Source organism: Campylobacter sp. CFSAN093227, from assembly GCF_012897855.1.
Classification (GTDB): Bacteria; Campylobacterota; Campylobacteria; order Campylobacterales; family Campylobacteraceae; genus Campylobacter_D; species Campylobacter_D jejuni.
The window spans coordinates 744,136-800,575 of record NZ_CP040610.1; the positions used below are offsets into that span (position 1 = coordinate 744,136).

Here is a 56,440-nt window from a genome sequence, read left to right on the forward strand (position 1 = left end):
GCCAAAGGTGAGGATATCACAGAAAAACTTTCTAAAAATCTTATTAGCATTAGTTATGAAGATAAAGAAAAAGCTGAAAGTGATGAGATAAGTTTAAGTGTTTTTGGGCTTTATTCCAAGCCACTTTTTGGGGATAGTTTAGAGCTTTGGCTTGGCTTTGAAAAGCTTTATAAATGTGGAAGCTTTAGTGTGAATGTAGTGAGTAAAAACTATACTTCAAATACTACTGAAGTTAGAGCAAGTGCTATTAATTTTAGTGGAAAAGGCAGCGTTAATATAAAAGAGAAAAAGACAAGAAGCTTTGAAAACACTACTCTTTTTACCATAGCAAGAAAAATCGCAAATGAAAACAATCTAAAAATCAAAACAAGTGGCGAGGATCAAAATATAGTAAGCATTTTACAAAATAATCAAAGTAATTTAGAATTCTTGTATAGTATATGTTTTGATTATGGTTTTATTTGCTGTGTAAAAGAAAATACTTTAATCATTACTCCAAAAGATGGTAAGATTGGCGATAATGCTGCTAATATCACAAGCAAGAATGAAAATTTACCCTTATTTGAAATAGCTTTAAAAGAATGTATTTCATTAGAAATTTCAGAAAGTGCTAGAAATGAATATAGTGCCGTAATAGCAGAATGGCAAGATATAAATGAGGCAAAGATAAAAAGCATAAAAGTAGGAAGTGGGGAGAATATATATAAAATGCAAATCTCACAACCAAAAAATGATAATGAAGCTTTTAAAAAAGCACAAGCAAAACTCAATGAGCTTCAAAAAGGTGGATTAAATGGAAGATGTGAGCTTATTGGGCGTGAAATAAGAGCAGGTGGAAAACTTAAGATTAAAGATATTAATATGGATCATTATGAATTTAGTATTAAAAGCGTGAGTCATAGTTTTAATGACCAAGCTTATATAATTAGCGTGGAGTTTGAGAGCTAAAACAAACTTGGTTCTAAATTTTCTCTCAATTCTTTAGTGATTAAATACACCGCATTTAAACTTAAATCGTATTTTTTAGCACATTCCACACTTGCATTTTTAGTGCTTATTCCCTGTTTTATGAGTGTTTTAAAATCCTGTTTTAATTCTTCATCTCTAAGTAAGGTTTTGTAGCTTGGTATATAAATATTTGCACCGCCAAATTCTTTTAAGATTTCTCGTTTGTCGTTATTTTTCACAAAATCAATAAAATATTCAAAGTATTCGTTATTGCTAAGCAATGCTAGTCCTATTTGAGTGTTTTTGCAAATTATAGCAAAAAAGCTAAATTTTATTTAGTAGGGTATAATTTTAAAAAATAAAAAGGAGAATAAATGAAAAAAATAATAAGCGTTTTAATACTTGCTTTAAGCTTATTAAATGCTAAAAGTTTTGAAGAAAGCAAAAAAGAATTAGTAAAATTTTATAATGATCTAGGGAGCTCTTACTGGTATGATTTTTATTGTCAAGCACCTTTTAAGGTTAATAAAAAAGGAAAATATATTAGTTTTGAAGTGATTAAAAGTGATTTATATGCTCCTAGAAACGAATACACCAAAAAAGGAAAAATTAACCAAAGAATCAAACGCATAGAATGGGAGCATATTATGCCCGCCCAAAACTTTGGAAAGCATTTACCTTGCTGGAAAGAAGGTGGCAGAAAAGCTTGTAAAAATGATCCAACTTTTGCAAAAATGGAAGCCGATAAACAAAACCTAGTTCCAGCCATAGGAGAGATAAATGGGGATAGAAGCAATTTTAGATATGCTGAGGCTCCTACTAATTTAAAATATACTCAATATGGAAATTGTAAGGTTTATACTGATTTTAAAGCAAAAAGATTTTATCCTGCAAATTATTCTAAAGGCTGGATTGCAAGAAGCTATTTATATATGAGCAAAACTTATAATATCAGATTATCCGACCAAGAAAGAAAACTTATGGAGGCTTGGGATAAACAATACCCTATGGATGAGAAAGAAAAAAGAATTAGAGCATTACTCTAATTCTTTGCAAACTTTAGCCACAATTTCATCTATATCAATAACCAAGCTTTTATCTTCTTCCTCAAAACTCTCATCAAGTTTTTCTCTGATATTACAAACCACATTAAGCAAAATCCCAAAATCTTTATCAGTTTTAATCTGATGAGTGATTCCATTATGCATTATTTCAAGGCTTGTTCTTTTTGCAGCAAAGGCAATTTGTGAGTGTTTTTCTATGCCTAAGGTTAAAAAAAACTCTGCATCGTAAGAATGTATTTCTAAAATCATTTTAATCTCCTTTTGTTTTGATGAGACAACATTAGCTTCGTTTGGCTTAATGTGTGCTGTTGTTTTCTAAATTTTTTAGCCCTAGGATAACTTTATTAGCATCTTCTATACTTAAATACCAAAGATGCAAAGGTCGCTTTTTTACAATATTATTAATAAACTCTCTTAAAGCCCACTGAGTAGGATTTTTAGCATTTTTACTCCAAATGGCTTGTATCATATTAAGTTGCTTTTTTGTAGCCCTTCCGCTTTTAGTGTTTTCTTTTTTAAAATACCTTGCTTTTTTGGTATTTTGCTTTTTTAAAAACTTTTCATCATAGCCCAAAGTTATAGCAAAGTCCCTAAGTTCATCTATGCTTAAATCCTTACTTGAAGCTTTGCCATATCTTTGATTTAAAACCCAGCGATAGCTTTCATCATCGCTTAAATTAGCATCTTTTCTTAAAGTATGAATGATTTTAATTAAGTGCTTTTTTAAAGTGTTTTGAGTATTCATTTTTTAGCCTTTAAAATTTGCTCTAGTTTTGAAGTGAATTTATCAATATTTGCATTATAAAGCTTATTTTGATTCTTTTTGTATTCTAAATAGTTTTGCTCGTAATCTTTATTTATTTTAGTTTGGCTAGGAATTTGAGTTTTAATAACAGGGCTTATTTCAATTTTATTATCAAAAATAATTTTATCTTGGTTTTTAAACATATATTCAACTAGCTTATTATAAAACTCTCCTACATTCAGTGGTTTTCTTTGCTCATCACAAAGCTCTTTATTAGCATTAATAAAATAAAGATTATCTCCACAATCAACATGCTTTAAAACAGGCTTTCCTAACTCATCATAAACAATGTTACCATCATAATATCTAAGTACAAAAGAATATGAGAAATCTCCTTTTTTTGTTTGAAAAATAAAACGATTTGAAAATGAAATGAAAAGCCATTCTAAAAAAGACTCTATATTTTTGTACCTTAAGTTTAAATCAAGCTCTGCAAAGGCACACACAAGGGAAAGTTTCTCATAACTTGTGCCAACAAATTGTTTTTTTAGCATGGTTAAATCATAGTATTTTTTAAAGCCTAGTATATCTTTTGGTGTTTTAGCTTTAAAATAAAGTTTTTCTATGGCCACAGCTTGAACTTCGCTAATACCAAAAAGCTCTTTTAGCGCCTCTTTTGCATTATCCATTAAAACTCCTCTTCTAGCCAAGAAGCTAAAGCTTTTTGCTTATCTTTATTTTTGTATTTGTTCGCTAACTTTGGAAGCCAAGTTGAATTAAGCGCTCTTTTCCAGCATTTTAAAGGCTTTTTATTAGCCATGAGCCATCTTCCATCGTCTTGCTTATAGTAATTTATAAAACTATCTGCTATAAAATAAGGGATAGAGCAAGAGTTTTTAGCATTAAACTCATCAATGGCTTTAATTAAATCTTCTTTGCTTGGAGGGTTAAATTTCATAACTCATCCCCAAATAAGCTTAATTCTTTGTCGTTGCTGTCTTTATTGTCAGCTTTTAAACTTTTCCAAACAAAAGTGCGACCATTCTCTCCGCCAAGCTCACTTTCCCAAAAAACACCTTTAAATTTCTCTAAAGTATTCCTTGAAAAATTATCACTCCTACTGACATCAAGAGCTAATAAAATCTCACTTGTGCTTAGGCTTTTTTCGTTTAAAAGCTTTAAAACTTTATCTATAAAAGCTTCTTCTTTATCGCTGATTTTAGCGTTTTGCAAGTCGGTGTTTTTAATATTTAGAGTTTTTGTATTGATAAAAAAGGCTTGATCTTTAATTCCTGCTCTTTCTTTTTGCACACTAAGCAATACTTCAAAGCCTTGTTCTAAGTTAGCCACTTTTTGTAAAAAATACATGCAATCACTTGAGTTTCTAATATGATTTGAGCCTTTAAAAGCTCTGCCATCTTTTGTAGAATGGTGTAAAGCCATAATGGTTGCCCCACATTCTCTTAAATTCATGAGTAAAGACATTAAAGACATCATTTTAGTATCATTATCAATATCTGCAAAATTGCGTAAAGAATCAAGTACAAATAAAACCCCTTCATAGCTTCCTGCTACGCCTTTGCCTTCAATCATTTCTAAAAGCTCATAAGCTGAAGTTTTTAAGCTTGATCTGTGAATATAAGTGAATTTGCTTTCATTTAAAATAAGTTCACCAAAACCTCTTTCATTTAAAACATTTAAAGGATTATCCATGTCAACATAAACGATGCTTTTAACCCTTGTATCTTTGCAAAGTGTTTTAGAAATGGCGGCACTTAAATAACTTTTTCCACTTCCACCATTTGCATAAATAATAGTTATTGCTTTTTTAACTAAAAAATCAGGGATTAAAAACTCTAATTTCTCGTTTAAATCTTTATTTTTTAACTTAAACTCATTTAAAAAATCCAAATTCATCTTTTTTCCTTGCTAAAACTTAATCAAGCCCATTAAATCAATGGACTTTGTTAAATTTTTTGGCTTTTTTAACATATTTCATTTTTATGTTAAAATTTTTAATATTTTTTAACATTTCAAAAGTTCAGGATTTTCATGGATATTGCCAATGACACTCATATTTTTATCTGAAACAAGCATTTTTAACAAATTGATATCAGCAGGATTTTTTTTCCTATAAAGGTTTTCATTACAGTCTTTATCATAGATGATTATTTTAAACATTTTATAAGTATTATCTCTTGTAATATAATAAATTTCTTCAAGCGATTCATTTTTGATAATATCATTTTCATAGATTTTATTTCCGTTTTTATCAAAATAGCCAGTCCATAGCTCGATTTCAAATTTATTTCCATTAAGATGCGCCACTCTAGTTAATACATCAATCATTAAAAGAGAAATAAGACACTTATTTGTTTCGTGTCTCTCAGTTTCGTTGTTCCAAATCCTAAAATCAAAATCTTGTAGTTTCATTATTTATCCTTTAAAAAAACTTTTTAAAAAAGCCTTTGTTGCTTTGTTCGTTTTCATATTCTTTTACAAGTTTATTAATATTTTCAACTAATTCGCTTTTTTCTAAAATTTGTGTAATTTCATTATCTAATCTAAAAACTATGTCTTCTTTTTTTCTACTTTCTAAAAAAGCAAGTGTTTCAAGTAAATTATTACCTATAACCCCACAAAGTTTTTGCATTGAAATATCTATATCATTAAGTATTTTTATAGTTTTTGAATTTTGTTTTACACCAAAAAGATAATGGTATTCAACTTCTTTGCTTTGAAATATTTCAAAACATTGCGTATATTGTTCTCCATTAAAAATCTCAAGAACAACAAAATTTTCATCTTGAAATATTCTAAAACTCTTAATTGTTTCTGCTAAGATATAAGTATTATTAATTTTGACTGATTTCATTTGTTATCTCCATTTATGCTTTTTATAGTTTTTTGCCATTCCTCATCGCTTTTAAACTCATTATTAAGTTCTTTTAAAAGTTTAAGTGCTTCATCATTAGACAAATTAGAAACAATAGCTCTTATTCTTTCTAATGGCTTGATATCCTTATGGATAATTCCAAAGAATTCCTCTTGCTCTTTTGTGCTTAAATCTTCAAAAAGTTCAGCCAAATCATGAGCATCTATATCTTCTAAATCACTCGCATCTATGCTTACATTGACATACATTTTTTATCCTTTTGTTTTAAATTAAGTTTTAAAAACTTAATCAAATCCGCCTTAGCGGACTTGTTAAATTCTTAATTTTGAATTTCTAAGCTTTCAATCTTTGGCTCTATTCTAAAATTATCTTTTACAACTCTTTTAAGTCCTAATTTTACTAAGGTGCTATCTTCAAGCTCTGCAATGGCATCTTTATTAAGTTCTTCTTTATAAGTAATGCAATCATTGAGTCCATAGCTTTTTAAAGCTTTGATTAAATTGTCAAATTTTTCTTTCACTCTTGGTAAAGAAACGCTTTTACTTAAGCGATAGCCAATCTTGCCAAAGGTAAATTCTTTGCTTCTTTTTTCTGCAAACTCGTGTTTATTATTTTCGCAAAAAGTGGTGATACATTGCTCTATGTATTTAAGTTCATCACTTAAAACCTTAATCTCTCCTGCACGAGCTTCTTTAATCTCATTGCAAGCTAAAGTTACCTCGCCATTAATCTTTTCTATTTTTACACTAAGTTCTGCCACTTTTTTAAGTGCTAAATTAACATCTTCTAAATTATTTATTTGCATTTAAATCTCCTTTTAAATTAAATTTGTTAATTTGATAATCCCAAAGAACTACGCCATATCTTAAAAGCACTGCGTGTTTAGTTCTTTTCTTAACTATCCTTAAACCTTTTTTTTCACGCAGTGTCGCGGAGCCTTCAGGTGGGTTAAGGGAGTGTAGCTCTTTATCGCAAAAGGTGGCTTTGCCACATTGCGAAGTCAAAGAGGCAACTCCAAAACTAGCTCTTTAATGCCAAGCTTTTTAGCTAATGCTAATTCTTCTTGCATTCCCTTAGAATACTTAGCATCTTTATGATTACTCATATAAATATAATCACTTGCTTTTAAAAGCTCTAATCCCATTTGTAAAGCTTTGTCTCTGTGTTTGTTTTCATCCAAATAACTAAATTGTAGTATGGGTGAAACAGGTGTAAAGCCTTCACATTCACGCATAATTTTTAAGCATTCTTGCTGAGCTATGCTAATAGCTTGTGCTTTTCTTTGACTTTCTCTTACTACTAAAGCTTTGTAAGGAGAGGCTACATAAACTAATGCCATTGTTAATCCTTTCTAATAATTTTAGGGTTTTACCCTTTTTAAGTCTTCTTAAAAAAAGACTTAAAAAGAAAAAACTTAATCAAAACCAGCGAAGCGACGCCGTTAAGGCGAGGTTTCTATAAAGTGCTTTAATTTAAGCACTTTTGTTAAGCTTTTTACCCAAATGAAAACGAATGATTTTTTTTGCAATATAATCAGGATAAATTCCTTTTAAAACATCTACAAACACTCCACTTTCTTTATAAATAATGCTTACACCCTTTATCTCAAAAAGCGAAGCACTATAATCAGCTTTCTCACCTTTAATCATTGGTATCATTTTTTCTCTCCTTGTATTAAGTTTTCTTTCTTTGCTTTTTCTTTTTTGATTAAGTCAATCGTTTCAAAGATAGCCATCCACTTGTCTTTATTTTTAGGACTCTTTAACTTTCTAAGAGCTTCAGTATAGATTTGATGAACGCGTGTCACGCTAAGATTAAGTTCTTTAGCTATCTCTTCAAAACTCATTTTTAGCCCAGCATTAAAAATGATGCGGCAGCTTCTATGTGTTTAAGCTCAACCGCTTTTCCATCTGCAAATTCACAAGCTCTTTTTAAAAGCTTCTCACTTTTTCTAAAGTTGCCACGAGCGAGGTTAAAAACTAAATCAATAGCCTTTTTCTCCTCCACATCAAAATGATTACAAAGTGTTTTTAAGTCTTCATCTTTTAAACCTTCTTTGTTTTGGTAGCAAAGTCCTTTTAATTCCCATTTTGCACCAATTCTAGAGCTTAGTTGTCCGTACTCGTTGTAATCATTTCTGCCAATGCCTGTAAGATTGTTTTTAAGTTTTCTAGTACCTACTAAGATTAAAGCAGTATTTGAAAAATCATATATGCGTCTTAAGCACTCCAAAGCACGAAACGGCAAATGCTCACTCTCATCTATAATTAAAACCTTTGAAGTTCTTGCTAACTCGCTAGCAATGCCTCTAATCTTATCATCCAAAGAACCTTTAAAACACACATTGAGTTTATTTTCAAGCCCCACCAAAAGCATTCTTTTGCTTGTCTCAGTTGTTGCTTCAAAAAGCACCACTCTTGTTCCATTTTTAGCGGCATATTCTTTAATGGCTCTGCTTTTTCCAGTCCCCGCTTCGCCAATGATTACTCCCATTTCGCGATTGCTCATGGCACTTTCAATGGTTACATTAATCGCCTTTGCATCTTTAGTGGCAATAAAAGGTGTTTGAAGCTCTTTCACGCTTTTTTCTTCCACAAAGCTTTTAATGTATTTTTCAAGTAAAGGCTCTACTTTTAAAGCGTATTTATAGCTACTTCCTTCTTTCATATAGCCCACCATATAGCTTTTATTAATCCCTAAACGATCGGAGAGATTGTTTTGAGAGATGTTTTGGGTGCTTAAAAACTTTTTAGTAAGTTCTACTAATTGCATTTTTTATCCTTTCTCTTAACTTCACAGCGGAAGTAAATTCCGCTTTGTGAGCAGGAGCTTTGCTCCTTGCATCCACCTAAAGCCCCCGTCCCACTGAAGTGGGGGCATCTTTGTTTTAGAGCTTTATAAAAACTCTTTAAAACTTGAATTAATCAAGCTTTAAACAATTTTTAACCAGCAAAATATTTCTTTTCGACAAAAGCTTCCATGTCAAACTCGCTTTCATCGTTATTTATTTCTTTTTTAGCATTTAAAATAAGCTCATCCGCATTAGCATTGTTTTTAATCTCTTCTAATTCTCTTTGAGTTTTTAAGGCTTCTTTTGCAAGGGATTTTTGATGCACCTCTTTAGCTTCTACGAGTGAGTTTTCAAAAGCACTTTGTAAATCTTGTAAGTCTTGTTTAATATTAAGTTTAGTAAAGGCGGCAATCTCATCTTTTTTAAGCACTTCTTTAATCGCTTTAACTTCACTTTCATAACCTTTTTTAAGCATTTTATAGCTTTCTTTACTAAGTTTAGCGATACTTTCATCAAGTGCTAGACAAAGAAAGTTTCCGCTTAAATCATAAATGAAAAGTTCTTTAATATTATCGATATTTTGCACACATTTAACCCTTGTGCCAACACTTGGCATTAAAGCACTTTTATAAACTCTACTTTCAAAGTTAATGCCTTTTTTGCCCACAACCCTAAGTTCTTTATTTCCAGCGTTAAACAAAAATTCTTCATAAGATATTTTTACAATAGATCTATCGCATGAGTTCCAAAGTTCAAGTGGAGTTTTAACGCCTTTTTTGCGGCGAACTTTGCTCATGTTCCACTTGATCACTTCAGCTTCCAAAAGCTCACAAGCTTCGCTAAAGGTGTGAAGGAGTTTTTGATTAGTTTTTTTAGCAAAGCCGTATTCATCTTTAGCTTTTCTTTCTTTCTTAGGAGTTTTTTGCTCTATCATTTCTCTTTTAGCTAAGCTATTTCCAATGTGACCGTGCATTTGAGATAATCTAGCTCTTTGAAGTGTTCCAAAACGCCTTTCAACTAAAGCTTTTTGCTCTCCTGCGTAAGCAATAGCTGCATCATAGCTTATATTAAGACTATCAAGTAAGCTTTGAAAATCTTTTGAAAGATAATCTTTACCATTATCCCCTTTAATCATATCAGGCTTACCAAACTTATCTATGGCTTTCCATAAAAGTCTAGTTAGGCTTAAAGAGTTTGATTTTCCTACTAAGGTAGCTACTCCCATGCCACTAAAGACATCAACGACACTTAAGATGTGTGGGCGGAAAGGCTCTAGTGTTTCATCATCTCTTACTATAAAATCAGCTGGAGAGCTATCGATTTGCCAACACATGTTTTTCATATCATAAAGCTCTCTTTGATTGCCTTGTGCAGGGAGAAACTTAGATTTTGCACGATCTAAGCCTTGAGTGATAATACAATGCTCCAAAGGCTTGTCTTTATAATAGTTTTTAATGAAATTTTGTAAGGTTTTTACACTAAAGAGTGGCTTTACTTTTCCCAAATCAAAACCTATAAAGTCATAATTTTCTTTAGTAGCTGCTTCTTTATGGATTTGCCACCAAAGCTCAGTAAAGTTAAATCCACCTGCTCCAAAGGTGCGATACTCTCTTAAGGCATATTCTTGCATCCAAGCACTAAGTTTAGTTTTATCTTTGCGATGAAGTCCGCGAGTGTCGACTAAGCCTAGGATGCCATTTTCTTTATATGCTTTGCGAATTCTAAAAATTTCTATTTTAGAAATACCGCATAATTCCAAAGCTCTTTTCTGCTTAAGTCCTCCTTCAATATATTTTTCTACTTGCTTTAAAGACTTAAGCTTTTCTCTAGCATTGTTTTTAATTTCATCGCTTAAATTTTCAAACTTTATATTTAAAACAGCCAAATCATTGTCTATTTTTGGCTCTGTTAAATTTAAATTACTAGTTTTTAAACTATTATTTGTAGTTTTTAAATTATCGGTAGTAATAATTTCGATCAATTTAACTTTTTGCATTTTTTCATTAAAAATCAAAGTATTTTTACTGATTAATTCTTGATTAAAAGCGGTTAAAAGCTCATCTTTGCTTATTTTAAATAGTAGTTTTTTACCACCCCTGCCACCTTTTTCATTATCCACTTTTAGCCACTCATATTTATTTGAGTTTCTACTTACTGCAAGCCTCAAAGCTCCTGTGCTTACATTAAAAGTTTGTGCGGCTTCTTTGGTTTCTAAGAAGTAACTCATGAACAAGCCTTAGGCATTTCATCAATGATTTTAAGTTCTAAAAGTTTTTCATAAACTGCTCTAGTGTTTTTCTTCGCTTTGTATTTTCCTAAATATTCACCTTTTATAACGCGAATAGTACTTAAATAGTCAAGATTGTGTTTTTGTGCGAATTTTTTTATATTAATACCATTATCTTCGAAGTATTGTTTTAACATTTTTTTCCTTTAATTTGATATTTTTATATCAAATTGAGTTATTTTAAGATACAATTTGCTATTAAAATATCAAATTATAAGACAAAATGCGAATTAAGTCAAGATATTTTATCGCATTTTGTGAATTTTTTAATAAAAGAAGGCTTATAATGCATAAAACAGCAGACATTTTGAATAGAGTTTATGCTCTGTTAAATATCACCGATGATAAAGAATTTTGTGGAATTTTTAAAGTAAAACCCAATACATTAAGCACTTGGAGAACTAGAAATACCATTCCCTACGATTTATTAATGAAAATTTCAAAAGAACACAATATTTCACTTGATGCTATCTTTTTTGACAAAATGCGAATTATAGATGATATTTTGAAATTAAGATATTATACAGATGCGGCAGCCGCCGCTGGATATGGTGCTATAAATAGTCAATTAGAATATACTGAGATAGCAATAAGTAAAAAATTTGCCTGCGAAGCCTTAGGATTACCGCCTTTAGCTAAACTCGATATTATTAAAGTTATAGGAGATAGTATGGAGCCTTTTATCCATAGTGGAGATGTTATAGCTATTGATGTGAGCAAAAATAAACTTGACCTTGTTAAAAACGGAGATATTGTGGTTATCAACCTTGATGGCGAAATTTACTGTAAAAAGCTTTTAAAACAACCATTTGTAAATGAAATTGTATTAAGTTCTATGAACTCTTTTTACAAAGATATTGTTGTTAATATTGAGCATATTAACAACGCTGAAATTATAGGCGTTGTTTGTAAGGCAATATCAATTAAAACTTTTGAAAATGCTATTATAAAGTACGAGTGATGTTATATTTTATTATTATAATATTGATTGTAACAATTGGTTTATTTGTTTATTCTGGTTTTAGAATAAAATCAAAATTAATAAAAATAGCAACAAACGACACTCTTACTAAACAAGATTTAAAAGAAATAGAAGCAATATCTAAATATTATGAAATTTCTTTAATGGAAGCAGCTAAAATTCATTATGGTAAAGCCATGATTACAGAAGAAATGATTTTAAGATTAGAAAGACCTTATCGAGAATTATATGAGCAGTGTAAAAATTTTTCTACAAATAAACATGAAAAAATTTCACATTATCTCTCTTCAAATAATCAAGATAATTATTTAGAAGCAATAAATTTTATCTTAATCGCAGAAGAAAGTGTTAGCATAGCTTTAAAATCAAAAAATAAAGATACTGCAGAAAGCAGAAGAAAACTTGCATTAGAAATGGAACAAAAAATACAGGAAAGACATCCCAAAGCCTATGGCTTAATTATAGATACAATTCAACTTTTGGAAGATAATTATGATGTAAGTCTTTTTGAAAATCAATGTATTAAGTATTATGAAGAAGCTGGGAAATTAAAAACTATTAAATCCAAACAAAAAAGAATTGATTGTATAAATGATTTAATAAAAGAAGCTGAGGCAAATCCTAAAATTGATAGAAAATTTGTTGATTTTTGGAAAAACAAAGTAAAAGAAATAATATAATTACATTTTAAGTTTAAGTTTTATGGAAAGATAAAATGCAACCAAAAAGTATCATTTTATTTTTCTATGGTTACATTTTATTTTTCCGCCGACAACATCTTTGAAATCGCTTTGTAGTTCTTCTGCAACCCTTGCAGCTTGTGGGCGATAATTTCAAAGATTGCAATAAGCAATTTTTACTTTCATCATTTCATCCTTTGAGAAGTTCTTTTTATTAAGATTAAAATCTTAGATTTTATTATAGTTTATTTTGGCTGAATTTTTGCCTTTTTGTAAAATTTAAGTTGAAATTTAGGGTCAATTTCTTTCAAATTCAGCGAGAAAAATTTATAATTTTTATCAAAATTAAAATAAGCCTTAAAAAACTAAAGGAAGAAAATGAGTCAATTTACACACTTGCATTTACATACAGAATATTCTTTGCTTGATGGAGCCAATAAGCTTAAAGAATTAGCTTTGACTTTAAAAGAGCAGGGTGCTACAAGTGTGGCTATGACAGATCATGGAAATATGTTTGGGGCAATTGATTTTTATCAAACAATGAAAGCACAAGGTTTAAAACCTATCATTGGTATGGAAGCGTATTTACATAATCACGATGAATTAGATGATAAAAGTTCTCGTCAGCGTTTTCACCTTTGTTTGTATGCAAAAAATGAGATCGGATATCAAAATTTAATGTATTTAAGTTCTCAAAGTTATATTAAAGGTTTGTATTATTATCCGCGTATCAATAAAAAGCTTTTGGAAGATCATAGCGAAGGTCTTATTTGCTCTTCTGCTTGCTTGCAAGGTGAAGTAAATTGGCACTTAAATACTTATAGTGAAAGAAATGTGCGTTTTGGTGCAAAAGGCTATGAAGCAGCAAAAGAAGCGGCATTATGGTATAAAAAAGTTTTTAAAGATGATTTTTATTTTGAAATCATGCGTCATGGTATAGGCGATCAAAGAATGATAGATGATGATATTATCAGACTTTCTAAAGAATTAAATATAAAAATCATTGCTACAAATGATACGCATTATACTTTTAAAGAAAGAGCGGCTGCCCATGAGGTTTTTATGTGTATAGCCATGGGAAAAAAACTTAACGATCCTGATAGAATACGTCATAGTGTGCATGAATTTTATGTTAAAAGTCCTGAGCAGATGAGTGAGCTTTTTGCAGATATTCCAGAAGCTATAGAAAATACACAAGAAATCGCACAAAAATGTAATTTAGAGCTTAATCTTGGCAATCCCACTCCACCGAATTTTAAATTTACAAGAGAATATGCTAAAGATCATAATATTATCTTACCTGAAGAAACAAAAGAATTTAGCTTTGATAATGATGACATGGTTTTTGAAGAACTTTGTAAAAAAGGACTTGAAGAGAGATTAAAATTTATCGATGAAAGTAAGCATGAAGAATACAAACAAAGACTTGAAGTAGAAATTAACATCATTAAAAATATGAAATTTTCAGGTTATATGCTTATTGTTCATGATTTTATTAAAGTGGCTAAGGATAAAGGTATTCCAGTAGGCCCTGGAAGAGGATCAGCTGCAGGAAGTTTGGTTTCTTATTGTTTAAGGATTACGGATTTAGATCCTATTCCTTATAGTCTACTTTTTGAGCGTTTTTTAAATCCTGAGCGTGTGAGCATGCCTGATATTGATGTGGATTTTTGTCAAGACAGACGTGCTGAAGTGATTGATTATGTGATTGATAAATATGGAGCAGATAAGGTTGCACAGGTGATTACCTTTGGTAAACTTTTGGCTAAAGGGGTGATTCGTGATGTGGCTAGAGTTTGTGATATGAGTATTCAAGATGCTGATGAACTTGCTAAACTTGTGCCTGAAGAGCTTAAAATCACTCTTGATGCTGCTTATGAAAAAGAACCTAAAATCAAAGAATTTATCGATCGTCATCCTAAAGGTCCTGAAGTTTGGGAGTATGCAAGAGCTTTGGAAGGATTAAATCGCAATGCTGGTATGCACGCAGCGGGTGTTGTAATTTCTAATGAAAGTTTATGGAAGAAAACTCCGCTTTTTAGACAAAGTAAAAATGATGAAAGACATTTAGTAACGCAGTATTCTAAAGATCATTTAGAAGATGTGGATTTGATAAAATTTGACTTTTTAGGTCTTAAAACTTTAACAGTAATTAATAATGCAATCAAGCTTATTAAAAAGCGTTACAATAAAGACATTATTTGGGAAACTATAGATGTAAATGATAGCAAGGTTTATAAAACCATACAAAGTGGAAATACTTTAGGGATTTTTCAAATCGAATCAGGCGGTATGCAAAGCTTAAATGCACGCTTAAAACCAGAGCGTTTTGAAGATATCATTGCGGTTCTTGCGCTTTATCGTCCAGGCCCTATGGAATCAGGAATGCTTGATGATTTTATCGATAGAAAGCACGGTTTAAAAAACATAGAATATCCTTTTGACAGTTTAGAAAAGGTTTTAGAACCTACTTATGGGGTTATTGTTTATCAAGAACAGGTTATGCAAATTGTTCAAATTATAGGTGGCTTTTCTTTAGGAGGTGCTGATGTAGTGCGTCGTGCTATGGGTAAAAAAGATCCTGAGAAGATGAAGAAGCTTAAGACTGATTTTGCAGATGGAGCAGAAAAACAAGGATATGATAGAGTAAAAGCTGAAGATTTATGGGAGCTTATCGTAAAATTTGCAGGATATGGTTTTAATAAATCTCACTCTGCGGCTTATGCGTTGATTACTTTTCAAACAGCTTATTTAAAAACTTATTATCCTAGTGAATTTATGGCAGCGCTTTTAACAAGCGAAGAAAACAATGTGGATAAAATTGCTGTTTATATTGATGAGATGAAAAAAATGAATATTAAACTTTTACCTCCATCGATTAACAAAGCGATCCGTGAATTTAGTGCTTTAGAGCAAGATGGCAAGGATGCTATTATATACGGACTTGGGGCTATAAAAAGTGTGGGTATTCCTGCAGTTGAAAATTTACTTGAAGCAAGGCAAGATGGAGAATTTAAGGATATTAATGATTTCTTAGGTAAGATAGATCCTACCAAGATAAACCGTAGAACATTAGAAAGTCTTATTAAGGCAGGGGCTTTTGATGAGTTTGGTTTTACTAGAAAAGCTTTGTTTGATAATATGGAAAATCTTAGCGAAGCATCGCGTAAAATGGCTGAAGTAAGAAAAAATGCTGCAAGTTCTCTTTTTGGTGAAGAGGAGTTAACTTCAGGTGTTCAAGTAAATTTTACTCCCAAAAATGAAGAATTTGAAGTGATGGAAAAATTAGGATATGAAAAAGAAATTTTAGGAATTTATGTTTCAGGCCATCCTTTAGATCGATTTTATGAACAAATTAATGCCATAGATTATGTTAAAAGTTTAGATTTTGAAAGTTTAAAAAACAATGGAGAAATTTTAAGTATAGGTAAAATTGAAGATTTCAAATCCATGATGAGTAAAAATAATAAGCGTTATGGTAGAATTGAAATTTTGGATTATTATTCTTCGTTTGATGCTACTGTATTTGAAAGCAATGTAGAAGAAATAGAAAACATCATCAAAGATGAAAATTTAAAAAATAATGCCTATGGTTTTGTATTGGGATTTAAAGCTGAAGGAGGGGAGAAGCCTAGCTTTTTTTTAAAAGCAATTAAAGATTTGCAAAGTCTTGAAGATGGCGAGATTAAAGCTATAAAAAAAATTGGAGCAAAAAAAGATTTTAAAAATAAAGAAGAAAATCATTTTACCGCAGAACCTAAGGAATTTGAAAAAAATATCATAGAGCTAGATTTGACAAGATTGAATAGAGAATTAATCTATGAAATTCATGAAATTGCTAGAAATGCACATAATCCTAATGAAAAAAATAATAAAAAACTTGTTTTAAAAGTTATTAGTGCGGGATCTTGCTTGCTTTATCATACAGATTTTATTATCTCTGATAGTATAGTAGAGGAAATTTCTAATAAATATGCTTAAGTAAGATTGTTTTACTTAAGATTTTTAAATAAAATGCTTCCGAGTCTTACCAAGTTGGATCCGCATTTTATAGCAATTTCAAAATCATTACTCATCCCCATAGAGCAAATCTTAGCCCCATGTTTTTGAAGAATTTCATAAATTTTAAATGTAGTTTCAAAGCTTTTTATAATATTTTCTTTATCTTGGCTGTGTGATCCTATGCTCATTACGCCACAAAGATTTAAATTAGAACATTCTTCTTGTATTTGTAAATATTCTTCTACGGCTTGATTTGGATCTAGACCGCTTTTGCTATTTTCATTTGCACTATTGATTTCTAATAAAGTATTTAATTTATAATCAAGTCTTTTGTCCATAGCTTTAGCTATTTTAATACCATTGCAAGAGTGCCATAATATAGGTTTTTGTTTGATTAAGAGATTGATTTTGTTGCTTTGTAGCGTTCCTATAAAATGCCACTTTATGTCTAGTTTTTTTTCATCAAGATTTTCTTTTTTTTGTGCTAGAGCTTGGACTTGATTTTCTCCAAATTCTACTATACCTTGATCAAAAAGCTTTTCAATTATACTTGCATCGACATACTTGCTTGCGGCTACAAGACGAACGTTTTTGGTTTTTTCTAAAATTTGCTCTAAAGTCATTTTGATAAAAAATAAGCCCTATTTAGGGCTTATTTTATTGTAATAAATTAGCAATTTTGCTTTGAAGCTGCATGTTGGATTGCGCAGCAACAAAAGCAGCAGCATTTTCTTTTAGATAATTGGCATTAAAATCATTGACATTTTTTGCCATGTCATTATTTAGTAAATTATTTTCAGCTGCTTTTGAGTTGATGCTATTTTGAACACTTGCATTAATATTTGATGTGATGGCATTGATACCTGAGCCTATTTCACTTCTTAAACTTCCAAGTTGATCCATAAAATTTGTAATACTATCTTGATTATCTATGCTTAATCCATCTGTTGCTAATGGATTTAAATTTGTAGTTTCAGTTCCGCTACCTACTACAAAATTCATAGTTTGAAAGACATTTTTTCCATTATAAGTTGCATTATTAAAAGAATCATTGATGGATTCTTGTATGCGTGTTGCTTCTGTTCTTAGCATTCCTTTTTGAGAATCATTAAGTGCAGCATTGTTCATTTTTACTGAAAGTTCATTAAGTCTATCTGCGCTTTGAGAGATATTGGTAAGGCTAGCATCTGCAATTTGTAAAACCCCTATAGCATCATAAGCATTTGCGACACCTTGATCTATAGTGCTTGATTGAGATCTTAAAGAATCAGCAATAGCTAAATTAGCACTATCAACTCCACTTATTGCGCGAACAGCTGCAATATTTTCTAAAGCTTTATCGCTAGCTTTTTGTGCATTATTTAAATAATAATTTTGTTGCATCATAGTTGCATCAGAGATCATCATGGCCTACTCCTTCTCTTTTGGATTTATTTAATATTTTATCATTTTTTTGCTATTTTAAAGCTTAAGAAATATAAAAAAACTTGCATTATCAAGATGATTTTAATCACCACTTCACTTGCATTATGGATACTGATAAATTCTTGAGTTTTTGTAGCGTTTTCGCCTAAGTTTTGGAGTTCAATTATGGTATTAGTAAAATAAAAAACAAATATTAAGCTTAAAATCAAAATAAGCAAACTCAGCATAAATTTTGAAAATTTTATTTGAAATTTCATTTCATCTTTTACAAGAGAATAAATTTCATGTAAAAAATTAACCACTGAAACAAAAATCAGCAAATATCCCATCTTAATAAAAATTTGCGTCATCATTAAGCCACTTTGAAAATGGCTCAACACTCCTTCTCCTATAAGATTTTGAGGAAAAAAAATTGTTGGTGCAACAACTATTCCTAGTATGAGTTCAACCCCTATGATGGAGGCAAGTAAAAATAAATTAACAGCTTTCAAGAGTTTCTCCTTTTATTTTTTATCATAACGCATATTTGTAAATTTAGCTATAAAAGCACGATTATAACCTTGTTCATCTTTGAAAAAATCAACAATGAAATTATTTTGATATAAAATTTTTTCCAAAATTTCTTTTTGATCATAGCCAAATTCGCAAGCTAAAAATTTAACTTTTTTATCAAGGGAAAAATGTATGATTTCTTCTAGAATTTCATATCCTTTTTCTCCTCCAAATAAAGCCTCTTTGGGTTCTTTTTGCACCCAAATATCTATAGGATATGAATTTTTAATATAGGGTGGATTTGAAAAAATAAAATCATAATTTTCTTTAATTTGCTTAAAATTACAAAGTTTAAAGTCAATCAAGTGATCGACTTTGTGTAATTTGGCATTCTCTAAAGCTAATTCTAAGGCTTTGGGATTGATATCGCAGGCTGTGATTTTTAACCCAAGTTCTTTGGCTAAAATAATGCTTAAAATTCCACTTCCAAATCCTATTTCTAAAATCCCATTAAAAGTATTTTTTTTGCATAAATTTAAAATTTGAAAAAGTAAAATTTCACTATCGTAGCGAGGGATTAGAATGCCTTTTTTTATCTTAAATTCTAAGCCCCAAAAATCCACTTTTTCAAATATATATTCAAAAGGTTCTCCAGATTTAAAACGCCTTATAAGCTTAAAATAAGGTTCATGATCTATTTGTATATCTTGGTTTAAAAATAACCAAGCTTTATCTTTTTTTAGATATTCACAGAGTATAAATACTGCTTCATTTTCATAACCTTTTAAGCTAGATTTAGCTTCCATAAGAGCATTTTTTATAGTCAAGAAAGAGCCTTGATTCTATCACTAATACTTGGATGGCTGAGATAAAAAAATGCATATATTTTACTTGTTTTGATAAAAGCTTTATTTTCTCTTGCTAGGGCTATCAATGCATTTTTCATATCTTCTTTGCTTGTAACTTTAGCTCCGTGTTGATCAGCCGCAAATTCATTTTTTCTACTTAAGGCATTAAGCATAGGAGAGATTAAAAAGTTAAAAATATTTGCCAAGATAAATAAAAGAGCAAACACACCGCCATTTACTCCTTCTAGATGACTTTCTAAGTAAACAAATTCAGGTAAATTTGCAAAAACAAAAAAAAGTAAAAACATAGTTATAGCGCCGTTAAATAAAGCTTTGATAATATCCTTATGAACAAAATGTCCAAGCTCGTGTCCTAAAACAGCTAAAAGTTCTCTTTCATTTAAGGCTTTTAATAATGTATCAAAAAGCACCACTCTTTTGCTTTTAAAAAGTCCACCAAAATAAGCATTTAAACGCTTATCTCTTTTGCTTGCATCAATAACATAAACCCCATTTGCACTAAACCCGCATTGTTTCATTAAAGAGCTGATTTTTTTCAATAAATTTTCATCGTCTAGTTTTTTCATTTTATTAAAAATAGGTGCTATTAAGGTAGGGTAGATGAGATTTATAATCACTATAATACAAAAGGCAAAAATAAAGGCCGCAATCCACCAAAAAGTTCCAAAAAAATCATAGCAAAAAAGCAAAGCATAAAGGATTAAAAATCCAAATATTAAAGTTAAAATAAGACTTTTCATAGTGTCTTTGATAAAAAGTTTTACAGTCATATTTGAAAAACCATGGGCTTTATCTTTGATAAAACTTTCATAAATACTTAAAGGTAGATTTAAAATACTTGTGATTATTAAAAAAGATAATAAAAATAAAGTATTTTCAAAACGAGTGTTGTTTAAGATAAGCAATTCTTTAAGATATAAAAATCCAAAACCTATCCATGCAATATTGATGATTAAATTATAAAAATTGGAAAATAGTTTAAATTTTTCATTTTCGATGGCAATATCTGCTGCATTTTGATAGTCTTTTTCGCTTAAAATTTGAGCTTGTTTGTCTTTTTCTCTTTCTAAGAAACGAATTTGAGCATAGGAAATCCAAGATAAAAGTGCTGTGTAAAGACATAAAATTGCAATTAAAGTCATTATTTTTCCTTGATTGGTTTTTTGCGAATTCTAGCTTAAAATAATGAAATAAAGTTAATAGTTTAAAATCTAAAATAATATTCTTTTCAACTAAGTTGGTGTATATTTATAAAAAAAGGATTAAAGAATGTTTTTTAAGAAAAAGATTTCACAAAAACAAAAAGAAAAGCCTAAAATTCCAATCAATGATGTGATTTTAGATGACAGACTTTGTAAGTTTAAAAATAAAGTGCAAAAGATAAGCAAAGATGAAGCTTCGGCAAGTCTGCTTGCTAGACAATTAAGCAGACTTATCAGAGCTAATAAATTTTAATTTTGACATTTTTTCTTAGGGCGAAAAACCTTAATAACTTCATCATTTGCTTCTATATAAGCACCTTCTATCAAATCGATACAGTAAGGTATAGCCGGAAAAACAGGCTCTAGGCATTCTTTTATAGCCTTAGGATTTCCTGGTAAATTAATGATAAAAGATTTATTGCGAATTCCTGCACTCTGTCTTGAAAGTATAGCTGTTGGGACATATTTTAAACTTTCTAAGCGCATAAGTTCTCCAAAACCTGGCATCATTTTATCACACACGGCTTCCGTGGCTTCTGGGGTTACATCACGAAGTGCTGGACCTGTACCTCCGCTTGTAACAATCAAATCGCATTTTTTTTCATCTGCTAGATAAAGTAATTTTTTAATGATCAAATCATAATCATCGGGGATTAATTCTTTATGATAAATAATATCATTTTTTATATATGAATTTAACACTCTTTCAATTTCAGTAGTAGCTTTATCTTCATATATACCACTACTTGCTCTATCGCTTAGGGTCAAAATTCCTATGTTTATTGTATCCATTGTTTCTCCTTAATAAATTTTTATAACCATCCTTTTTTCTTGAAAACAACCAAAGGTAAAATGATAGAAACTACCATCACGCCAAGCACTATGGGATAAGCATAGTGAAGTTCAAGTTCGGGCATGAATTTAAAATTCATACCATAAACAGTTCCTATTAAAGTAGGTGGCATCATGGCAACAGTTGCAACGGTAAAAATTTTAATGATTTTGTTTTGTTCTATGTTGATTTGGCTGGCTAAAATGGTTTGGATATTATCTAAGATATTAAGTTGCGAAACACTAAATTCAACCAAAGAATTTAAGTCTTTTAAAACTATAGTGAGATTTTGTTTTATATCTTTATCGATTTTATCGCTTTTTAGCAAAGAAGTCATAGCACGACGCTTATCAAATAAAGAATCTCTTACGCGCATATTAAGCTCTTGCAAACTTGAAATATCCTTTAGCATTTCATCATAACTATATTCATCTTTTTTTTCTAAAACACTTGTTCTTAAGCGTCTTGCTTCTTTATCTATCCATTCTAGTAAATCCGCATCTTTTTCAACGCGTACTTCAAACATTTTATCAATAATATCAAAACCATCTTCAAAATTCTTCGGACTAGCTAAAATCCTTGCTTGAATTTCTTCAAAAGTGCTAAATTCGTTATATCTTATAGTAAATAAGATATTTTTAGCGGTAGCAAAAGTAACAATTTCTGTGCGAAGCTTGATTAAATTCCTATCCTCTTCATCACTTTTAAGATCTCTTACTAAAAAATGAGCATTGATGGTTATTGTCGCATTATCTTCCCAATATTTTGCGCTAAGCTCTATTTCTTCCCTTTCTTCTTTTGTAGGAAACTCAAGATTAAATTCACTTGATATAAAAGCAATTTCTGCTGCACTTGGATGAAGTAAATCAATCCATAAAATATTTTGCGGTAGTTCTTGACTATCGAGATTAAAATTGATTCTTTGAACTAAAGCATTTTGAGTTTTGATATAAATATAAAGCATGATCGCTCCTTGTTTATGACTTTAAAATTATAACCTTGTTTGCTTAAAAATTAACTTGTTTCTAAAATGTTTCTAAAACTCATTAAATTTCCAAAATATTTTTTGAAAGGAAAAAAAATGAGTAAGAAATTTTTCTTAAGTTTAGGTCTTGTTGCCTTATTGTTTTCAAATTCACAAGCTATTGATGAGAATTTGATTAAAGCTGCGCAAGCAGAAGGTAGGGTAAATTCTTTAGCTATGCCTGATACTTGGGCAAATTGGAAGGATACTTGGGCAGATCTTAAAAATCTTTATGGCATAGAACATAGTGATACAGATATGAGTTTAGCTCAAGAAATTGCTAAATTTAAAGCCGAAAAGAAAAATGCAAGCGGTGATATAGGGGATATAGGGGCTTCTTTTGGAGAGATAGCGGTTAAACAAGGAGTGGCTCAGCCTTTTAAGACAAGCTACTGGGATCAAATTCCAACTTGGGCTAAAGATAAAGATGGAAATTGGCTTTTAGCTTATACAGGAACCATAGCTTTTATAGTCAATAAAGATGTAGTAAAAGATATACCTAAAACTTGGCAAGATTTGCTTAAGGGAAATTATAAAATTACCGTAGGTGATGTAAGTGTAGCGGCTCAAGCTGTGAGTGCAGTTTTGGCAGCTAATTATGCCTTAGGTGGGGATGAAAAAGATTTAAGTCCTGCTTTAGCTTTTTTTAATACTTTAGCCAAACAAGGAAGACTTGTAAATAATGATGTAAGTATAGCCAATCTTGAAAAAGGTGAAGTTGAAGTGGGTTTAGTTTGGGATTTTAATGGTTTAGGCTATAGAGATAAAGTGGGCAAAGATCGTTATGAAGTTTTAATCCCTGCTGATGGTAGTGTTATTTCGGGTTATACAACTATTATCAATAAATACGCAAAACATCCAAATGCGGCTAAATTAGCCCGTGAGTTTATACTTTCTGATAAAGGACAAATCAATCTAGCAAAAGGTTATGCAAGGCCAATAAGAATTGATCATATTACCTTGCCAGATGATATAAAAGCCAAACTTTTACCAAGTGAGCAATACAAAAATGCAAGAGCAATCAAAGATCAAAAAGCTTGGGAAAAAAGCGCTAAAGAATTGCCACAACTTTGGCAAGAAAAAGTTATAGTGGATATGAAATAAAGGAGATTGGATGAAAAAGGTTATTTTAACAAGTGCTATGCTTTGCAGTGTTTTATTTGGAGTTCAAGAGTATGAGGCCAATTTAGCAGGGCATATTATCATAGATTCTAAAAGTACAGTAAAACCTCCTAAGGATGCTCCTGATTTTTTTAAAACTTATGGGAAATTTGCAAATATCACTAGAGAAGAAAAAATTGGAATTTTTAAATCTAAGGGAAACAGGGAAACAGATTTTTATTTACCTTTTAAAAATCAACCTATACAAGGACATAGTGGGATAAAATATATTCCAAAAAAAGATGTTTTTTGGGTAATTAGCGATAATGGCTTGGGTAAAAAGTATAATTCTTATGATGCCATGCTTTATGCTCACGAGTTTAAATTTGATTTTAAAAACTCAAAATACGAACTTTTAAAAACAGTTTTTTTTAAAGATAGTGATAAAAAATACCCCTATCCTATAACCACCGAAACAACCAAAGAAAGGTATTTAAGTGGGGTTGATTTTGATACTGAGAGTATACAGGTTATCAATGATGAATTTTATATAGGTGATGAATTTGGTCCTTATTTGCTTCATTTTGATAAGAATGGGAATTTAAAAGAAGTTTTTGATGTGTATGTGGAGGGTAAAAAACTTATTTCTCCTGATAATCCAAGTTTAAAATTTAGCGATAAGCCTGATGGAGAAAATGAGAAATTTAATATCAAACGTTCTAAAGGCTTTGAAGCTATGGCAAGCTCTAAAGATGGTTCTAAACTTTATTTGCTTTTAGAAGGAAGCATTTATAATAACAACGCTTATGAGAATGAAAAAGGCAAAGAATATCTAAGAATCATAGAATTTGATGTAAAAAATAAAAAATTCACCGGAAAAACTTATAAATATTTCTTAGAAGATAAAAGCCATTCCATAGGTGATTTTAATATGATAGATGATAAATACGGCATCATCATAGAAAGAGATCAAAAAGAAGGCACTAAAGATAAGACTTGCAAAGAAGGTGAAGATACTAAGCATTGTTTTAATAATGTAGCCCAATTTAAAAGAATTTACAAGGTTAAATTAGATGATAAAACCCATGAAGCTCAAAAAATTTCTTATATAGATCTTTTAAATATTAAAGATAGAAATAAAATTTCTAAAAAGCCTTTGGTAAATGATAAATTTGTTTTTCCTTTTGAAACCATAGAAGGTGTGGATATAGTAGATGACTCTCATATAGTCGTAGAAAATGACAATAACTTTCCTTATTCTTCAAGTAGAGAACCTAATAAAACTGATGATAATGAATTTATTTTACTTGAAGTAAAAGATTTTTTAAAGAGTAAATGATGTCCAAAGTTATTTTAGTTGTGCTTGATGGCTTAAATTGTAAAAGTGCTAGTATAAATATGGGATATTTAAATGCGCTTTGCAAAGAGAATTTAGGCAAATTTTATTCTTTAGAATGCGAACTTCCTAGTATGTCTCGTCCTTTATACGAGTGCTTATTAACAGGCGTAAAGCCTGTTTTAAGTGGGATAATTAATAATAAATTGAGTTTTTCAAAACAAACAAGCATTTTTGACCTTTGCAAAGAACAAGGCTTAAAAGCTGGAGGCGCAGCTTATCATTGGGTTTTTGAGCTTTATAATAAAAAAGAATTTATTCCTTCTTTACATCGCCACATAGAAGATGAAAATTTAACTTTGCCTTATGGATATTTTTATTATGAAGATGATTATTTAGATTCTCATTTATTTGCAGATGGGGAGCATTTAAGAAACAAATATAATCTAGATTTTACTCTTATACATTCTATGAATATAGATGATGCAGGACATAAATTTGGCTCACACTCTATTGAGTATGCTAATAAAACCAAAAAAGTTGATATTTTGATTTCTGAGTATTTGCCTACTTGGTTAGAACAAGGTATTAATGTAATCATCACAAGCGATCATGGTATGACAGAGGGTAAAAGTCATGGAGGCTTAAGTGAAGATGAAATTTTAGTGCCTTTTTTCACTTTTGGTAGTGCTTTTTCGTATGAAAATGCCAAGATAAAACAGGATGAAATTTGTGGCAGTATCTGTGAAATTTTAGGACTTAAACACGATAAGAGATATAATGATGAAATTTTAAAGGCCAAAAAATGAAAGAAAAATTTCTAGCATTTTTAAGTATTTTACCTTTTTTTATAGTTTTTACTTTTTTTATGATAGCACCTTTGATTTGGATTGTTTTTAATGCTTTTTATGTAGAAGAGGATGAAATTTATTCTTTAGCCAATTTTATACATATTTTTGAGTCCAAATTCTATCTACAAAGCATTATAAATTCTTTACAAATCAGTTTTATTTCTAGTATTTTTGGACTTTTAATAGGGCTTTTGGCGAGCTATTCTTTATTTATTTTAGCTCCATCAAAAATATGTAATTTTCTCTTTTCTTTAAATACTATGATAAGTAATTTTTCAGGAGTTCCTTTAGCTTTTGCTTTCATTATAGTTCTTGGAAGCAATGGTGTAGTTAATGTGTTTTTGAAGAATTTAGGTATAGAGCCTTTTGTTAGTGTTTATGCTAATTTCGGGGTAAATATTGTTTATGTGTATTTTCAAATTCCTTTGGCGATCTTGCTTTTGCTTCCAGCTTTTAAAAGTCTTGAAAATTCACATTTAAATGCTTGTAAAATGTTAGGTGGAGGCAATTTTTTATATTGGTTAAAAATAGCTTTGCCTTTGCTCGCTCCTACTTTGTTTGGTGTTTTTGTGATTTTATTTGCCAATGCTTTTGGAGCTTATGCGACTATTTATGCTTTAAGTTCGGGAAATTTTAATGTCGCTCCTGTAAGAATCGCTGCTTTAATCGCAGGCGATATCAATCTTGATCCTTATATGGCTAGTGCTTTAAGTATCATTATAACTATTATCATGCTTGTTGTTACCTTTATAGCCAATTTCCTTTCTAAAAAATATAATTTTAAGGTGCTTTAAATGAATGAAAATTTGAGTTTAAAAGCTAAAATTTATCATTATGTAGTTTTGTTTTTGGTTTTTTTGTTTTTAGCTTTGCCTTTAATGGCTACTTTTTTATATTCTATTTCCACTTCTTGGGGTGTAAGTGTTTTGCCTGATGATCTTACGCTTAAATGGTATCAAGAACTTTTTCATGACGAAAGATTTTTACTTGCTCTTTGGCATTCTTTGCTTGTTTGTGTGGGCAGTATTTTACTTTCTGTGATTCTTGTTTTTCCTTTGGTTTTTGTGCTAAATTATTATTTTTTAAAATTAAAAGCCTTTGTAAATATACTTATTATCATGCCTTTTGCTGTACCTCCTATAGTTAGCTGTGTGGGGCTTTTGCAACTTTATGCTGACAATATAGGAGGCACAGCTTGGATACTCATTTTTACTTATTTTACTATAGCTTTGCCTTTTATATATAGGGCTTTAGATAATGCTATGTCTAATGTCAATTTAAATGAACTCATCGCATCTAATGCTATGCTTGGAGGTTCTTTAATGGGAGCGATTTTTAAGCTTGTCTTGCCTAATTTAAGAAATGGAATTTTGGTGGCAGTTTTTTTAAGTTTTTCTTTTTTAATAGGCGAATTTTTATACGCAAATATTCTTGTAGGAAGTGCTTATGAGACTTTGCAAGTTTATCTTTATAATATCAAAAATCAAAGTGGGCATTATTCTAGTGCTTTGGTAATAGTTTATTTTGTGTTAATTTTTATAACAACTTTTATAGCTAGTTTGATTAAGGAGTAAAAAATGGCTTATTTAAAGATTAAAAATTTTAAAAAAGCTTATGGGGGTAAAATTATTTTTGAAGATATTAATTTTAGTGCTAAAAAGGGTGAGTTTATAACCCTTTTGGGCCCAAGTGGCTGTGGAAAATCCACTCTTTTAAGGTGTATAGCAGGGCTTAGCCAAATTAATGGAGGAAAAATTTCTTTAAATGATAAAGATCTTACTAAATTAAGTCCTCAAAAAAGAAATATAGGTATGGTTTTTCAAAATTACGCTCTTTTTCCAAATCTTAACGTTTTTGAAAATGTAGCTTTTGGTTTAAAGATCAAAAAAATGGATAAAAAGGACATAGAAAAAAGAGTGAAAAAAATGTTAAAACTCGTCGAGCTTGAAGAATACGCTAAAACTTATCCACATAAGCTTTCAGGCGGACAAATGCAAAGAGTGGCTTTAGCAAGATCTTTGGTGACTAAACCTGATTTACTTTTGCTTGATGAGCCTTTATCGGCACTTGATGCTAAAATTCGTAAGCATTTAAGGGTGCAAATTAAAGAAATTCAAAAAGAACTTGAACTCACCACTATTTTTGTAACGCATGATCAAGAAGAAGCTTTAGAGTTATCCGATAGGATTATTTTAATGAATGAGGGTAAAATCATACAAAATTCCAACGCAAACAATCTTTATCTTTTGCCAGAATCTCATTTTGTGGCTAGCTTTATAGGAAATTACAATATTTTAAGCCCTAAAGAGCTTGATAGCTTGGGTTTAAAACACGATTTTAAAAAAGATATAGCCTTGCGTCCTGAAACCATAGAAATTTCTAACGAAGGCTTAGAGGCTAAGATCAAAGAAAAATCATTGCTAGGTAATATCATACGCTATAGGGTTAGAGTGCAAGAAATTGAATTTAAGGTAGATACTTTAAATTTTAGCACTCATAGTACTTATGAAGTAGGTGATAAAATCGCTTTAAAATTCAATCTTTCTTTAGCAAAAGAGTTAAAATGAAGCTTGTTTTATTTGATTTAGATGATACTTTAATACAAGGCGATAGTGCTAAACTTTGGCTTAAATTTTGTGTTGAAAAAGGTTTTTTACCTCAAGAATATTTAGAAAAAATTGTTTTTTATCAAAAACAATATCAAGAAAAAAAGCTTGATATGGATGAATTTATGACTTTTTTTCTTCAAAGTGTTAAGGGTAAAAATGAAGATAGAATTTCATCTTTAGTAGATGAATTTATAAAAATTTATATAAAACCTTATGAAAAAGCTAAAGAACTTATAATCAAATATCAAGATCAAAGGTGTATTATAATTTCAGCTACGGCTGAATTTTTAGTTAGAAAAATCGCCTCTTTTTTGGGAGTGAGAGAAAGCATAGCCATAAAATGCGAGCGTGTGGGTGATAAATTTAGTGGAAAAGCTTATGGGATTTATAGCTTTAAGGAAGGCAAGGTTTTAAGACTTAAGGAATATTTGGGTAAAGATTATGAAAAATGGATGAAAGATTCTTATTTTTTTAGTGATTCTATCAATGATTTACCTTTACTAGAGTCTGTTAGCAAAGCCTTTGTATGTAATGGTGATGAAAAAATTTTAAAAATTGCAAAAGAGAGAAAATATGAAATTTTAACTTTTTAAGCTATAAGCGTGAAAATTCACGCTTATTCTAATTCATATTTTTTAATTAAAGTATTATAAAATCCATCAGTTTTTGCTTCATCTATGCCTTTGTTAAATATTTCAATAATATCTTTTTGTTTATTTTTATCAAAAGCAAAACTAAAGCCTTCTCCTCCATCTGTTTCTTGGTAGAAACTTACCAATTCTGGATTTTCAGCTAAAAAACCTTTAGCAGTATCTTGATCAGCTACAATAGCATCGATTTTGTTGTTTTTTAGTGCTAAAACAGCTATGTTTAAATCTTTATTGCTTTGTACTTGTGCATTTTTGATAGCTTTTGCAGTATTTTCTTGTAAAGTTCCTAATTGAACTCCTATTTTTTTGCCTTCTAAATCATTTTTTGTTTGAAGAGAGTCGTTGTTTTTTAGCTTAAGATAAAGATTTTTACTCATATAGTAAGGTTTGGTAAAATCAACACTTTGTCTTCTTTCATCAGTTGCGCTCATAGCTGAAGCAATCATATCAATCTTACCTGATTTGAGAGCAGGAATCAATCCATCAAAATTGGTTTCAACCCAAACAATTTCAATACCATTTTTTTTAGCAATTTCTTCAATCAAATCAGTATCAAAACCCGTAAGTTTAGAATCTTGCTTAAAATTAAAAGGTTTATAATTTGGAGCAGTTCCAACCTTTAATTCTACACTTGCATTTGATTCTTTATTTTTAGAATCACTACAAGCACCTAAAAATAAACCAACTAAAGCAACTAGGGCAATGCTTAATATTTTTTTCATTTTTTTCCTTTGATATAAAATGTTTTAAAATTATACTTATTTTAAATTTATATTTAATTAAGTCTGGATCAATTTTTAGAAAAGTTATATTAATGTTGTGCTTTTAGATAATATTTAAATAATTATAAAAGTATTTTTTTAATATTTAAAATAAAATTTTATTTAAGAATATATTAATATAAAATTTGTTAAATTTTCATTAAATTTAAATATTGAAAAATAAAATATCAAATTAATATTTTATTTTATAATCAACTCAGGACATACGGGATAGTGTTGCAAATAATCAATTTGCGATAAATCAAAAGGATCTTATTTTAGTGAGAAATGAGATGAAAAAATATTTTAATATTTTTAAAATTTTTACAAATAAGACAAATGCAAAATTTGGATTGGGCGTTTGTAGTGTGGTTTTATCTTCTTCGGTTTGTTTTGCTGCGGTTAAGGCTACAAGCAAGGATGGAAAAATTTTTTATATTTCTGAACATTCTTTTAAGGATAATCAAGTTTATGATCTTCAAGCAGAAATTTTTAAAAAAATTAATGGAAAAAATTTCTATGCTTCTAAGTCAAAATATCCTATATCAAATTTAACTATGATTTATAATAACCCTAAATCTGGAAATAAAAATTTATCCAAGCTTGAAATTTTAACTCCGGATACTTCAAAAGAAGAGATCATAACAGCTTTTAGCACTTTAGGAACCGTATCTTCAGATACTCAAGCCGTTCCTAGTTCTTTTATACCTTTTATTGTAACAGCTTATGCTCAAAATACAAATGCAACAAATAATAAACTTATATTAGAAAATGGAGAATTATCTTCTGTGTATTTTTGCAAACCAAGCATAGGGAATTGTGGAGTACCTAATAATTCTCAAAAAGGCGATCGTTTTAAGTATTTAATTACTGCGGCGTTTACTGACAGGGAGGGGGATTTAACAATCAAACCATTTTAAAAGAAAACTCCTATATCAATAATGGGTGTAGAAAATATCTACACCTTGCCCTTAAATGGAGCTCCTTATATTTCAGGATCTGTAGCTTTTGATGGTGAAGCTAAAGACAATAAATTAATCTTAGAGTCAAATACAAAAATTGACCTTCATAATTCCCAGTATTTTTCAGATGAAGAAGGTAAGGATATTTATGATGAAAGAATTACTCGTTTAATGGGAGCTTTTGGCATAAATTCTAATTTACAAAACAATAAAGTTCTTATCGATTCAGCCAATATCGTCCTTCATGGGCCAGATGGTGAGTATACAGCTCGTTCGACCTTTGAAATTTTAGGTGCTTTAGCTGATGTAAATAATCTTAAAAAATACAATGTAAGTAAAAATTCCGTAATAATTAAAAATTTAAATTTAGATTTAATGGTAAATTCGCAAAATAAAATAACTTTTTATGATGCTGTTTTATTTGGAGAAATTTACGGTGGAAGAACATTACAGGGTAATGCAGAGAAAAATTCTATAGAAGTTTATCATTTTAACTCATTAGATCATCTTGATAAAAACATTAAAACACATGCATCGTTAAACCTCTATGGTGGGTATTCTAACGATGGTGAAGCTAATGGAAATAAAATTGTATTTCGTCTTAAAAAACCTTTAAAAATCAGTAATAATTTTTATGGAAAAAATTATTACAATCTTTACGGAGGTTTTGCTACGGAGGGTGCGAATTTTAATATTATTGATATACAAAATGATTTAACCTATGAAAAAGTTCCACAAAATTATTCTGATAAATTTACTGTATATGCAGCTAGAACTTTAAGTGGAAAAGCAAATAATAATACCTTAAGTATAAAAAGATTCTGTTATTTCATTGCCTTTATATGCTTTTATTACAAGTGAAACTACGCTAGATGGTATAGACTATATCGCTGATGAATCAAACAATAATGAAGTAAATTTTGAAAATATTAAATCATCTAAAAATTTAAGTTTGATGATCAATGCTAAAAATGTTTCAAATAATAAAATAAATTATAATCTCATTCAGAGTTTAACCGAAGCGAGTTCTTTAGGAAAGGGCTCAAAAATTATTTTAAAAGCAACTCAAAATGCAAACAACAATCTTATAAAGCTTAAAGATTGTTCTTCGGCTGCCGTGGAAAGTTCGTGCATCATAAAAGCAGATAAAGAAAGTGCTTTTAATAAAATCATCATCAACAACACAGTTTTTAGTACTGCCTCAGATAAAAGACAAGGTTATGTGGGGTTGATAGCTGGAGTGTCTGCAAATTCTCATGATAATATCATGGAGCTTGTTAATTTAAATATAGATGAGTATAAAAATCAAGATGCTATATTTTTAGCTCCATCTGGAACTTCGGATATTTCAAATTTTAAATCTTATAACAATACTTTATATTTAGGTGGAGAGTTAAATTTCTTTAAAGATGTAAATATCGATTTGCTTTCTGGTTCTGTTTTTCATGAAGTAAATAAAAAAGGCAAAATAATCACTCAAATTCTACCGCATCAAGAAGATTTTTCTAAAAATAATCGTTTGATTATAGATACTCAAGATGTCAAATCAGAAGTGGTAAATAACTTTGAAAATTTTACTTTTATTTTACCAAATAAAATAAAAAATCCTATCTTGGCTATAGAAAAACTTATAAATCTTCCTTCAAATGGAAGTATGGAAATTCTTACTAAAAATAAACCAACAAAAGGAAAATATATTCTCATACAAAGTGATGTTGGAATTTATGATGGTGACAATAGATTGTTAAATCAACAAGAATTAGAAAATTTGTTAGAAAAAATGAAAAATAATAAAAATAAATTTAATTACAACAAGATAGAAAAGTTGGCTAAAAGTACATTGAAAAATGTAAATTTTAGCTTTGAAGTTTCAGATGATGCAAAAATAATTTATATCAACATACTTTAAAGGAGAGTAACATGAAAAAGATGAGTAAACATATAGTTTTATCATTTGCGGTGAGTTCTTTGCTCTTTTCTCAAGCTTATGCTTTGCCACAAGGAGGTAAATTCACTCATGGTTCAACAGGAAGTATAAGTTCAAGCAATGGCACGATGAATGTCATAGGAAACAATAAAAACTCTGTTATTCAATGGGGTGGTGGTTTTAATATAGGACAAAATGAAACTGTAAAATTTAACGGAAATCAACAAAACTACCTAAACATTGCTTATCAAAAAGATGCTTCTAAGATAGATGGAAAACTAGATGGCGGCACCAATAACATCTTTTTAGTTAATCCCATGGGAGTTTTGATTGGCAAAACAGGAACTATCACTGCGGGAAAATTTGTAGCTAGCACAACACCTTTAAAAGATTCAGATGTCCAAAATTTTATTTCTCAAGGGATGAATTTTTCTCCAGTATTTGATGTAAGCAAGCAAGGAAATATTATAAATCTTGGAAAGATCAATGCAGATAATATTGTTTTAATAGGAAATAAGGTTGAAATCAATAAAGGAAAAATTACTTTGGATGTATTAAAACTTGAAGGTAATAAAGTTTATGTTGATGCTGGAGTGGTAAAAGATACAAAAAATATCGTAGCCAAAGCAGAGCAAGAAGCTATCATTCAACAAAGCATAACAAGTTTTGAAGAAAATGGAGCTTTATTGGGTAATTCTAGTAGTAAATTTAGTTTTGATGATAGTAGTAAAGTTAAAAACTGGACTAAATATGGAAGTATTGCGGATGCAACAGAATGGAATAAATTTGCTGATTTTTGGAATGTAAATAAAGAAAAATTTAGAACAGCTTTTGATCATTTTCGTTTGATTGATGATATTGATTTTAGTGGCGTGAAAACATACATAGTAGGCGATAATACAAGCAATGCTTTTGCTAAATCTTTCGATGGTTCTGGTTATGCTTTAAAAAATGTTAATATTAATTCATCAAATCAATATGTAGGAATTTTTGGAGTTGTTCAAAATAGCTATATAAGAAACCTTAATATTCAAGGATTGAAAATTGCTTCAACTGGTTATGATGCTTATGTTGGAGGTATAGTAGGGCAAAATATTGCAAACAGTTATACGGGTTTTGAAAATGTGACTGTTAATGATCTCGTTATTAATACAGCTGTAAATACTAAAGTTGGCGGAATAATAGGCTGGGGAAATGGTAGTGGAGGGAATAACACTATCAATTTTACAAATGTTGCTATTAATAATATAAGTATAGTAGCAAAAAAAGGTTCTTATGTGGGTGGCATAGGCAGACAAATTGATGGTGGTAATTTTAATAATGTTGTGGTTAATGACATAGAAAAACTTATAACTTCTGGGAATGATAGTAAAACAGGAGGATTTACTGGAAAAGTTGGAAATTTAAAGATTAATAATGCTTACTTATTTTTATAAAAATGGAGCAATTTTGAGTGCTGGAAACTATAAAACACAAGCTGGAAAAGTTATTGGTGATCCTGGAATTAGTGTAAATAATAATTTTAGTAATATTTATGTTTATCATAATTTAGAAAATGGTTGCATTGATGAAGGACAGAATTTTTTTAAGTCTGTGCAATATAATAATGAAGTAACAGGAAAAAAAAGATTTTGATAGTGCTGTAAGAAAGAAATTTAACGATATAAAATATCTTGATAATAATTCTTATGCTTTTGCTGATTCTTTTACCAAGGTAACAGATGCTGTGAAATTATCCAAAGACGACTTTGACCCTAAATTGCTTCAAAGAATTTTAGATGATTTGATGAATGGAAAATACACTTATGATTTTGATACCAAAACTTGGATTTACGCAGATAGCAAGGGTGTGGCAGGGGAAAATGAAGCCAGTGAGATCACTCAAAGTTTAAATTTCTTAAATACATTTAAAGATACTGGAGTAGAACAAGAATTTTTAAAGTTATGGCAAGGTTCGCAAGAACAAAGTTATAAAAATTATACCAATCTTTATGAAAAATGGACGCAAAAGAAAACTGCTATGGATAAAATCAAAACCGGCAAAGGTTGTTTCGCTAGTTTTAAAGAAGAATTACAAAAATACCAAGAAGCCTTAGCTCAACTTGACAAAGAAAACAAAAACTATGAAAAAATCAAAGAATCAGGCTTAGTTAGCGATGAAACGCTTAGAGTTATGTATGCAAAACTTTTAGAACAAAAAGAAGCTCTTGAAAAGCAGTTTGCGGATCTTAGTGGAAATGAAGGATTTCACTATAAGCTTGAAAATGAGATTCTAAATTCTCAAGGTTTTGCTATAAATGGAAGCGATGTAGATGGTAAAGTGTACACTGGAAAATATAATTTTGAAGGAAAATTAGCCTCATTGCCAGAAAAATCAAATATATCTATCTATGAGCCAGATAAACAAAAAAAAGAGGGAGGGGGTGAAGATCCAGACAAACCTTCTGTATTGCCGCCTGAAATTCCTGAAAAGGTTGTAGAAGCTCCTATAAAAATTCAAACTAAAGTAGACACAAAAAAAAGATGATGATCAAGTGGACATAGGAAAAACAGATGCTAGAAGTAGTGGTTTGCGTTGTATTGTAAGTGATAATTTTAAGACAATGAACATTTGTGTAAATGCAAAATAGGAAATAAAAATGAGAAATTTAATCTTATTGCAAGTATTTTCACATGCTGAAGAGCTAAATAATAATAAAATAAGAGAGCTTATAGAAAGCTCTTCTGAAGCAAATGGACCACAAAATAAAAATTAAAAAATACATTAAAAAATCAAAAAAGCCCTGTAAATTTTAAAGAGCAAAATACTACAAATATTGCAAATTTATAAACTGATCAAAATGAAGCTAAGGTTTTTGTAAGAGAGTATGTTTTGCATATCGATAATAAAGATTTGACATTTAAAAAATTAAGAATTAGCGAAAAATAAATTCAAGATGCAATAGCTGAATATCGCAACCAAGAATTAAGCTTACAAAATTTAAAAGATATAACAAACATTATAGCTTATTATTGTCAATTAAGTAGCCATCCTTCGGCAACTGCTTATATACCACCGCAAGATTTAAGTTCTAACAAAGTGCAAATTAACATAGCTTTTGGAACTTTTAGGAAAAGTAATCATTAAAAACAACTCAGGTGTCAGAGATTATGCTTTAGAGAGTAAATTGAACAAAAATCTTAAAGGGAAAGTTATCACAACTAAAAATGTGGAAAATGAAATTTATAAAATCAATGAAATATACGGAATCCAAACCAATGCTAATTTACAATCAGGTGATGGTTGTGGAGAAAGCGATGTTATTATAGAAGTAAACAAAGGCGAGATAGTGTAACTTTAACTTTATATTCTAACAACTATGGGACTAAAGAAACAGGTCGTTTTAGAGCAGGAATGAGTCAAAGTTTAAACAATATAGCAAGATAAGGGGATAACTTAAATTTTTATCTTCAAGATAGTGATAAAAATCAAACAGATTATGGGATTAATTATAGTACTTTTATAGGGAATTTAAAAATTACTCCATTTGCAACTCAAGGACATTATATTCCTGGCAGAATTTATAGAAATCTTAGTTTTTATAGGGACTCTATGAATGTTGGAGTAAATTTTTCTTATCCTGTGTTTTTATATACTGAGTATTCTTTATATCTTGTTTCGGGTTTTACTCATAAAAAGATTAAAGATTATTATCTTGATGGTTTAGTAAGCAATGAAAAAGCGAGAAATAGTGTAAATTTGGGCATAGAAAGAACTTATAGAGGTTTGGAGAATAATGTCCTAAGTTATACTTTAAATTTTATATATGGTAATGTTGAAAATGATGGTGATTTTTCTGGATTTAATGGAGTAAATTTAGGAAATTTTGGAAAAATGAATTTAAATTTAAGCAACAAATATCAATTCTAAGAACGCTTAACTCACATTTTTCAACTTAATTATCAAAAAGTTATCAGCGATGCTGTTTTAGATAGTAGTGAATCCGTATCTTTAGGTAGACCTTGTGGTATATGTGTTTGTTTAGAAGGTGAGGGAAGTGCGGATAATGTTGTTTCTGGCGCCTTGGGAATAAGATTTCAAACACCTTTAGAAGGGCTTTACTCGACTCCTTTTTATGATATAGGGTATTCTTGGTATGAAAATAAAGAATATTAAAGTGAAAATCATTATCTTATGGATGCAATGGGTATACAAATACTCTATACAAGAAGTGCTAATTTTTATGTAAAAATGGATGCTGCAAGAGCTGTTCATCGGTTTAAACACGATGGAGAACATCGAGCAAGAGTTTATGCAAGCCTAGAAAAATACTTTTAACTTTGGGGTGATTGGAAAATCCCCCCCCCCATTTTTAAACCCACCAAATACTTATATAAATACTTACACAAATATTTATACTATTTAATCCTTTGTTTAATACACTTTTAAGTTTAATTGGTTATACTTTCATTTCCTTTTTTTGAAAAAAGGACTTAAAATCTTTTACAATGTCCGTGATTATACAGATGTGGAAACGCCTTGCTCCATCCCGAACCAAGAAGCTAAGCACATCGTGGGTGATGATACTACGCCTTACTGGCAGGGGGAAAGTAGCTCATTGCGGACTTGTTAATTCTGCTTTATCTTATTCTTATAGATTTAAAATCTTAGTTTTTATATGTCAATCGTTGTTTTTATATTTAATTATTTTTTTATGTTTATAGGTTTAATTAGCTTGGGTTAATTTAATGGTTGTTTGAGTTGCTTAGTTTATATGTTTTTATATCTCAATTATTCTTTTTATTTATTGAATCTTTTGTATCAATAATTAATCTTTTATGTTTACTTGTATAGGTTTATTTATTCAATCTATTTTTATGTGTCAATTGTTCTTTATATGTCTAGTTTATATTTTATTATGTAGGTTGGGTTTATTCAATAATTGGGTTGGATTTTTAATCACTCAAGTTTATTTTATAGTGTTTATTGAGGTTTTATGGGTTGGGGGTTGTTTATGATGAAATAAATATTGCTGTAAATACATGCAAGGGTTTAGTGTTGTCTAAAAAAAGATTACTTGCTTTAAATTTATCTTTTTTTATTCAATAAAACTCTCACTTCTTAAGTGGGAGATGAATTGCTTACAGTGTTAGTTGTACGGCTCTAGTTAGGTATTTGACATAATCAGTATTTTTATAGAATACCTATGCGGAATAATGCTAGAAACTCTTAAAAAATATGCAGAAAATCAAGGCATAGAAGATAATTACCCTAAGAAAAAATATATAACCAAAAAGAAAAAAAGCCCTAATGAAACAAAGCAATGCAAATAACCAAAGGTTTTAAATATAGAATTCTACCTAAACAAAGAACAACAAAAGCTTATTAATCATCAATGTTTCATCTATATCAAGCCTATAATATTTGTTTAAATTTACAGCAAGAGCAGTGGGATAAAAATAAGAATTTAGATAAAAAAGATAGGAGTTATTTAAAGGCAAGTAAGATAGATAATCAATAAAACTAGCCTTATAAAAGCAAGAGAATTAAGCTATAAAAGTGTTGTAACCCAACAAGCAAGGATTAATCTTCTCGTGCCTTAGAGCAAGCAATTAGAGATAAAAAAAAGGCTTTCCCAAATTTAAAAACTCTAAATTTGCAAAGCAAAGCTTTAATTGGAATAATCAAGCCTACAAAATCAAAGATAGTGATACTACTAAGTTTAAGATATTTAGACTTATGAATACATTTTTTAAAATGCGTTATCACAGAGATTTACCAAATACTTATAAGTTTAATCAAATCACTATTATCAAAAATCACAATAAATACTATTTAGCTTTTAGTATCATTTATGATGAATCAAATGTTTCTTTAATATCTAGCAAAGATTTTGATATTAAAAAAGCAGTTGACATTGATTTAAATATCAATGAGATTACCTTAAGCAGTGGAGAGTTAATAGCTACTAACTTAAAGCTACTTAGTAGAGCTGAATATTAAAAGATTGCAAAGAAAACAAAGCAGGAGAATATTAAAAACAAAAAAGGAGAAAACAAAGTTAAGCCATAATTTCAAAAAAACACAATTAAAATTAAATAAAATCTATGAAAAAAGTTCAAATATCAAAAAGGATAGTTATCACAAGATAACTTCAAAACTCATACAAGAATTTGACTTGCTAGCAGTTGAAGATTTGCAAATTAAGAATATGTGTAAAAGAGCTAAATTAAAGAATATAAAAGCTAAAAGTGGTTTAAATAAATCTATTCTTAATACTTCATTCTATCAATTCTCTCAATATCTAGAGTATAAAGCAAAGCATAATGGCAAATTCTTTATAAAAGTCAATCCACAATATACAAGCAAAACTTGTAGTGTATGTGGAAATATCAAAAAAAATCTTATGTTTAAAGATAGAGTGTATCTTTGTGAAAAATGTGGCAATACTTTACATAGAGATATTAATGCTGCAAATAATATCTTAAAGCGTGGATTAAAGTCGTTTGGGTTAGGAATTAGCCTTGAGGACTATAAACTCAAAGCCTTTCGAATTAGCTAATACTAGTTAGCTTTAGCTAGGAAGCTTCTACTTCTAAGCGTTAGCAAAGCTGGAGTGATTTGCATTAAAAATAGAGTATATTGTGAAAGATTTAGCTTAATTTATATACCAATGGTATTTTTATATGAAAAGTTTTTTCATATTGTGGAAATTTTTTAGAAGCTATGCGTATAGTTTCTAAAGCACTTTTATTTAGAAAATCATATTTTGAAGGTTTAAGTATTTTTAAATTTTCTAATTTCTTTTCTTTTGTCCAGGTAAATTCTACAAGAACCTCCCCACTCATACGCATTTTTCTAGCTTGTCTAGGGTAGATTAGGGCTTCATCGATTGCTGATTTTATTTCTTTTAAAAATTCACTATTGCTAGTTAAAGATACGCTTTGGTAAGAGCTGGCTTGTGGAGTTTGTTGCTGCATGATTGGTTGTTGCATGTTTGTATCTTTTTTGGGTTGACTTATTGCTTTTGCATTTGCTGGAGGGATTATTTTTTTAGGTTTAGCAATAGGTTTTTCCTTTCTCGGTTTTATTTTTTTTATTTCTTGCACAGGTTCTTTGGGCTGCACATTCGAAGGCTCTTGTATAGTTTGTGTGGGTTGTGTCGGTTTCATATCGGAGGAATTCTGTACAAAATGTTTGATTGCCATATTAAATTTATTTTCTTTAATAGTTTCATTGGGTTGTATGTGTAAAAAATCTTTAGAATAAAGAAAAACAAAAAATAAAGGTGTAAAAACAAATAAAGTGATAAAAGAAGATTGGTTTTTATGATTGCTTATAAATGTTTTCATCTTTTACTCCGTTATGATTTTATTTTTTGATTTAAATATCTTTATTTCTTAAACACATTCTATGGTAAATTGTTTAAAAAGATAAATTTTGAAACAAATTTCACAGAGAAAAATAACAATCAAATAATCAAGCTTGTATCTAAAAGATATTTAATTTTTGCTATTTACTTCTCTAAAAAAAACTTATATTTTTAAGAATTATAGCAAGAAAAAATAAATTTTTAATTAATACTAATTATCACAATTGATACAAAATTTATCTTAAATTAATAATTATTATCATAATATTTTGATTTCTAAATCAATATTTAACAAAAGGAGAAAAATGAAAAAAATATGTCTATCAGTTTGCGCCATTGGTCTCTTAAGCTCCAATGCCATATCGCAAAATGTAGAACTAGATAGCTCAATCGTTAGTGCTTCTGGCTTTACTCAAGATATTAAAGAAGCTCCTGCTACTATCAATGTTATCAGTAAAAAAGAATTACAAAGTAAGCCTTATAGAGATGTTGCAGAGGCTATCGCAGATATCCCAGGCGTTGATTTATATGCTAGCAAGGGAAAAACAGGTTCTTATAATATTACCATGAGAGGTATTACGGGATATACTTTGGTTTTGATTGATGGACGCCGTCAGGGTATTGGCGGGGAAGTTGGTCCTAATGGCTTTAATGAAATTTCAAATTCTTTATTACCTCCAATTTCTAGCATAGAAAGAATAGAAGTTATAAAAGGTCCTATGAGTACTTTATATGGCTCTGAAGCTTTAGGCGGGGTGGTAAATATCATTACCAAAAAAGTAAGTGATAAATGGGAAACTTCTGTAAGTTTGGATGCTCTTTTAAATGAAAATAAAGATTGGGGTAATACTTATGGAACAAGTATTTATTCTAGTGGTCCTTTGATGAATGACAAATTGGGTCTAACACTTCGATTTAGAGAATTTTACAGACAACAATCTAATGTTGAATTTACAAATGGAAGTGGACAAAGAGTTCAAGGAGATCAAGCTCAAAGTCCTACAAAGGCAAATAATTTTAACATAGGAACAAGAATTAGTTATTTGGCTAATGATTATAATACCTTTATATTTGATATAGATTTTTCAAGAAATCATTATGATAATAAACAAGGTCAATTAGGAACCATCACAAGTCCAGGTAGTACACAAGGTAGCTTAACGGGTGGCTATGCGGATATTATGGAAGTTGATAAATTTGTGACTTACTTAAGTCATGAGGGTATTTATGAAAATTTTTCTATTACCTCGACTTTGCAATACAATAGAGTAAGCAATAATGGTCGCGAAGTTGTAGGACAAGCAACGCAGCCATTTTTGGGAGAAAATAGAGATATAGTCGCAGAAGATATTATCTTAGATACAAAATCTGTCATTCCTTTAGGACAGAATCATATTTTGAGCGCAGGTGGTGAATATAGGCTTGAAAAAATGCAAGATAAAATAGCTAATCCGACCAATTTTGATCAGTATTTATTGGCAATATTTGCAGAGGATGAGTACAGCATAAAAGATAACTTAAGATTGACTTTTGGAGCAAGATACAATCATCATGAAATTTTTGGAAATAATATTTCGCCAAGAGCTTATCTGGTTTATAATCCTACTGATGAACTTACTTTAAAAGGCGGTGTATCTACGGGTTTTAGGACTCCTTATGCAAATCGTTTGATAAATGGAGCTTATAATTATAGTGGTCAAGGTAGATTCCCTATATATGGAAATCCTGATTTAAAAGAAGAGACATCTTTAAATTATGAAATAGCAGCTATTTACAATAATGATTTGTTTTATGTTTCTGCGACAGGTTTTTTAACAAATTTTAAAGATAAAATTTCAACCCAAAGATATAATAAAGACGATATGATTCCAGGAATTGGTGCTTGTGGTGCTAATAGATGTTTTAAGGCAATCAACCATGGCAAGGTTGAATATAAAGGTATAGAGCTTGGAGCAGGGATAAGCCCTCTTGATAATTTAAATGTAAATTTTGCTTATACTTATCTTGATAGTGAGGTTAAAGAAGCACAAGATAAAAGTGTGATAGGTAAACCTGAGCAGGATAGTTTAAAACATAATATTATGTTGAAAACTGAATACAGCTTCTATAATAAAATTACCCCTTGGATAAAAGGCGAATGGCAAATAGATCGCTATATGGGTGATACTAATATAAATAGGGAATATTATAAGGATATCTTTTTAGCTTCTATGGGTGTGCGTTATGATATCAATAAGCAATGGAGTATCAACGCAGCTATTTATAATCTTTTTAACAAAAGTTTTACAGATGGTTGGGAATCTTATCAAAATAGCGGTACTACTACTTGGGTCAATACTTACAATCGCATAGAAGAAGGAAGAAGAATATATATTTCCATTAATGGTAGTTTTTAAGCTTTGATAGAAAAGCCAAAGAGCTTGTAAAGGCTTCTTTGGTTTTTTGTTTATAGCATCTTGTGCTTTTAAAAAAGTTAAATTATCGAATCTATTTAAAATTTCTTATCTAATTATCACCCTGTTTACCAATATTGAAATATATCCTATCCTTATAAAAAAGTAACTAATAAAACTTTAGTTATATAGACTAAATAAAATTAAGTATATTTTTTTATATTTATACTTGACAAAATAACACTCAATGTTGTATAATATATCTAGCAATCAAAAAATAGAGTGCTAGATATAAAGGAAAACATGATGAAAAGTCGAGATAAAAAGGATTTGATTTTAGAGTCTATTATCCAAACTTATCTTTTGGATAATGCACCTATTGGTTCTAATGAATTAAATTCAAACCTTTGTATACCTGCTTCGACTATACGCGTTTATCTTAAAAGACTTAGCGATGAGGGTTTGATCACTCAGCTTCATATAAGTAGTGGTAGAATTCCTACTATTTTAACGATGCAAAATTATTGGCAAAGTTTTTGGGAAAAAGAACAAGATAAAAATATCCATATCAAAAACGAAAGCTTTTTGAAAGAGTTAAGTAAAGAATTTGAAATTTATTGTCTTGTTTATGGAGGTAGAAGTTTAGTACTTAAAGAAGTACTAGATCTTAATACTAAATTTATAGTGCTTGATTTTGAAGATGAAGAGCTGGTTTTAAAATACGAAAAAGAAGCGTGGAATTTTTTACAAAGTCTTATAGGGCTTGATCTTTCTAGTATAGAAAAAATAGCTTTGAGAGTTCATTTTATAGATCTTGTAGAAAAAATAGCTAGCTTAAGACAAAATTTGATTTGCTATAGAAGTAATGAAGAAAGAGCTTATCAAATTTATCAAAATGATGAATTTGTTAAGCTCTTAGATTGTCAAATTCACCGTCATTTTAAAGAAAGTCTTGAATTTGAACCTTTATTTAAAGAAGGTTTTATGGGGCTTAAGGTAGATGCGCAGTTTTTGGGCGAAGATGTAAATATTATCTTAGCAGGTAGTGTTTATACGGATTATAAAAAGATATTACAATACATAAAGGAGGCGGCATGAGCGAACAAAAGCAAGAAATTGAAAATGAAAATGCACAAAATTCTGAAAATTTGCAGGATGATTTGCAAGATAATGAAAAAAACGAAACAAATGAATTACAAAAAGAATTAGAGGAATTAAAAGATAAATATATGCGTGCAAACGCTGAATTTGAAAATATTAAAAAAAGAATAGAAAAAGAAAAGCTAAGTGCTATGGCTTATGCAAATGAAAGCTTTGCAAAGGATTTGCTTGATGTTTTAGATGCTTTAGAAGCAGCTGTTAATGTCGAATGCCAAGATGAAATTAGCTTAAAAATCAAAGAAGGAGTGCAAAATACTTTAGATTTATTTCTTAAGAAACTTGAAAAACATGGGGTGGCTCTTATCAAAGATGAAAAAGAGTTTGATCCTAATTTACACGAAGCAATGTTTCATGTAGATAGTGAAAACCATCAAAGTGGTGAAGTGGTTCAAGTGCTTCAAAAAGGTTATAAAATAGCCGATCGCGTGATCCGCCCAACCAAAGTTAGTGTAGCAAAATAAATTTTAATAAAAGGATAAAAAATGAGTAAAGTTATAGGTATAGATTTAGGAACAACCAATTCTTGTGTTGCTGTGTATGAACGCGGCGAGAGCAAAGTAATCCCAAACAAAGAAGGAAAAAACACAACTCCTTCAGTGGTAGCTTTTACAGATAAAGGCGAAGTTTTAGTAGGCGATAGTGCAAAACGCCAAGCGGTAACCAACCCTGAAAAAACCATTTATTCTATCAAAAGAATTATGGGTTTAATGATCAATGAAGATGCGGCTAAAGAAGCTAAAAATAGACTTCCTTACCACATCACCGAAAGAAATGGTGCGTGCGCAATAGAAATCGCAGGTAAAATTTATACTCCGCAAGAAATTTCAGCGAAAGTTTTAATGAAACTAAAAGAAGATGCTGAAGCTTTTTTGGGCGAGAGTGTTGTAGATGCGGTTATTACTGTGCCTGCGTATTTTAACGATGCACAAAGAAAAGCAACAAAAGAAGCAGGAACTATCGCAGGACTTAATGTATTAAGAATTATCAATGAGCCTACTTCAGCAGCTCTAGCTTACGGACTTGATAAAAAAGATAGTGAAAAAATTGTGGTTTATGATCTAGGTGGGGGAACTTTTGACGTTACTGTGCTTGAAACTGGCGATAATGTAGTAGAAGTTTTAGCAACAGGTGGTAACGCTTTCTTAGGTGGTGATGATTTTGATAATAAACTTATCGATTTTCTAGCAAGTGAATTTAAAGATGAAACAGGCATAGATCTTAAAAATGATGTTATGGCTTTGCAACGCTTGAAAGAAGCAGCAGAAAATGCTAAAAAAGAATTAAGCTCAGCTAATGAAACTGAAATTAATTTACCATTTATCACAGCTGATGCGAGTGGCCCAAAACACTTGGTTAAAAAACTTACTAGAGCTAAATTTGAAGGTATGATTGATTCTTTAGTGGCTGAAACCATCACTAAAATCAATGAAGTAGTAAGCGATGCAGGGCTTAAAAAAGATGAGATCAAAGAAATCGTTATGGTAGGGGGCTCTACTCGTGTTCCTTTAGTGCAAGAAGAAGTGAAAAAAGCCTTTAATAAAGATCTTAATAAGTCTGTAAATCCTGATGAAGTTGTGGCTATCGGTGCGGCGATTCAAGGTGCGGTTATAAAAGGTGATGTAAAAGATGTGCTTTTACTTGATGTTACACCGCTCTCTTTGGGTATAGAAACTCTAGGCGGGGTAATGACTAAGATTATCGAAAAAGGTACAACTATTCCAACTAAAAAAGAGCAAGTTTTCTCAACCGCTGAAGATAATCAAAGTGCTGTAACTATCAATGTTTTACAAGGGGAAAGAGAATTTAGTCGTGATAATAAATCTTTAGGAAATTTTAATCTTGAAGGAATTCCACCAGCACCACGCGGTATGCCACAAATCGAAGTTACTTTTGATATCGATGCAAATGGTATTTTAACTGTTAGTGCAAAAGATAAAGCAACAGGTAAGGCTCAAGAGATCAAAATCACAGGTTCAAGCGGACTTAGCGAGGAAGAGATTAATAACATGGTAAAAGATGCTGAACTTCACAAAGAAGAAGACAAAAAACGCAAAGAAGCTGTAGATGCTAGAAATGCAGCTGATAGCTTGGCGCATCAAGTAGAAAAATCTTTAAGTGAGTTGGGTGAAAAAGTTGTCGCTGCTGATAAAGAAAATATTCAAAAAGCTCTTGATGATTTGCGTGAGACTTTGAAAAATCAAAATGCAAGCAAAGAAGAGATTGAAAGCAAAATGAAAGCTTTAAGTGAAGTTTCTCACAAACTAGCTGAAAATATGTATAAAAAAGATGAGCCAAACACAGCAAATGATAAAAAGAAAAAAGATGACGATGTAATCGACGCTGAAGTTGAGTAATCTTAAAATCTCTATTCAAGCCTTTTTAAAAGGCTTGAAAATTTTTTAAAATTTTAAAAAAATGACAAAATCTGTAAAATATAATTTTTTTATTAGCTTGCTACCTAATTTTTCATTGATTTTTTAACCAATTCTTTTTGAAGTTCTAATTTAAATCAGACAATTCATTTTAGTGTAAGCAAACTAAAAAATTAGCAATAAAATAAAATTAATCTAAAAACTTTTTAGATATAATCTTAATAAACATAAAAGGAAAAATTTGAATTTATCATTTAAAACCTTTGATATTTCCAATACACAACGATCAAAAGCTAAAAAAGTGCAGGGTAAAAAATATGAAATTTTTCTTAATGAAAATGAGCACAGTCTTATAACTCCTAAAGTGTCTTTTAAAGAAATTTTGAGGTATTATTATCTTTATCCAAAAAATGCCATCCCTTCTTTTAAGTTACCTTTTTTCAAGCCTGATTTGAGTGGTTTTAGCACTCCGCATATTACTTGGCTTGGACATTCTTCGCTTTTTATAAGTTTTAAAGAATATAAAATTTTGATCGATCCTGTTTTTAACACTCATGCTTCGCCTATTTCTTTTATTAACAAGGCTTTTAAAAATGCTCCTGTTTATAATGTAAATGATTTTAATGAAATTTTTGCTGTGATTATCACGCATTCACATTTTGATCATTTAGATGCTAAGAGTGTCAAAGCTTTAAAAGAAAAAGCACGATTTTTTATCACACCTTTAAAAGTGGGAAATTATCTAAAAAGCTATGGGGTGAGTGAGAAAAAAATCATAGAGCTTGATTGGTGGAGCGGCATAGAATTTGGTGATTTAAAAATCATTGCAACACCTGCACAACACAGTTCAAGCAGGGGAGATGGTAAAAACAAAACCCTTTGGGCTTCTTTTGTGATGGAATTTTTAAGTGTAGATAAGAGAGTGTTTTTTAGCGCAGATGGAGGGTATTTTACACATTTTAAAAAAATAGGTGAGTATTTTGGAGATTTTGACTTAGCTTGTCTTGAAAGCGGACAATTTAATATCGCCTGGCCATATTCACACTCTTTTCCTGAGCAAATTTTAAAAGAAGCAAAAGATCTTAATGCAAAAGCTGTCATGCCTATACATTGGGGGAGATTTTTAGCAGGAACTCATGCATGGAATGAGGTGGTAAAATTTCTTTATGAAAATTTAGATTTACCCCTTATCACACCAAAAATGGGCGAGGCTTATGAAGTAGGAGCTAAATTTAAACAGGATTTTTGGTGGAAAGAAGAATAAATTAACACAAGTTTATAATTTATATTTTGGCTTTTGCTATAGTTTTATAAAACTAAAAAAGGAGATTTTGTGAAAATCATTCAATGGAATGGAGCGGAATTTAGCCCAAAAGAAGTGAAAATCAATGTTTTAATTGATAATGAAAAAGGTAAAGAAATTCAAATTTTATTAGCTAAAGATAGCGTGATGAAAGAGCATAAAGCTCCTTTTGCTATACATGTTCAAGTTTTAAGCGGTAAAATTTGGTTTGAAGTGGAAAAGGAAAAATTTGAATTAAATGTTTTAGATATGATAGGCCTAGAGGCAAATGTAGCGCATTCTTTAGGTGGATTGGAAAATTCTATAATAAGATTGAGTTTAAATAAATCAGATAGTATTCAAAGGGTAAATGCTGTGCTTAAAAAGCCTTGATTTTATTTTGATTTTATAAGGTTTTAATTTGCTTAAATAATTCTAGGCTTTAACCTAGAATTATTTATAGTTTTTAATGAAATTTGCTATTCTTTCTAAACCTTTTTTGATAAGCTTATCGCTCGTAGCATAAGAAAGCCTAAAATATCCATCCATTCCAAAACCTATACCTGGAACAACGGCAACTTTTTCTTGTTCAAGTAATTTTTGGCAAAATTTCATAGAATCTTTTTCTATTTTTTGTATATTTACAAAAAGATAAAAAGCACCTTCTGGTTTATAAATACTGATCTTTGGGATTTGTTTAAGCATATCTAAGGCTAAGTTACGGCGTTTTTCAAAAGCTTGACGCATTTTTTCTATATCTTCATCACATTCTCCATTTAAAGCAGGAATGGCTGCATGTTGAGTGATGGAGCAAATATTTGAAGTGCTTTGTCCTTGAAGTCTTTTAACAGCTGAAATTAGGGCTTTATTTTTGCTTGCCATATAGCCAAAACGCCATCCTGGCATAGCTCCACATTTGCTAAGTCCGTTAATGGTCACAGTGCGTTTTAAAGCATCTTCGCTTACACTTGCAAAAGCTACAAAATCAAAACCATCATAGCGAAGTTTTTCATACATTTCATCACTTAAAACAGTAATTTGCGTTCCTTCTAAAACTTTAGCAATTTGAGTTAATTCTTCTTTAGAATAAATCGATCCCACAGGATTTGAAGGAGAATTTAGCATCAAAACTTTGGTTTTAGCTGTGATAGCTTTTTTTAATTGTTCAGCGGTAATTTTAAAGCCATTTTCTTCTAAGCCTTCTATAAATACAGGTTTTCCACCTGCAAATTTTACCATTTCAGGATAGCTTACCCAGTAAGGACTAGGGATAATCACTTCATCATCTTTTTCTACTAAGCATTCTATACATTCAAAAAGAGAGTGTTTTGCGCCTACATTGGTGATGATTTCATTTGTTTCATAATCAAGATTATTATCTTTTTTAAATTTGGTTTGAATAGCTTTTAATACTTCAGGAATTCCTGCAACAGCAGTGTATTTTCCACATCCTTTTTCAATAGCACTTATAGCGGCATTTTTGATGGTTTGTGGTGTATCAAAATCAGGTTCACCCGCTGAAAAACTAATGATATCCTCGCCTTTGGCTTTAAGTTCATTGGCAAGTGCAGTGATAGCTAAAGTGATAGATTCTTCTAAAACTTGAGATCTTTTTGTAAGCATTTTTCAATCCTTGATAATTTTTGTTTAATTTTAGCAGAAAATTGCATTTTTACAATAAATTTAATTTAAAAATGAGTTGTAAATTTCAATAAATGTGAAAATTTGTATTAATTTTTAGGAAAAATTAATACGCATAATAATACATATAATTTTATGTATTATAAAAAATTATTATTTTTGTGATTCAGGTTGTTTTAATATAAGATTTTCAAGTTCTAAAATTTTCTTTTCTAACTTTTCTAGTTTGTCATCGCAATTTGCATCTATGGCTCTAATGTTTTTATTTTTACGCTCTTCGATAATATAAGCAGGAATTCCAACGGCAGTTAAATTTGCACCTACATCTTTAACCACTACAGCATTTGAGCCTATTTTGGTATTTTCTCCTATGGTGATATTGCCAAGCACTTTTGCGCCTGAGCCTATGATCACTCCTTTTTTTATGGTTGGATGGCGTTTAGTACCTTTTTCAAGGCTTGTTCCACCTAAAGTAACGCCTTGATAAATTAAAACATCATCTTCTATAATTGCTGTTTGACCTATAACCACTCCATTGGCATGATCTATAAAAATACGCCTTCCAAGTTCTGCTCCAGGGTGCAAATCTACCCCAGTTAAGAATTGTGAAATTCCGCTAATCATTCTAGCAATGCGTTTAAAATTTCTTATGTAAAAAAAATGTGCAAAGCGGTAATTTACTACAGCCCATACTCCAGGGTAATTAAAAAAAAGTTCTATACAAGAATTAAAAGCTGGATCTTGTGCCTTTGGCTGAGAAAAATCTTCTTTTATAATACCCCAAAAATTCATCTAAACTCCTATGCTTTTTAAATAACCATTATCATTTAAGAAAAGATAAAGTTCGCCTAAAATATGCTTTTTTTGCTTATCATTTACAAGCTTAGAATTACTTATGCGTTCATTAAGTATATCCATGATAGCGTGTATATCATAGTCTAAATCTTCTAAGGTATCAAGTATGGATTGCGCTTCTATAATCCCCTCGACTTCATAGCCTTTTTCATTGATGCTTATAATAGCTTCAGTAGGATGAGTAAAAAGATTGTGTTTCATTCCAAGTACTTCTTGATAGGCACCTACAAGAAAAAACCCTAGAAAATAATTTTCTTTTTCTACATCTACATCGTGCAAAAATAAAGGTTTATCTTTAGAGTATGAAATTTCTCCATCGCTATCGCAGGTTATATCCCAAATACTTGCACTTCGTGTCGGTTCTTCATCTAAGCGATCAAGTGGCATGATGGGGAAATTCTGTTCTAAACCCCAAAAATCAGGCATGCTTTGAAAGAGCGAAAAATTTACCAAATACCTTTCTTGCACTTCATCTTGTATGGCAAGTAAATCCGCAGGATTTTGCTTATCGCCTAAAAGCAAGATGGCTTTTTTTGTAATCAAATGAGTTAAAATTTCAGCATTGGAACGATCTTGTAAATCCACATAGCCCAAATCAAAAAGAGTTAAAATACTCTCTAAATGATCTATGCTATCGTGCAAGTATTCTAAAGCATTGGAAGGTTTTATACTTTTATAAAGATCATAAAGCTCATCGATAAGTTTTGGATTTTGTTTTTTAAGTATGAGTTTGTTTTCTGCGTATTCTTGAGAAAAAAGTTCTAATACAGGAGCGATTAAAACAGCGTGATTAGCTGCTACAAAACGTCCACTTTCTATGAAAATATCAGGCTCTAAATCTTTTTTTTGTTCGGCTATGTTTTTTAGGATAAAAACTACATCGTTAGCGTATTCTCTTAGGGTGTAATTTCTACTTTTTTCATTTTTAAATTGTGAGTATTCCACAGCTAAACCGCCACCAAGATTGATAGCTTTTAGATTTTTAGCTCCCATTTTTCTAAGTTCTGTATAGATATTTCCTGCTTCATTTAAGGCTTTTTTCAAGGGGTGAATTTCGGTAATTTGTGAGCCTAGATGAAAGTGAATCATGGTAAATTGTTCTAAAAGTTTGTTTTCTTTGAGTAAATTTACCGCTTCTATGAGTTCAGTGGATGTAAGTCCAAATTTAGAATTAATCCCACCGCTTTTTGCCCAAATTCCAACTCCAGCAGAATGCAAACGTACACGTAAGCCTATATTTGGTTTAGGTTTAAAGCGTTCTTTAGCTATGTCTATGATAGCTTCAAGTTCATTAAGTCCTTCTATGGTTAAAGTGATATTATGTCCCATTTCAGCTGCGATAAAGCCTATGTTGATAAGTTCTCTATCTTTAAAGCCATTTACGGTAATAGGTGCGCCTTCGTTATTATAAGCCATAGCGAGTAAAAGCTCTGCCTTAGAACCTGCTTCAAGTCCATAGTTATAGTCTTTTCCAAGTTTTACAAGATTTTTTACAAAACCAGGGTATTGATTGACCTTTAAAGGATAAACAGCGTTAAATCCTCCTTTATAGCCAAATTCCTTTCTTGCTTTATTGAAATTTCCGTAAATATTTTCAATTTGTTTTTGGATAAGATGAGGAAATCTTAAAAGTAAAGGCCCCTTGTATCCATCATCTCTTAATTCTTTAACTATATCAATAATAGCAGGTTTTTTCTCGTAATTGATACAAACTTTACCATTTTTGATAATGAAATTTTCATTTCCCCAAATATCAATACCATAATCCATCATAAAACCTTCTTTAAGTCTGAAATTTTAATCATTTTTTCTTCTTTTTTTGCTAAATTTTTATAAAACAAACTTTCATTTTGTGCTTCATTTTCTCCCATGCAAAGAAAAATTTCAGTATTATTTTTATCCGCGTTTTCAAGATGTTTGGCTAGTTTTCTTGCTTCATAGCTTAAAAGTACTTTATATTCTTTTCTTAAATTTGTAGCGATATGCAAAAGTTTTTGGATATAAATTTCATCCATAGCACAAAGATAAATTCCTTCTCTTTGAATCTTTTCTTCTTTTTGTTCTAAAATAGTTATAATTCTTTCTATACCCATGGCAAAACCTATACCATAGCCACTTTTTCCACCTAAATACTCTATAAGTCTATCGTAGCGTCCTCCACCTGCGATAGCAGCCTTTGCTCCTATTTCATCGCTTATAAATTCAAAAGCCGTTTTAGAATAATAATCCAAACCCCTCACAAGTTTTGAATCTAACTCAAATTTAACTCCATTATCCTTTAAAATTTGTTGCAGTGTTTCAAAGTCTTTTTGGCAAGAGGTGCATAAATTATTGATCAAAAGCGGAGCATTTTCAAGCAAATTTTGACAATGCTCATTTTTACAATCTAAGACACGAATAGGATTTAAATTTTTTCTACGCAAACAATCTTCACAAAAACCTTCTTTGAAATCTAAGAATTCAACGAGCCTATCGCGGTATTTTGGCAAGCATTGTGAGCAGCCTAAAGAATTAAGTTGAAGTTTAAAATCAATACCAAGGCGTGAGAAAATTTCTACTAGCATTAAAATAATGCTTGCATCTTCATAAACATTAGGTATGCCAAGGCTTTCAACTCCAAATTGATGAAATTCTCTTAAGCGACCCTTTTGAGGTTTTTCATAACGAAACATAGAACCATGATAAAACCATCTTTTCACACTAGTGTTTTTATCGAGTTTTTTTTCTATATAGGCACGCACCACCCCAGCAGTTCCTTCAGGACGCATGCAAACATGATTTTCACCTTTATCGATAAATTCATACATTTCTTTACCTACTATATCAGAACTTTCTCCTACGCTTCTTTTAAAAAGGGTGTAAAGTTCTAAATGCGGTGTATTGATAAAAGTAAAGCCATAGTTTTTAGCTACTTCTTCGCAGGTTTTAATCACTTTTTCATAATAATATGCATCTTTATCTAATAAATCTTTCATTCCTTTTAAAGCGTTAATCATTGTAAAAATTCCTTTATTTGTTGGTGTAATTTTTCTTTACTTTCTTTTGCGTCAAGTGTTAAAATTTCTACAGAAATTTTTTCTTTTAAAAAATGAAGCACTTTTTCGAGTTTGTCCTGTACACTTAAAAAATACTCAATGCCACGTTTTTCTATACTATCTAGTTCTTTTTGACTGAGGCGTTCTTGGATAAGGTTTGCATCTCCTTTTAAAAAGATAATTTTTTGTGGAAAAAAATTTTCTAAAGCAAAACTATTTAAAGCAAAAAGCAAATCGTTTTCAAAATCTTTGGCATAAGCCATGCCTGAAATAAAACTTCTATCGCTAATAATGAGTTTGTTTTGATGGGTTTTTAAGATTTCTTCAAAATGTTGAGCACGATCAGCTAAAAAAAGCAAGAGTTCAGCTCTTTTGTTAATAGGATGAGTTTTATTAAGTAAAATTTCTCTTAAATGTTTTCCAAGTTCTGTTCCGCCAGGTTCGAGTGTGAAAATGGCATCTTTGTAAATTTCTTTTAAAAGTGAAATTTGCGTACTTTTTCCTACGCAGTCAATACCTTCAAAAACTACATACAAGATTGATCCTTTAAAAAAGGTAGAATTTCTTTTGGAACAAGAGAACTTACATCACCCCCATGTGCTACTATAGAACGCACAATAGAACTTGAAATAAAAGCATGTTTTAGACTTGGCATAAGATAAATGGTTTCCATATCTTCCCAAAGTGCGTGATTTGCATAGCCAATTTGCAATTCGTATTCAAAATCACTCACTGCTCTAAGTCCACGGATTATAGTATTAACTTTTAATTCTTTGGCTAAATCTACAAGTAAATTATCAAAAGCAATGATTTTAACATTTTTTAAATTTTGTGTTGCGAGCAGGGCTAGTTCTTTGCGTTTTTCTAAATCATAGCAAGGTTTTTTATGTTCACTTTTTGCTATGGCAACGATGACTTCATCAAAAATTTTTAAAGCCCGTTTTATAACATCTAAATGCCCGTTGGTAATAGGATCAAAAGTCCCAGGATATAAACAAGTCATTTTTGCTCCAATTTTTTTTTAAAAATATAACAAATTTAAACTAAAAATTTTGCCATTTTTCATATAAATTGTGTTTTATTTCTAAAAGATCTAACCATTTACCTGCGATAAAATTTTCCATTTGCTCTAGATTGTTTGCTTTAGAATAGCTTGCGATAATAGGAGGGGCGATAATAACTCCCATTTGGCTAAGTTTTAACATATGTTCTAAATTTAAAGTAGAAAAAGGCATTTCGCGTACGCCTAAGATAAGTTTTTTTCTTTCTTTTAAGGCCACTGCTGCAGCACGCATTAAAAGAGTGTCTGCAAAACCAGCGTGAATTTTTGCTAAACTTGAAATTGAACAAGGAGCAATGATGGTTTTTTCTATTCCAAAAGATCCACTTGCTACACTTAGACTTAAATTTTTATCATCTAAAAAATAAGTGTATTTAAAATTTTCTTGACAAATTTCTTCTAAATTTGCTTGATTTTCAGTTTTGAAGCTAAGTTTTGCACCTTGGGTTAAAATGCAATAAAGTTCGCATTGGTTTTCTAGATTTTTTAATAATTTTAAGCCTAAATTGACACTGCTTGAACCAGAAATTCCTAATAAAACCTTCATTGTATAATCATCCTATTTTTACCCACTACGATGCCTTGCATAACTTTACCTTCTTTGTTTTTTGCACGAATCCTTTCGCCCATATTTGCACTTTGCAAAGCCACAAGTTCGATTAAAACATCAACATTTGCTTCGCTTAAAATCCCGATTATAGGATCATTTCGGCGTATTAAAGCTGTGGTTTTAAACATATTTGCTCTTAAAATGGCGTTTTTGTTAATATTGCTTTTAGCTACAAGATTATCTACATCATCTAAGGTTAAGGCATTTAAAGGAACTTTATCAAAATCAATCAATACGCTTTTATAGTCAAAAGCTCCAAGTTTATCTCCTCTTTTTATAGCGCGTTCGCTTTTTAAAACTTCTAAATTTGCTTGAATGAAATATCTAAAAAATACATTTTTTTGTATATTTTGCGGAGTTTTAAATTCAGCCCTTAAAAAGCCTTGTGCTTGATTAAAACGCCCATTAGCGATTCTTAGAAATTCATATTGATCAAAATCTTTAGGCAATGATGTTATTTTTAAATCAATTTGAGAAATTATAATTTTAGGAAAATTATTTCTAAATTCTTTAGCTAGCGCTGTTTTGATTTCTTCTAAACTAGCTGCTTGGATATAATTTATCACAATAAAAAAAGTTAAAAAAATAATTTTCATTTTTATCCTAAGAATTATAATGCAATAAATAGTATTTTAGCTTTTATAAGTTTAACAAAGCCTTTAGAAGGCTTTGTATAGAGTTAAAAAGTAGGGATAACAGAGCCTTTGTATTTTTCTATGATAAAATTTTTAATTTTATCGCTTGTTAAAATTTCTTTAATAACAAGACTTTTTTGACTTGTTTCTTCACCTTTTCTTGTAGCTAAAACAATAGCATATAAACTATCTTTATCTTCCATAAAAATACCATCTTTTAAAGGGTTTAAGCCTGCTCCAAGAGCATAGTTTGTGGTAATAATAGCCAAATCAGTATCATTTAGGGCTCTTGGAAGTTGTGCGGCTTTAAGCTCTATAAATTTAAGTTTTTTTGGATTTTTACTTATGTCAATAGGGGTTTTAAGGGTGCTTTGACTTTTAAACTCTATTAAATTTGCTTTAGCTAGTAAATCAAGAGCTCTGCTTTCATTGGTAGCATCATTAGGTATAGCGATTTTAGCACCATTAGGAATGTCTTTTATATCTTTTATGGAGTTAGAATATATAGCCATAGGAACTAAAACAATAGCACCTAAAGAACTTAATTTTGTTCCTTTGTGGGTATTAAAATCATCTAAAAAAGGTTTATGCTGATATAAATTTGCATCTAAATCTTTTTCATTTAAAGCGATGTTAGGTATATTATAGTCATTAAATTCCTTAACTATTAACTTCCAACCTTTTTCTTGAAATAAGGGTTTAGAGAAATTTAAAATTTCAGCATAAGGCGTTGGTGTTGCACCTATGATTATGGTTTTATCCGCCCCAAAACTAAGGCTAATTGTAAATAAAACACTTAAAAATATTTTTTTAATATTCATATTATACTCCTAAAAAGCTGGGATTAATATATCTTTATAATGTTCATTAATGATGGCTTTAAATTTATCGCTTCTTAAAATTTCATCAATTACTTTGGTTTTTTCGCTATTTTTATCTTCTGAGTGTACCACAACATAATTTACATAAGGGCTATTTTTATCTTCCCTAAAAATAGTATCTTTACTTGGATTCAGACCGGCTCCAAGTGCGAAATTAGAATTAATTATAGCAATATCAACATCATCTAAAGCTCTTGGAAGTTGTGCGGCTTTAAGTTCTATAAATTTAAGTTTTTTTGGATTTTTGTTTATGTCCAATGGGGTTTTTAGAGTATTTTTGTTAAGCTCTATTAATTTTGCTTTCTCTAAAAGCTCTAAAGCTCTGCTTTCATTGGTCGCATCATTAGGTATAGCAACTCTAGCACCTTCTTTAAGATTTTCTAAATTTTTGATTTTTTTACTATAAACTCCTACTGGAGCTATAAGTACAGGCGTTGTTGCAATTAAATTTGAACCTTTTTTTAGGTTGTATTCTTCTAAAAAAGGTTTGTGTTGATATAAATTTGCATCAAGTTCTTTTTCCTCTAATGCACGATTGGGCAAAATATAGTCTGAAAATTCTACTATTTTAAGCTCATACCCTTTGTTTTTAAAATCATCTTTCATTAGTTCTAGTAAGCTACCAAAAGGATTTGGAGTGGCTCCTATAGTAATGTTTTGTGCAAATAGGCTAGATAAATTTAGAATGTAAGCGAGTATAATAATTTTAAATAAATTCATAAAAACT

Annotated in this window: 62 protein-coding genes, 1 rRNA gene and 5 pseudogenes (1 of these 68 cut by a window edge); 32 read left to right on the forward strand and 36 right to left on the reverse strand. The window is 30.2% G+C overall.

Going from position 1 to position 56,440, the window contains the following annotated elements; translation table 11 throughout:
• Positions 1-948 carry the 3' portion of a tail protein gene (locus FBF06_RS04035; RefSeq protein WP_002852060.1) on the forward strand. 30 nt of this gene lie to the left of the window's left edge, so the window shows 948 of its 978 coding nt (coding positions 31-978); its start codon lies off the left edge, out of view; the stop codon is at positions 946-948.
• Here FBF06_RS04035 and FBF06_RS04040 read toward each other — a convergent pair.
• Positions 945-1,229, reverse strand: coding sequence for a Mor transcription activator family protein (locus FBF06_RS04040; RefSeq protein ID WP_002784523.1), 285 nt, complete (start codon positions 1,227-1,229; stop codon positions 945-947). The genes FBF06_RS04035 and FBF06_RS04040 overlap by 4 nt on opposite strands.
• A gap of 93 nt (positions 1,230-1,322) precedes the next feature.
• Between FBF06_RS04040 and FBF06_RS04045 the strand changes: the two genes are divergently transcribed.
• Positions 1,323-1,994, forward strand: coding sequence for an endonuclease (locus FBF06_RS04045; protein WP_002876312.1), 672 nt, complete (start codon positions 1,323-1,325; stop codon positions 1,992-1,994).
• Here FBF06_RS04045 and FBF06_RS04050 read toward each other — a convergent pair.
• The 15 genes from FBF06_RS04050 to FBF06_RS04120 all read right to left on the reverse strand — a co-directional run bounded on the left by FBF06_RS04050 (position 1,986) and on the right by FBF06_RS04120 (position 10,868).
• Positions 1,986-2,261: a hypothetical protein gene (locus FBF06_RS04050; RefSeq protein ID WP_002784526.1), complete on the reverse strand. Its 276-nt coding sequence runs from the start codon at positions 2,259-2,261 to the stop codon at positions 1,986-1,988. The genes FBF06_RS04045 and FBF06_RS04050 overlap by 9 nt on opposite strands.
• Positions 2,262-2,307: 46 nt before the next feature.
• On the reverse strand, positions 2,308-2,757 hold the full coding sequence (locus FBF06_RS04055; RefSeq protein ID WP_002876315.1) for a regulatory protein GemA: 450 nt from the start codon (positions 2,755-2,757) through the stop codon (positions 2,308-2,310).
• Positions 2,754-3,446 carry a hypothetical protein gene (locus FBF06_RS04060; RefSeq protein ID WP_057031538.1) on the reverse strand — a complete coding sequence of 231 codons (693 nt, stop codon included), beginning with the start codon at positions 3,444-3,446 and terminating at the stop codon, positions 2,754-2,756. The genes FBF06_RS04055 and FBF06_RS04060 overlap by 4 nt, the downstream gene beginning before the upstream one ends.
• Positions 3,446-3,715, reverse strand: coding sequence for a hypothetical protein (locus FBF06_RS04065; RefSeq protein ID WP_002784531.1), 270 nt, complete (start codon positions 3,713-3,715; stop codon positions 3,446-3,448). Before FBF06_RS04065 ends, FBF06_RS04060 begins: the two co-directional genes overlap by 1 nt.
• Positions 3,712-4,674, reverse strand: coding sequence for a hypothetical protein (locus tag FBF06_RS04070; protein ID WP_057031537.1), 963 nt, complete (start codon positions 4,672-4,674; stop codon positions 3,712-3,714). The genes FBF06_RS04065 and FBF06_RS04070 overlap by 4 nt, the downstream gene beginning before the upstream one ends.
• A gap of 108 nt (positions 4,675-4,782) precedes the next feature.
• Complete coding sequence (locus tag FBF06_RS04075) at positions 4,783-5,190, reverse strand: YopX family protein (protein ID WP_052797554.1); 408 nt, start codon at positions 5,188-5,190, stop codon at positions 4,783-4,785.
• A 10-nt stretch (positions 5,191-5,200) separates the two neighbouring features.
• Positions 5,201-5,632 (reverse strand): hypothetical protein, encoded by a 432-nt coding sequence (locus FBF06_RS04080; protein ID WP_002938698.1) that lies wholly within the window; start codon positions 5,630-5,632, stop codon positions 5,201-5,203.
• Positions 5,629-5,901: a hypothetical protein gene (locus FBF06_RS04085; protein ID WP_071319654.1), complete on the reverse strand. Its 273-nt coding sequence runs from the start codon at positions 5,899-5,901 to the stop codon at positions 5,629-5,631. Before FBF06_RS04085 ends, FBF06_RS04080 begins: the two co-directional genes overlap by 4 nt.
• Before the next feature lie 71 nt (positions 5,902-5,972).
• Entirely contained in the window at positions 5,973-6,458 is a 486-nt protein-coding gene (locus FBF06_RS04090; RefSeq protein ID WP_024266021.1) for a host-nuclease inhibitor Gam family protein, read from the reverse strand.
• A gap of 195 nt (positions 6,459-6,653) precedes the next feature.
• Positions 6,654-6,992, reverse strand: a complete 339-nt coding sequence (locus FBF06_RS04095; protein ID WP_100608273.1) for a DUF4406 domain-containing protein — start codon at positions 6,990-6,992, stop codon at positions 6,654-6,656.
• A 133-nt stretch (positions 6,993-7,125) separates the two neighbouring features.
• The gene (locus tag FBF06_RS04100) at positions 7,126-7,311 is read right to left on the reverse strand and encodes a hypothetical protein (protein ID WP_002824157.1); all 186 of its coding nucleotides are present in this window, start codon (positions 7,309-7,311) and stop codon (positions 7,126-7,128) included.
• Entirely contained in the window at positions 7,308-7,499 is a 192-nt protein-coding gene (locus FBF06_RS04105) for a sigma factor-like helix-turn-helix DNA-binding protein (protein ID WP_002795448.1), read from the reverse strand. Before FBF06_RS04105 ends, FBF06_RS04100 begins: the two co-directional genes overlap by 4 nt.
• A 2-nt stretch (positions 7,500-7,501) precedes the next feature.
• Positions 7,502-8,425: an AAA family ATPase gene (locus FBF06_RS04110; RefSeq protein ID WP_052806498.1), complete on the reverse strand. Its 924-nt coding sequence runs from the start codon at positions 8,423-8,425 to the stop codon at positions 7,502-7,504.
• A gap of 170 nt (positions 8,426-8,595) precedes the next feature.
• Complete coding sequence (locus FBF06_RS04115) at positions 8,596-10,671, reverse strand: DDE-type integrase/transposase/recombinase (protein ID WP_100608275.1); 2,076 nt, start codon at positions 10,669-10,671, stop codon at positions 8,596-8,598.
• Positions 10,668-10,868, reverse strand: coding sequence for a hypothetical protein (locus FBF06_RS04120; RefSeq protein WP_002826948.1), 201 nt, complete (start codon positions 10,866-10,868; stop codon positions 10,668-10,670). Before FBF06_RS04120 ends, FBF06_RS04115 begins: the two co-directional genes overlap by 4 nt.
• A gap of 149 nt (positions 10,869-11,017) precedes the next feature.
• Between FBF06_RS04120 and FBF06_RS04125 the strand changes: the two genes are divergently transcribed.
• Positions 11,018-11,692, forward strand: coding sequence for a S24 family peptidase (locus tag FBF06_RS04125; RefSeq protein WP_002791430.1), 675 nt, complete (start codon positions 11,018-11,020; stop codon positions 11,690-11,692).
• Positions 11,692-12,393 (forward strand): hypothetical protein, encoded by a 702-nt coding sequence (locus tag FBF06_RS04130; RefSeq protein WP_057041943.1) that lies wholly within the window; start codon positions 11,692-11,694, stop codon positions 12,391-12,393. Before FBF06_RS04125 ends, FBF06_RS04130 begins: the two co-directional genes overlap by 1 nt.
• Positions 12,394-12,486: 93 nt before the next feature.
• Here the strand turns inward: FBF06_RS04130 and FBF06_RS10010 are convergent.
• Positions 12,487-12,579: pseudogene (locus FBF06_RS10010) on the reverse strand (Rdx family protein); the annotation flags it as partial.
• 192 nt (positions 12,580-12,771) lie between these two features.
• On the opposite strand from FBF06_RS10010, the gene dnaE reads away from it, so the two are divergent.
• Positions 12,772-16,374, forward strand: coding sequence for a DNA polymerase III subunit alpha (dnaE, locus tag FBF06_RS04135; RefSeq protein WP_032584122.1), 3,603 nt, complete (start codon positions 12,772-12,774; stop codon positions 16,372-16,374).
• 11 nt (positions 16,375-16,385) lie between these two features.
• Here the strand turns inward: dnaE and FBF06_RS04140 are convergent, their stop codons facing one another.
• From FBF06_RS04140 to FBF06_RS04160, 5 genes are read right to left on the reverse strand one after another with little or no spacing between them, the layout of a single operon-like run.
• Positions 16,386-17,018 (reverse strand): YggS family pyridoxal phosphate-dependent enzyme, encoded by a 633-nt coding sequence (locus FBF06_RS04140; protein ID WP_002852054.1) that lies wholly within the window; start codon positions 17,016-17,018, stop codon positions 16,386-16,388.
• Positions 17,019-17,052: 34 nt separating this feature from the next.
• Positions 17,053-17,802: a flagellin C gene (gene flaC / locus FBF06_RS04145; RefSeq protein ID WP_002867846.1), complete on the reverse strand. Its 750-nt coding sequence runs from the start codon at positions 17,800-17,802 to the stop codon at positions 17,053-17,055.
• Between the two features lie 38 nt (positions 17,803-17,840).
• Complete coding sequence (locus FBF06_RS04150) at positions 17,841-18,311, reverse strand: DUF4149 domain-containing protein (RefSeq protein ID WP_032584120.1); 471 nt, start codon at positions 18,309-18,311, stop codon at positions 17,841-17,843.
• A 12-nt stretch (positions 18,312-18,323) separates the two neighbouring features.
• Positions 18,324-19,139: a HemK/PrmC family methyltransferase gene (locus tag FBF06_RS04155; protein ID WP_032584118.1), complete on the reverse strand. Its 816-nt coding sequence runs from the start codon at positions 19,137-19,139 to the stop codon at positions 18,324-18,326.
• On the reverse strand, positions 19,136-20,323 hold the full coding sequence (locus tag FBF06_RS04160; protein WP_002869835.1) for a M48 family metallopeptidase: 1,188 nt from the start codon (positions 20,321-20,323) through the stop codon (positions 19,136-19,138). Before FBF06_RS04160 ends, FBF06_RS04155 begins: the two co-directional genes overlap by 4 nt.
• A 127-nt stretch (positions 20,324-20,450) precedes the next feature.
• Here FBF06_RS04160 and FBF06_RS04165 point away from each other — a divergent pair, with 127 nt between their 5' ends.
• The gene (locus FBF06_RS04165) at positions 20,451-20,636 is read left to right on the forward strand and encodes a hypothetical protein (RefSeq protein ID WP_002825403.1); all 186 of its coding nucleotides are present in this window, start codon (positions 20,451-20,453) and stop codon (positions 20,634-20,636) included.
• Here the strand turns inward: FBF06_RS04165 and mog are convergent.
• Both mog and corA read right to left on the reverse strand, forming a co-directional pair.
• Positions 20,633-21,175 carry a molybdopterin adenylyltransferase gene (gene mog, locus FBF06_RS04170; protein ID WP_002854948.1) on the reverse strand — a complete coding sequence of 181 codons (543 nt, stop codon included), beginning with the start codon at positions 21,173-21,175 and terminating at the stop codon, positions 20,633-20,635. The two genes, FBF06_RS04165 and mog, sit on opposite strands and share 4 nt — an antisense overlap.
• A gap of 20 nt (positions 21,176-21,195) precedes the next feature.
• Positions 21,196-22,179 (reverse strand): magnesium/cobalt transporter CorA, encoded by a 984-nt coding sequence (corA, locus tag FBF06_RS04175; protein WP_002854937.1) that lies wholly within the window; start codon positions 22,177-22,179, stop codon positions 21,196-21,198.
• Positions 22,180-22,296: 117 nt separating this feature from the next.
• Between corA and FBF06_RS04180 the strand changes: the two genes are divergently transcribed.
• From FBF06_RS04180 to FBF06_RS04210, 7 genes are read left to right on the forward strand one after another with little or no spacing between them, the layout of a single operon-like run.
• Positions 22,297-23,343 carry an extracellular solute-binding protein gene (locus tag FBF06_RS04180; RefSeq protein WP_168977548.1) on the forward strand — a complete coding sequence of 349 codons (1,047 nt, stop codon included), beginning with the start codon at positions 22,297-22,299 and terminating at the stop codon, positions 23,341-23,343.
• A gap of 10 nt (positions 23,344-23,353) precedes the next feature.
• The gene (locus FBF06_RS04185; RefSeq protein WP_002855016.1) at positions 23,354-24,679 is read left to right on the forward strand and encodes an esterase-like activity of phytase family protein; all 1,326 of its coding nucleotides are present in this window, start codon (positions 23,354-23,356) and stop codon (positions 24,677-24,679) included.
• Positions 24,676-25,485 (forward strand): alkaline phosphatase family protein, encoded by an 810-nt coding sequence (locus tag FBF06_RS04190; protein ID WP_072233344.1) that lies wholly within the window; start codon positions 24,676-24,678, stop codon positions 25,483-25,485. The genes FBF06_RS04185 and FBF06_RS04190 overlap by 4 nt, the downstream gene beginning before the upstream one ends.
• The gene (locus FBF06_RS04195; RefSeq protein ID WP_002781814.1) at positions 25,482-26,321 is read left to right on the forward strand and encodes an ABC transporter permease subunit; all 840 of its coding nucleotides are present in this window, start codon (positions 25,482-25,484) and stop codon (positions 26,319-26,321) included. The genes FBF06_RS04190 and FBF06_RS04195 overlap by 4 nt, the downstream gene beginning before the upstream one ends.
• The gene (locus FBF06_RS04200) at positions 26,322-27,101 is read left to right on the forward strand and encodes an ABC transporter permease (protein WP_022552270.1); all 780 of its coding nucleotides are present in this window, start codon (positions 26,322-26,324) and stop codon (positions 27,099-27,101) included.
• 3 nt (positions 27,102-27,104) lie between these two features.
• Positions 27,105-28,094 (forward strand): ABC transporter ATP-binding protein, encoded by a 990-nt coding sequence (locus FBF06_RS04205; RefSeq protein WP_022552271.1) that lies wholly within the window; start codon positions 27,105-27,107, stop codon positions 28,092-28,094.
• Positions 28,091-28,729, forward strand: a complete 639-nt coding sequence (locus tag FBF06_RS04210) for an HAD family phosphatase (RefSeq protein ID WP_002781807.1) — start codon at positions 28,091-28,093, stop codon at positions 28,727-28,729. Before FBF06_RS04205 ends, FBF06_RS04210 begins: the two co-directional genes overlap by 4 nt.
• Before the next feature lie 23 nt (positions 28,730-28,752).
• Here FBF06_RS04210 and FBF06_RS04215 read toward each other — a convergent pair whose 3' ends face one another.
• Positions 28,753-29,508 carry a basic amino acid ABC transporter substrate-binding protein gene (locus FBF06_RS04215; RefSeq protein ID WP_052783197.1) on the reverse strand — a complete coding sequence of 252 codons (756 nt, stop codon included), beginning with the start codon at positions 29,506-29,508 and terminating at the stop codon, positions 28,753-28,755.
• Between the two features lie 332 nt (positions 29,509-29,840).
• On the opposite strand from FBF06_RS04215, the pseudogene FBF06_RS04220 reads away from it, so the two are divergent.
• The 13 genes and pseudogenes from FBF06_RS04220 to FBF06_RS04260 all read left to right on the forward strand — a co-directional run bounded on the left by FBF06_RS04220 (position 29,841) and on the right by FBF06_RS04260 (position 38,978).
• Positions 29,841-30,559 (forward strand): annotated as a pseudogene (locus FBF06_RS04220) (hypothetical protein).
• Positions 30,489-32,418 (forward strand): annotated as a pseudogene (locus FBF06_RS04225) (hypothetical protein). Before FBF06_RS04220 ends, FBF06_RS04225 begins: the two co-directional pseudogenes overlap by 71 nt.
• A gap of 11 nt (positions 32,419-32,429) precedes the next feature.
• Complete coding sequence (locus FBF06_RS04230; protein WP_052795838.1) at positions 32,430-33,872, forward strand: filamentous hemagglutinin N-terminal domain-containing protein; 1,443 nt, start codon at positions 32,430-32,432, stop codon at positions 33,870-33,872.
• Between the two features lie 157 nt (positions 33,873-34,029).
• Positions 34,030-34,963 (forward strand): annotated as a pseudogene (locus tag FBF06_RS04235) (hypothetical protein).
• A 462-nt stretch (positions 34,964-35,425) separates the two neighbouring features.
• Positions 35,426-35,563, forward strand: coding sequence for a hypothetical protein (locus tag FBF06_RS09730; protein ID WP_285895007.1), 138 nt, complete (start codon positions 35,426-35,428; stop codon positions 35,561-35,563).
• A complete protein-coding gene (locus tag FBF06_RS09735; RefSeq protein WP_020246950.1) occupies positions 35,535-35,771 on the forward strand; it encodes a hypothetical protein in 237 nt (78 codons plus the stop codon). The genes FBF06_RS09730 and FBF06_RS09735 overlap by 29 nt, the downstream gene beginning before the upstream one ends.
• A 257-nt stretch (positions 35,772-36,028) precedes the next feature.
• Positions 36,029-36,346, forward strand: a complete 318-nt coding sequence (locus FBF06_RS09740) for a hypothetical protein (protein ID WP_002858604.1) — start codon at positions 36,029-36,031, stop codon at positions 36,344-36,346.
• Between the two features lie 264 nt (positions 36,347-36,610).
• Complete coding sequence (locus FBF06_RS04245) at positions 36,611-36,754, forward strand: hypothetical protein (protein WP_164071403.1); 144 nt, start codon at positions 36,611-36,613, stop codon at positions 36,752-36,754.
• A gap of 172 nt (positions 36,755-36,926) precedes the next feature.
• A 5S ribosomal RNA gene (gene rrf / locus FBF06_RS04250) occupies positions 36,927-37,043 on the forward strand.
• Between the two features lie 589 nt (positions 37,044-37,632).
• Positions 37,633-37,727, forward strand: a pseudogene (locus FBF06_RS04255) (hypothetical protein).
• An 84-nt stretch (positions 37,728-37,811) separates the two neighbouring features.
• Positions 37,812-37,937: a hypothetical protein gene (locus tag FBF06_RS10015; RefSeq protein ID WP_002852480.1), complete on the forward strand. Its 126-nt coding sequence runs from the start codon at positions 37,812-37,814 to the stop codon at positions 37,935-37,937.
• 218 nt (positions 37,938-38,155) lie between these two features.
• Positions 38,156-38,419: a hypothetical protein gene (locus FBF06_RS09745; protein WP_032591225.1), complete on the forward strand. Its 264-nt coding sequence runs from the start codon at positions 38,156-38,158 to the stop codon at positions 38,417-38,419.
• Positions 38,420-38,423: 4 nt separating this feature from the next.
• The gene (locus tag FBF06_RS04260; RefSeq protein WP_002780048.1) at positions 38,424-38,978 is read left to right on the forward strand and encodes an RNA-guided endonuclease TnpB family protein; all 555 of its coding nucleotides are present in this window, start codon (positions 38,424-38,426) and stop codon (positions 38,976-38,978) included.
• 91 nt (positions 38,979-39,069) lie between these two features.
• On the opposite strand, the gene FBF06_RS04265 is transcribed toward FBF06_RS04260, so the two are convergent.
• Positions 39,070-39,768, reverse strand: a complete 699-nt coding sequence (locus FBF06_RS04265) for an energy transducer TonB (RefSeq protein ID WP_002776622.1) — start codon at positions 39,766-39,768, stop codon at positions 39,070-39,072.
• 325 nt (positions 39,769-40,093) lie between these two features.
• Here FBF06_RS04265 and FBF06_RS04270 point away from each other — a divergent pair, with 325 nt between their 5' ends.
• The 6 genes from FBF06_RS04270 (at position 40,094) to FBF06_RS04295 (ending at position 47,389) form a co-directional block, all read left to right on the forward strand.
• The gene (locus FBF06_RS04270) at positions 40,094-42,184 is read left to right on the forward strand and encodes a TonB-dependent siderophore receptor (RefSeq protein ID WP_052796033.1); all 2,091 of its coding nucleotides are present in this window, start codon (positions 40,094-40,096) and stop codon (positions 42,182-42,184) included.
• Between the two features lie 300 nt (positions 42,185-42,484).
• The gene (locus FBF06_RS04275; protein WP_011049776.1) at positions 42,485-43,279 is read left to right on the forward strand and encodes an HrcA family transcriptional regulator; all 795 of its coding nucleotides are present in this window, start codon (positions 42,485-42,487) and stop codon (positions 43,277-43,279) included.
• The gene (gene grpE, locus FBF06_RS04280; RefSeq protein WP_002859792.1) at positions 43,276-43,803 is read left to right on the forward strand and encodes a nucleotide exchange factor GrpE; all 528 of its coding nucleotides are present in this window, start codon (positions 43,276-43,278) and stop codon (positions 43,801-43,803) included. The genes FBF06_RS04275 and grpE overlap by 4 nt, the downstream gene beginning before the upstream one ends.
• A 21-nt stretch (positions 43,804-43,824) precedes the next feature.
• The gene (gene dnaK, locus FBF06_RS04285; protein WP_168977549.1) at positions 43,825-45,696 is read left to right on the forward strand and encodes a molecular chaperone DnaK; all 1,872 of its coding nucleotides are present in this window, start codon (positions 43,825-43,827) and stop codon (positions 45,694-45,696) included.
• A 259-nt stretch (positions 45,697-45,955) separates the two neighbouring features.
• Entirely contained in the window at positions 45,956-46,978 is a 1,023-nt protein-coding gene (locus tag FBF06_RS04290; protein WP_002868517.1) for an MBL fold metallo-hydrolase, read from the forward strand.
• 69 nt (positions 46,979-47,047) lie between these two features.
• Positions 47,048-47,389, forward strand: a complete 342-nt coding sequence (locus FBF06_RS04295; RefSeq protein WP_002869841.1) for a cupin domain-containing protein — start codon at positions 47,048-47,050, stop codon at positions 47,387-47,389.
• A 60-nt stretch (positions 47,390-47,449) separates the two neighbouring features.
• Here the strand turns inward: FBF06_RS04295 and FBF06_RS04300 are convergent, their stop codons facing one another.
• The 10 genes from FBF06_RS04300 to FBF06_RS04345 all read right to left on the reverse strand — a co-directional run bounded on the left by FBF06_RS04300 (position 47,450) and on the right by FBF06_RS04345 (position 56,433).
• On the reverse strand, positions 47,450-48,619 hold the full coding sequence (locus FBF06_RS04300; protein WP_002860745.1) for a pyridoxal phosphate-dependent aminotransferase: 1,170 nt from the start codon (positions 48,617-48,619) through the stop codon (positions 47,450-47,452).
• 171 nt (positions 48,620-48,790) lie between these two features.
• Complete coding sequence (cysE, locus tag FBF06_RS04305; RefSeq protein ID WP_168977550.1) at positions 48,791-49,429, reverse strand: serine O-acetyltransferase; 639 nt, start codon at positions 49,427-49,429, stop codon at positions 48,791-48,793.
• Positions 49,430-51,265 (reverse strand): biosynthetic arginine decarboxylase, encoded by a 1,836-nt coding sequence (gene speA / locus FBF06_RS04310; RefSeq protein WP_010891885.1) that lies wholly within the window; start codon positions 51,263-51,265, stop codon positions 49,430-49,432.
• On the reverse strand, positions 51,262-52,488 hold the full coding sequence (gene hisS / locus FBF06_RS04315) for a histidine--tRNA ligase (protein ID WP_168977551.1): 1,227 nt from the start codon (positions 52,486-52,488) through the stop codon (positions 51,262-51,264). Before hisS ends, speA begins: the two co-directional genes overlap by 4 nt.
• Complete coding sequence (gene tmk, locus FBF06_RS04320; RefSeq protein ID WP_002867977.1) at positions 52,485-53,063, reverse strand: dTMP kinase; 579 nt, start codon at positions 53,061-53,063, stop codon at positions 52,485-52,487. Before tmk ends, hisS begins: the two co-directional genes overlap by 4 nt.
• On the reverse strand, positions 53,054-53,530 hold the full coding sequence (gene coaD / locus FBF06_RS04325) for a pantetheine-phosphate adenylyltransferase (RefSeq protein ID WP_002852633.1): 477 nt from the start codon (positions 53,528-53,530) through the stop codon (positions 53,054-53,056). The genes tmk and coaD overlap by 10 nt, the downstream gene beginning before the upstream one ends.
• Positions 53,531-53,570: 40 nt before the next feature.
• A complete protein-coding gene (locus FBF06_RS04330; protein ID WP_002860748.1) occupies positions 53,571-54,134 on the reverse strand; it encodes a UbiX family flavin prenyltransferase in 564 nt (187 codons plus the stop codon).
• Positions 54,131-54,793: a flagellar basal body P-ring formation chaperone FlgA gene (gene flgA, locus FBF06_RS04335; protein ID WP_002876101.1), complete on the reverse strand. Its 663-nt coding sequence runs from the start codon at positions 54,791-54,793 to the stop codon at positions 54,131-54,133. The genes FBF06_RS04330 and flgA overlap by 4 nt, the downstream gene beginning before the upstream one ends.
• Before the next feature lie 83 nt (positions 54,794-54,876).
• The gene (locus FBF06_RS04340; RefSeq protein ID WP_002852406.1) at positions 54,877-55,653 is read right to left on the reverse strand and encodes a MetQ/NlpA family ABC transporter substrate-binding protein; all 777 of its coding nucleotides are present in this window, start codon (positions 55,651-55,653) and stop codon (positions 54,877-54,879) included.
• A gap of 9 nt (positions 55,654-55,662) precedes the next feature.
• Complete coding sequence (locus FBF06_RS04345) at positions 55,663-56,433, reverse strand: MetQ/NlpA family ABC transporter substrate-binding protein (RefSeq protein ID WP_002859805.1); 771 nt, start codon at positions 56,431-56,433, stop codon at positions 55,663-55,665.
• Positions 56,434-56,440: the final 7 nt, after the last annotated feature.

What these genes read in the sequence shown, in the direction of transcription:
- dnaE (WP_032584122.1), top strand. Translation starts at nt 12,772, where the DNA reads ATGAGTCAATTTACACACTTGCATTTACATACAGAATATTCTTTGCTT.
- FBF06_RS04060 (WP_057031538.1), bottom strand. Translation starts at nt 3,446, where the DNA reads ATGGATAATGCAAAAGAGGCGCTAAAAGAGCTTTTTGGTATTAGCGAA.
- FBF06_RS04345 (WP_002859805.1), bottom strand. Translation starts at nt 56,433, where the DNA reads ATGAATTTATTTAAAATTATTATACTCGCTTACATTCTAAATTTATCT.
- FBF06_RS04190 (WP_072233344.1), top strand. Translation starts at nt 24,676, where the DNA reads ATGATGTCCAAAGTTATTTTAGTTGTGCTTGATGGCTTAAATTGTAAA.
- FBF06_RS04130 (WP_057041943.1), top strand. Translation starts at nt 11,692, where the DNA reads ATGTTATATTTTATTATTATAATATTGATTGTAACAATTGGTTTATTT.
- coaD (WP_002852633.1), bottom strand. Translation starts at nt 53,530, where the DNA reads ATGACTTGTTTATATCCTGGGACTTTTGATCCTATTACCAACGGGCAT.
- FBF06_RS04120 (WP_002826948.1), bottom strand. Translation starts at nt 10,868, where the DNA reads ATGTTAAAACAATACTTCGAAGATAATGGTATTAATATAAAAAAATTC.
- FBF06_RS04110 (WP_052806498.1), bottom strand. Translation starts at nt 8,425, where the DNA reads ATGCAATTAGTAGAACTTACTAAAAAGTTTTTAAGCACCCAAAACATC.
- flgA (WP_002876101.1), bottom strand. Translation starts at nt 54,793, where the DNA reads ATGAAAATTATTTTTTTAACTTTTTTTATTGTGATAAATTATATCCAA.
- FBF06_RS04270 (WP_052796033.1), top strand. Translation starts at nt 40,094, where the DNA reads ATGAAAAAAATATGTCTATCAGTTTGCGCCATTGGTCTCTTAAGCTCC.
- FBF06_RS04230 (WP_052795838.1), top strand. Translation starts at nt 32,430, where the DNA reads ATGAAAAAGATGAGTAAACATATAGTTTTATCATTTGCGGTGAGTTCT.
- FBF06_RS04165 (WP_002825403.1), top strand. Translation starts at nt 20,451, where the DNA reads ATGTTTTTTAAGAAAAAGATTTCACAAAAACAAAAAGAAAAGCCTAAA.
- FBF06_RS04140 (WP_002852054.1), bottom strand. Translation starts at nt 17,018, where the DNA reads ATGACTTTAGAGCAAATTTTAGAAAAAACCAAAAACGTTCGTCTTGTA.
- FBF06_RS04095 (WP_100608273.1), bottom strand. Translation starts at nt 6,992, where the DNA reads ATGGCATTAGTTTATGTAGCCTCTCCTTACAAAGCTTTAGTAGTAAGA.
- FBF06_RS09745 (WP_032591225.1), top strand. Translation starts at nt 38,156, where the DNA reads ATGAATACATTTTTTAAAATGCGTTATCACAGAGATTTACCAAATACT.
- hisS (WP_168977551.1), bottom strand. Translation starts at nt 52,488, where the DNA reads ATGATTAACGCTTTAAAAGGAATGAAAGATTTATTAGATAAAGATGCA.
- FBF06_RS04085 (WP_071319654.1), bottom strand. Translation starts at nt 5,901, where the DNA reads ATGTATGTCAATGTAAGCATAGATGCGAGTGATTTAGAAGATATAGAT.
- corA (WP_002854937.1), bottom strand. Translation starts at nt 22,179, where the DNA reads ATGCTTTATATTTATATCAAAACTCAAAATGCTTTAGTTCAAAGAATC.
- FBF06_RS04195 (WP_002781814.1), top strand. Translation starts at nt 25,482, where the DNA reads ATGAAAGAAAAATTTCTAGCATTTTTAAGTATTTTACCTTTTTTTATA.
- FBF06_RS04205 (WP_022552271.1), top strand. Translation starts at nt 27,105, where the DNA reads ATGGCTTATTTAAAGATTAAAAATTTTAAAAAAGCTTATGGGGGTAAA.
- FBF06_RS04065 (WP_002784531.1), bottom strand. Translation starts at nt 3,715, where the DNA reads ATGAAATTTAACCCTCCAAGCAAAGAAGATTTAATTAAAGCCATTGAT.
- FBF06_RS04245 (WP_164071403.1), top strand. Translation starts at nt 36,611, where the DNA reads ATGGATGCAATGGGTATACAAATACTCTATACAAGAAGTGCTAATTTT.
- FBF06_RS04045 (WP_002876312.1), top strand. Translation starts at nt 1,323, where the DNA reads ATGAAAAAAATAATAAGCGTTTTAATACTTGCTTTAAGCTTATTAAAT.
- dnaK (WP_168977549.1), top strand. Translation starts at nt 43,825, where the DNA reads ATGAGTAAAGTTATAGGTATAGATTTAGGAACAACCAATTCTTGTGTT.
- FBF06_RS04275 (WP_011049776.1), top strand. Translation starts at nt 42,485, where the DNA reads ATGATGAAAAGTCGAGATAAAAAGGATTTGATTTTAGAGTCTATTATC.
- FBF06_RS04070 (WP_057031537.1), bottom strand. Translation starts at nt 4,674, where the DNA reads ATGAATTTGGATTTTTTAAATGAGTTTAAGTTAAAAAATAAAGATTTA.
- FBF06_RS04200 (WP_022552270.1), top strand. Translation starts at nt 26,322, where the DNA reads ATGAATGAAAATTTGAGTTTAAAAGCTAAAATTTATCATTATGTAGTT.
- FBF06_RS04210 (WP_002781807.1), top strand. Translation starts at nt 28,091, where the DNA reads ATGAAGCTTGTTTTATTTGATTTAGATGATACTTTAATACAAGGCGAT.
- FBF06_RS09740 (WP_002858604.1), top strand. Translation starts at nt 36,029, where the DNA reads ATGAATGTTGGAGTAAATTTTTCTTATCCTGTGTTTTTATATACTGAG.
- FBF06_RS04050 (WP_002784526.1), bottom strand. Translation starts at nt 2,261, where the DNA reads ATGATTTTAGAAATACATTCTTACGATGCAGAGTTTTTTTTAACCTTA.
- FBF06_RS04340 (WP_002852406.1), bottom strand. Translation starts at nt 55,653, where the DNA reads ATGAATATTAAAAAAATATTTTTAAGTGTTTTATTTACAATTAGCCTT.
- grpE (WP_002859792.1), top strand. Translation starts at nt 43,276, where the DNA reads ATGAGCGAACAAAAGCAAGAAATTGAAAATGAAAATGCACAAAATTCT.
- FBF06_RS04180 (WP_168977548.1), top strand. Translation starts at nt 22,297, where the DNA reads ATGAGTAAGAAATTTTTCTTAAGTTTAGGTCTTGTTGCCTTATTGTTT.
- mog (WP_002854948.1), bottom strand. Translation starts at nt 21,175, where the DNA reads ATGGATACAATAAACATAGGAATTTTGACCCTAAGCGATAGAGCAAGT.
- FBF06_RS04055 (WP_002876315.1), bottom strand. Translation starts at nt 2,757, where the DNA reads ATGAATACTCAAAACACTTTAAAAAAGCACTTAATTAAAATCATTCAT.
- FBF06_RS04265 (WP_002776622.1), bottom strand. Translation starts at nt 39,768, where the DNA reads ATGAAAACATTTATAAGCAATCATAAAAACCAATCTTCTTTTATCACT.
- flaC (WP_002867846.1), bottom strand. Translation starts at nt 17,802, where the DNA reads ATGATGATCTCTGATGCAACTATGATGCAACAAAATTATTATTTAAAT.
- FBF06_RS04215 (WP_052783197.1), bottom strand. Translation starts at nt 29,508, where the DNA reads ATGAAAAAAATATTAAGCATTGCCCTAGTTGCTTTAGTTGGTTTATTT.
- FBF06_RS04160 (WP_002869835.1), bottom strand. Translation starts at nt 20,323, where the DNA reads ATGACTTTAATTGCAATTTTATGTCTTTACACAGCACTTTTATCTTGG.
- FBF06_RS04075 (WP_052797554.1), bottom strand. Translation starts at nt 5,190, where the DNA reads ATGAAACTACAAGATTTTGATTTTAGGATTTGGAACAACGAAACTGAG.
- speA (WP_010891885.1), bottom strand. Translation starts at nt 51,265, where the DNA reads ATGATGGATTATGGTATTGATATTTGGGGAAATGAAAATTTCATTATC.
- FBF06_RS04125 (WP_002791430.1), top strand. Translation starts at nt 11,018, where the DNA reads ATGCATAAAACAGCAGACATTTTGAATAGAGTTTATGCTCTGTTAAAT.
- cysE (WP_168977550.1), bottom strand. Translation starts at nt 49,429, where the DNA reads ATGAATTTTTGGGGTATTATAAAAGAAGATTTTTCTCAGCCAAAGGCA.
- FBF06_RS04100 (WP_002824157.1), bottom strand. Translation starts at nt 7,311, where the DNA reads ATGATACCAATGATTAAAGGTGAGAAAGCTGATTATAGTGCTTCGCTT.
- FBF06_RS04330 (WP_002860748.1), bottom strand. Translation starts at nt 54,134, where the DNA reads ATGAAGGTTTTATTAGGAATTTCTGGTTCAAGCAGTGTCAATTTAGGC.
- FBF06_RS10015 (WP_002852480.1), top strand. Translation starts at nt 37,812, where the DNA reads ATGTTTCATCTATATCAAGCCTATAATATTTGTTTAAATTTACAGCAA.
- FBF06_RS04105 (WP_002795448.1), bottom strand. Translation starts at nt 7,499, where the DNA reads ATGAGTTTTGAAGAGATAGCTAAAGAACTTAATCTTAGCGTGACACGC.
- FBF06_RS04300 (WP_002860745.1), bottom strand. Translation starts at nt 48,619, where the DNA reads ATGCTTACAAAAAGATCTCAAGTTTTAGAAGAATCTATCACTTTAGCT.
- FBF06_RS04115 (WP_100608275.1), bottom strand. Translation starts at nt 10,671, where the DNA reads ATGAGTTACTTCTTAGAAACCAAAGAAGCCGCACAAACTTTTAATGTA.
- FBF06_RS04080 (WP_002938698.1), bottom strand. Translation starts at nt 5,632, where the DNA reads ATGAAATCAGTCAAAATTAATAATACTTATATCTTAGCAGAAACAATT.
- FBF06_RS04185 (WP_002855016.1), top strand. Translation starts at nt 23,354, where the DNA reads ATGAAAAAGGTTATTTTAACAAGTGCTATGCTTTGCAGTGTTTTATTT.
- FBF06_RS04090 (WP_024266021.1), bottom strand. Translation starts at nt 6,458, where the DNA reads ATGCAAATAAATAATTTAGAAGATGTTAATTTAGCACTTAAAAAAGTG.